Source organism: Rhodococcus yunnanensis NBRC 103083 (assembly GCF_001895005.1).
In the GTDB taxonomy this organism is placed as follows: Bacteria; Actinomycetota; Actinomycetes; order Mycobacteriales; family Mycobacteriaceae; genus Rhodococcoides; species Rhodococcoides yunnanense.
In genome coordinates, this window is sequence record NZ_BCXH01000020.1 from 57672 (window position 1) to 114886 (window position 57215).

The following is a 57215-nucleotide window of genomic DNA, read 5'->3' on the forward strand; positions in this document are numbered from 1 at the left end:
CCTCAAACTCCGCAAGCATTGCGAACATCCCGATCATGAGCCGTCCCGTCGCAGTGGATGGGTCGAGTGTCCCCTGCGCGATGGACTGAACAACGATGCCGGCGTCGGTTAGCTCGGTGACGGTCGTGATTACTTCGAGGGTGGATCGCCCTAGTCGGTCGAGGTTGTCTACGAGCAGTGTGTCGCCGGGGCGCAAGTAGTCGCGGCATGCTGCCCACTGGGGGCGATCCATTGTGCGGCCAGTGACTTTGTCTGCGAAGACTTTCTGTGCGCCTGCGGCACCGAGCGCGTCGGTCTGCCTGTCCAGGTTCTGCCGCGTTGTGCTCACGCGGGCGTAGCCGACAAGCGAGGATGCGGGTGCGTTGGTCATTGCAGAATCGTCTCATAAGTCGGCACCCCTCGCAATAGGTGAGACGAACATTTGCGACGGACTTTTGCGACACCTCGACGTGCGATCTGCGAGTCAGAACTTCACCTGAACGATCTGTCTCATTGCTTTGGATTTGAGACACCGAAGAGGCCCCACCCGTTTAGCCGGGTGGGGCCTCTTTTGTCGTTGCTAAGACACCTCACCAACGGGGTTGCCAGACCCCAGCCACAGCCCAACCTGCGTAGAGGTTGCACCGGATCGGGGCACCCCTGAATCCATCCGGTGCAAGTGGTCTGAGTGGCGCAACTGGCGCACAACTGCACCACTTCCTCCGCTCTCTCCACTTGCACCACTTTGAATCTGGGCTATGCCGAGCCTCGCCCAGATCGGCACGAGAACGTCATACGAATAGCCTCGTTTACCCCTTCCACCTGGGCGAACAGTGGTCACCTTGGATGCTTGGGCGACCATCTTTGCCATACGGTGCGGGGTCAACACCTTCCCGTAGCCGCTCCGCTCTCCCCAGTACTCCGGGTTGTGGTGCACCAGTCTCGCGATCAGATCGTCAGACGGTACGAAGGTCTCCGCTTCTGGCCATACGGTGCATAGATCGGTGAGCAGGACCATGCCAGGCGGCAACGTCTTCAGGCCGGCCTCTCTTTCGTCCGCATCTTCCGCAAGGTTGCGAACAATCAGCTCGTCGGCAATATCGGGCCAGTGCCCGCCCGCCGCGACCGCAACCCGCTTCAAAGGACGCCACCGCTCTTTCGCGCGGCCCGTGCAACCGTCCGGCAGCGTTATTGTGGCCCCCCTCAATGAATCACGTACGTTGTCCGCAAAATCGGCAATTCGAACAGCGAGAGCTACGGCGTCATCTTCGATGTACTCCCAGTCAGAGTCCTCGACCGACCCGCTGAGGTCCGGCATGAGAAGAACGCGAATCGCCCGCGACATGGTGTCGGCAGGCAACCGCGGCGAGTTGCCCGCCATCGCGAGCGGCGAGTACGTCGGCATCTCGTTCACCGACCACCCCCCACCCTTTACGGGCACGAGCACGGGACGTGTGGCCCCCCGGCGATACCCAGAGTTGATGATCCCGATCAGGTCTTCTACGCCTGGCTTGTTCGGTGACAGTGAGCGGTCGACCTCGTCAATCAGGATCGTCCGCACACCGTGTTCGAGCAGGCGGACAAGCAACGCGGGTGACGACAGGGAAGCTGCCTGCACTGGTGCGAATGCGAGCCGCGACAGGTGATCGAGCACAGTGGTTTTGCCCGATCCGGGCATTGTTGAATCGATAAGCAACCGAGGCGTTGTATACGTCTCTAACGCTAAGTGTGTTGCGGCGGTCCACAAGGTGAGCAGCGACAAATCGCGGTCGTCTGGTACGGCGATGAACCGGCCGAACCACGCTTCGATGTCATTCAATACGTCCTGGCCGTTGTGTGTCATGCTACAGCTCCCAACCGGGAGCGCAGCGTGTCAATCAGACGCCTGTCGTCGCCACCTCGAAGCCACAGCGCTCGCTGCACTTCGATCGACGGTAACGGTGGCATGCCTAGAGTAAGCAGTTCGGATATGGTCCATGCCCATTTGTCGAGTTCGGTTTCGGTCACAGATACGTTGCAGCCCTTCGAATTTGATGGCCATGGGTCGGTATGACCGGATTCCAGTGGTTCACAGCGGAGAGCCGCCGCGAATCTGAATCGCAGGGATTGACCTACGCTGGTCGGCGCGGTACTATTGACATGTTTGGTAAGAGTTGAGAGACGTGCGTTCGGAGATTGGGCACCGTTGCTGCGGTGCCCTTTTGCGTTGCTGAGGGTCATTATTTAGTTGTCCCTTGGTTGGGGTTTACGGGGTCTGCGTTGTACGTCGGTTGCGTGCTCGCGAGCGATACGCCGGTTCATTGATCAGCGTTGCGGGATCCGTATACAGGCGACGAACCTTCGCCTCAATCTCTGCCGCCTTCTCGTCCGAGACGGGCTGAGGCAGGTTGCCGACCATCTGGTCGATTTTGGCCTCGATCTGCGCCTCGGTGACGCCTTCCCAGCTCATGCGGCGTTGTTTCGAAGACCTACGCCAAGCAATGCCGCGATCTTGGCTCGCGTCTCAGGCGTCAGCGGCGGGGCAGCGGCGACAACTTTGGCGATATGCTCTTCGAGGGTCAAGACCTTCGGCGACATTCCGTGTGCTGCGGCTACGGTGTCGAGTTCGTCGCGGTCGACAAACCACTTTCCTCCGATCTTGTGCAGTTCCAGTTCGCCCGCTTTGTGCCAGTTCAGGTATGTCTCGCGCACGGCTCCATGCCGGCGTTCTGCGGCCCGAAGGTCGATTAGCTTGTCATCCGTCACGACGTGTTCTCCTCGAATTTTGATAGTTCTGGTGTCGAGAAGAAACGTTAGGGGTGAAATTCGGGAAAGGCTAACGGCGCAGGCCCTCTGAGCAGGCAAAATACGTCTACTCAGTAGACAGTCAGTGCCGCCAATCAAGCTGAGAAAATGGCCCTCTACCTGGCAATACACAGATATTCGGTTGCGTCAATGCAACGCGAGAAATAGTCATATTTTGTTATTATTTCGTTATATTCAAAGCGGTGCTGCTACCTCTTCGCCGCGAACCGCCAGACAATCCGTATTGCCTCCGGTTTAACCCCCGGACCGGAAGTCGCAGGGTCGATTCGCACATCCATCAATTCGTGAACCACCTGGCGTTTACGCTCTATTTCCAAACCGGCCCAATGCTTTTCGGCGTCCGGTCCTGCGACATCCGTAACAGCCGCAGCTACGGGGCGCTTACTCAATCGCTCCTCGACGGCAGCGATCTTCTTGTTCAGCTTCGCCTCGACCTTCCCGAGAGCATCCGGCGACATTTGCCCGTCCGCAGCGGCGTCCGCGAACTCATCCAGCCTTGCCCGCAGCTCCGCCAGTTCCTGCACCGCGTTCTGCGCGTCGGGGTCGTCTTCGACCGCGAACGTGAGCACGTCCACACCCTCTAACCACTGGATTAGAACACTCTCGACGTACGGGTCGACCAGTCTCACGGTTCGCGCAACGCAGTGCCGGACCGGGCACGAATAATACGACTCGCGCCTCGATCGTTTACTCGCCAGGCGCGCCCCGCATACGCCGCAGAGCGCAATGCCAGAGAGCAGGGAAGCCGGCCTAGTTCCCCTGTGAGTCAGTCTCGATTCGTCCGTGAGCAACGCCACCAGGCGGTAGTGCGTGCCTTCCGAGATTATCGGTGCCCACGTGCCATCCCCCACCACCTTCCCCGCGTGAACGCGCTTCCCCGCGAGGGTCGGATTCAAAATGAGCCGACGCAGCGTGCTGGAGTTCCACAACCCACGACGGTCTTCCTCGCCCCCAGGCTTCTCCTGCCTTCCACCAGGGGTCGGCACACCGCGACTGTCCAGATCACGGCACACCGAGCGCATGGATTCCCCACTGAGCACTCGGTCGACCACGCCTCGAATTACGTCGGCCTGGTCCTGGCGAATGACCCACGATTGCAAGTCACCCGCGTCGTTCCGCTCGGCCTTGTAGCCATACGGGGTTCGCCCGTGAGGCCTACCAGCTTCTTTGTTGGCTTTCATCGCTCGTAGTACGCGCTCCCGGATCTGCTCGGCCTCACGTTCGGCAAGCAAGGCATCGAGACCTGTGCCGAATCGGTCGCCTCCTTCCGTCAAGTCGTAGGTCCGCCCCGAGTACGACCACAACACGCCCCGCTTAGCGCACAAGTCACGCAGGTCTACATACGCCCTAAGGTCACGCTGCGCTCGCGATGCCTCCCACGTGACGAGGACATCGCCGGGATTCAACACTGCGTCGAGCGTGTTGTACGCTGGCCGATCCTTGCGCGAATGTCGCGATGCACCGATGTCGTTGTCGGTGAGCACCTGAGCTACCTTCCAACCGTTCCGCTCGCAGACGGCACGGCATTCCTTCTCCTGCTCGGTTACAGATCGCTGATTCCCAGCCTGGTCAGCAGAGACTCGCGTGTAGATAATCGCTCGCATGGGTTCAATTTAGCAGTCTCTATTGCGCTTTCAGGTTCTTGAACTTCTCCACGTGGGACGGCGTCAACGGTGTCTACCTCGAGGACCTGTTCGTCCAGCCCGCGTATCGCGGATCCGGCCTCGGCACGGCATTGTTGGCGGCTCTCGCAGCCGAATGTGTCGACAACGGATACACCCGCCTGAGCTGGTGGGTACTGAACTGGAACACACCGTCGATCGGATTCTACGAATCTCTCGGAGCCGTCGCGCAGGACGAGTGGACTACTTTTCGTCTGACCGGCGAGGCGCTCACGTCGCTGGCCGCACGAACCGACCGGTAGCGAGAAGCCCGACTGCGACCGTCAGAGAGAGTCGTCCTCGCTCGACGCGTACTCCGCCGCCATCCAGCGGGACGACGGCGGGCTGAAGAGCAGGACCAGGATGGCGATGACACCAGCGCCGAGGATCACCCCGTACAACGGCTGATGCGAGTCCGTCAGCAAGGACCACACGACCGGAAGCAGCAACAGCTGCACCACGAGCGCGATCGCTCGCCCCCATCGCTTACCCGCGACGAGCGCGACACCTGCCGCGAGAACGGCTCCGCCGACCACTGCGAACCATCCAGCGGTGCCGTACCCGTTGGCTGCGCTCTGTTCCGAACCCCCGAATGCGCGCACCACGAGGACTACCGCTGCGACGAGTGCTGCGATCCCTTCGACTGCGACGTGAGCTCCGGCCGATCTGAACGTGACAGGCGGCACCTGGGGCAGCGGGGACGTTGACACCAGGTCAGCCTAGAACACGCGGAACGACCGGATAGGCTCATACCCCGTGCGTGCGCTCCTGATCGTCAATCCCAATGCGACGTCGACAACTCCTGCGGCCAGGGATCTCCTGGCGCACGCGCTGTCGAGTCGAGTCCGAGTGACCGTGGCGCATACGACGCACCGTGACCACGCCGCAGAACTGGCACGTCAGGCCCGTGAAGACGGGATGGGCCTGGTGATCGTCCACGGCGGCGACGGCACGGTCAACGAGGTCATCAACGGCATGCTGGGTGATCCACTGCCGACGTCGATGAAGTCGGTGACCATCGGTGCGATACCGCCGCTCGCCGTCGTACCCGGCGGAAGCGCCAACGTTTTCGCCCGGTCGTTGGGAATCGCTGCCGATCCGGTAGCGGCAACGAATCAATTGATCGACCTGCTGTCGTCACGGTCACGACGCACGATCGGACTCGGCCACTGCGACAACCGCTGGTTCACATTCAACGCCGGCCTCGGTCTGGACGCGGACGTGTGCCGCGCTATCGATGCGAGCCGCAAGGACGGCCGACCGGTCTCTGCGAGTCGATACGTGCGGGCCTCCGTTCGCGAGTTCTTTCGCAGGAAGCGGCACGATCCGTTGTTGACCGTCGAGATACCGGATCACGATCCGGTAACGGGGATCCATTACGCCTTCGTTTCGAACTCGAGTCCGTGGACCTACCTCAACGAACGGCCGGTGCACACCAACCCCGGCACCTCGTTCGACTCCGGGCTCGGCGTGTTCGCGATGGCGACGACCAAGGTCGTCCCCAGCCTCAACGTGTCTCGGCAACTTCTGTCCCCGAGCTCGCAGCCCAACTCTCGTAAGCTCTTTCGGGTCGACGACGTGCCACGCATTCGCATCACCTCGAGCGAACCGATCGGGCTGCAGATGGACGGCGACTATCTGGGCGAGCGCACCGAAGCGGTATTCTTCGCCACTCCTGCGGCGCTGGAGGTAGTTGCGCCGAGACCGTCCTGATACCTACCCGATCGGGCAGTTACGGCTCCGTAGGGTTGTGTGCCCAGACGCCGCATCGAGCGTCGCCGGGGCCTTCTTGCTGGGAAAATCCGAGCGAGAACGCCTCGGGAAGGGTACAAAGGAGCGCAGGAGGCTTAAGTCAGCCTAACAGAGTGAGCTTGACCACGGTCACGCGGTGATCTCTTGACTTCCCCTCCGTTCGTGAAAGCATTCACAAGCAACAGTGCGGAAACATTCGACACGCACGAGTGAACGACAGTGAAACTAACGGCGCTGCGGCGCCCGGTAAGGAGCAGAGGATGGACTGGCGCCACAAGGCAATTTGTCGCGACGAAGACCCGGAACTATTTTTCCCCGTGGGAAACAGTGGACCGGCACTCGCGCAGATCGCCGATGCCAAGGTCGTCTGCACGCGATGCCCAGTCACCGCCGAGTGCCTCTCCTGGGCACTCGAGTCCGGCCAGGACGCAGGCGTGTGGGGCGGAATGAGCGAAGACGAGCGTCGCGCGCTGAAGCGGCGTAATGCACGCACACGTGCGCGCAGTTCCGTCTAGAACGGAAAGCGACGCTCGGATCACACATCCGAGAACCAGCACAGCAGAAGCACCCAAGTACAGCGAAAGAGCCCGGCTCCGCGAGGAGCCGGGCTTTTTCAGTCGGCGAACCCTGACGAAGCATCAGCTTCGAGAACGCCTGCCCAGTGGAACACGAAGCGACGCGTCGGTCCCGCCGCCGGGGGCCGGATGCAACCCGAGTGATCCGTTGAGTTCGACCGACACCAGGGTGCGGACGATCTGGAGCCCGAGGCCCTCCGACTTCTCCAACGAGAAGCCGGGCGGCAGCCCTCGTCCGTCGTCGTGGATGACGACGTCGAGCCACCTGGCCGACCTGTCGGCGGTGATGACCACTGCTCCGGCAACACCCGACTCGAAGCCGTGTTCCATTGCGTTCTGGACCAATTCGGCCAGGACCATCACCAACGGCGTCGCGCGCTCGGCGGAGAACACACCGAGTTTGCCTGCGCGCTTCACACGAACCCGAGGATTGACCGTCGCCACGTCGAGCATGATGGGAACGAGACGATCGAAGATCTCGTCGAGGTCGACCTCCTCGTCGACCGACATCGACAGCATCTCGTGCACCACCGCGATCGACGTGACGCGACGCACGGACTCGGACAACGCAACTCGCGCTTCCTCGTTCTCCAATCGGCGGGACTGCAGTCGGAGAAGAGCAGCAACGGTCTGCAGGTTGTTCTTCACGCGGTGATGAATCTCGCGAATCGTCGCGTCCTTGCTCAGCAGTGCACGGTCCCTGCGCTTGACCTCGGTGACGTCGCGGACGAGAACCACCGCTCCGACCGACCGGTTGTGCGGGCGAAGCGACAGAGTTCTGATCAAGACGGTGGCGCCACGCGCGTCGACTTCCATCCGATGCCCGATGCTCTCGGTCAGCGACGCTCTGATGTGGTCGGCCGCATCCTGCGAATCGAACGGGTCGGTGATCAGCGACCTCGTCACCGATGCGAGGTCTCGACCGGACAACTCCGTGGTCAACCCCATCCGGTGGTACGCGGACAATGCATTCGGGCTCGCATAGACGACCCTGCCCTCGGTGTCGAGACGGATGAAGCCGTCCCCCGCACGCGGCGAAGAGTTGACGTCGGTGCGCTCGATCGGCGTCGGGAACGTGCCCTCGCTGATCATTCTGCACAGATCGTCGGCACACTCTCGGTAGGCGATCTCCAGAGCGCTCGGCGGACGCTGCTGCGCAGGGTCGGAGTCGCGGGTGAGAACAGCGATCACGTGATCACCGCATCGAACCGGGACGCTCTCGCTTCCTGGAACTTCGCCCGGGACGATCTCACGGCTGATCAGGGAGTCGATGACCGTCGGGTGCTGAGACTCCGACACGACCGCGCCCACCATGTCCTCGGTGAAGGCCGTCGACGCCGTCGTCGGCCTGCATTGTGCTACACACAGGACCTGAGCGCCCGGACTGTCCTGCACATCGTCGGTGCCCACCCACAGCAGCAGGTCGGCGAAGGACAGGTCGGCGAGCAGCTGCCATTCCCCCACCACTCGTTGCAGGTGATCGACAGCGTCCCCTGGCAGGTCGGTGTGCTCGGCGAGGAGATCGCTCAGTGTGGACACGGTGCGTCAGTGAATCAGGACACGACGGCGATGAGGTCCCCCTGCTGGATGACGTCACCGACCTCGACGTCGATCTTGGTGACGGTGCCGGCGATCTCCGCGAGAACGGGGATCTCCATCTTCATCGATTCCAGGATCACGAGAGTGTCTCCGAAGGCGACCGAGTCGCCTTCGGATACGACGATCTGAAAGACGGTCGACACCATTTCCGCTCGCACGTCCTCGGCCATGACATTTCCTCTCGGTTCTTCGCACTCCACAGCGCTGCCACGCCCGCCGCATCCGGCACCCGTAGAAGCACAGCCAATCACACGTGGAAGACTGTAGTGAACACACGAGAGGAGCTACACATGGGTAAGCGTGGACGTAAGAAGCGCAGCCGTAAGGGCAACAAGGCAAACCACGGCAAGCGTCCGAACAGCTGACGTACGATCGTGACCATCGAAAAGGCCGGAAAGCTCACGCTTTCCGGCCTTTTCATGTGAAGGGGTATTACTCGGCTTCGGCCTGCTTGATCAGCACGGTCCGTCGGATCTCGATGCTCAGGCGCTCGCGCAACCCCTGCGGTGCCTGATCACCACCACATTTACGACCGATGAGACTCTTGACCTTCTCCTCGATTCCGTACGCTACGAAGCACGACCCGCACTCGTCGATGTGGCGCTGAAGACGCTGCCGCGATCCCTCGTCGCATTCGTTGTCCAACATCAACCACACGTCCGCTATCACGGCCGAGCAATCGAGCTTCTCGAACTCGCTGCTGCCGGCGTCGGAAGAACCCGCCGCATTCGATGTCACTGCGAAACCTCCTGCTCGTGCACGTCCACCGCGCCGTTGCGATTGAATCCACGTTCACGGGCCACGCCTGCCAGCAAGCCCCTCAGCTGCTTGCGACCGCGGTGCAGTCGCGACATCACGGTGCCGATCGGTGTACCCATGATCTCGGCGATCTCCTTGTAGGGAAATCCCTCGACATCGGCGTAGTACACCGCCATCCGAAACTCCTCGGGCAGCGATTGGAGTGCTGCCTTGATATCGTCGTCGGGCAGGCCGTCGAGTGCCTCGACCTCTGCCGAACGAAGACCCGTCGAGGTGTGTTCGGCGGTCGCCGCCAACTGCCAATCGGTGATCTCGTCGGTCGGATACTGGGCAGGCTGACGCTGCTTCTTCCGATACGAATTGATGTAGGTGTTGGTCAGAATTCTGTAGAGCCATGCTTTGAGGTTCGTTCCCTCACGGAACGAACGGAAGGCGGAATACGCCTTGATGAAGGTTTCCTGCACCAGGTCCTCGGCGTCGGCCGGATTTCTCGTCATCCGTAGAGCCGCGCCGTAGAGCTGATCGAGCATCGGGAGCGCATCGCGCTCGAAACGCTCGGTCAGTTCGGTCTCCGATTCAGCTGCCGCCTGAGCTGTGCGCTCGACTTCCTCCACGCTGATCCCTTCGGTAGCCACGTTCGACCAGGTTACCGCGGGCCCCGTCAGGTCTTTCACATAGATCGCGCTGCTGCTCGTCGCAGCCCGTACTTCACGCTCTGTAGTCGATACAGCCACGCAGATCCCTTCCTTCCACTTCGAATGCTCCTGTGTCGTCAACACCGCGATGGCGTTCGGTGTTCCCGCCGTGCGCTCATGCAGTTCCAGACGGCATCGACCTCGATACGATGACCTGCATGCCCGCAGCATCGACACCAGCGATCGCCGCCCTCACCCGAGGCGGGGTCGATCATCTCGTGCACACCTACGATCACGATTCCCGTGCGCGCTCGTTCGGGACCGAAGCAGCGGACATCATGTCGGAGCGACTCGGCGTGGAACGAGACCAGATCTTCAAGACTCTCGTGGTCAAGAAGTCCGAGGGAGGACTGGCCGTGGCGGTAGTGCCGGTCACCGCGACGTTGTCGCTCAAAGCGGCGGCGTCAGCGCTCGGGACCCGCAAGGTCACGATGGCCGAACAAAGTGAGGCAGAGCGGTCGAGTGGGTACGTGTTCGGCGGCATCTCACCGCTCGGACAGAAACGCGCGGTAGCCACCGTCGTCGACGAATCCGCCCTTCGTTGGGATCGAATTCTGTGCAGCGGAGGACGACGTGGACTCGAAATCGAACTCGATCCACGCGATCTGGTTCGTTTGACCGGAGCGATCACCGCTCCCGTGGCAACAGAGTGAACGTCGATGCGCAAAGATGAGCCGGTGAGCATCTGGACAGCGCCGAAGACATCAGAGCCCGTTCGCGCGAGGGTCACACTGCCCGGATCGAAGTCCATCACCAATCGAGCGTTGATCATCGCGTCCCTCGCCACAGGACCGTCGACCGTGACGGGAACACTGCGCAGCCGCGACACCGACCTGATGATCGGGGCACTCGTCGACCTCGGAGTCGGTATCGAGATCGACCCGGCCGACCCGACGTCGGTGACGGTGATTCCGGCGGCGCTGCACGGCGCCGAGGTCGATTGTGGGCTCGCAGGTACCGTCATGCGCTTCGTACCTCCGCTCGCGGCACTCGCGGTGGGGACGGTGTCCTTCGACGGCGACGCACAAGCGCGTTCCAGGCCCCTGGACACCATCCTCGGAGCCTTGCGCGCTATCGGCGCGCGAGTGGACGGCAACGCCCTCCCGTTCACCGTCACGGGCAACGGGAGCGTGAAGGGCGGGTCCGTCGAGATCGACGCGTCGGGATCCTCCCAGTTCGTCTCCGGCCTGATGCTGTCGGCGGCCGCATTCGACGACGGCCTCATCGTTCACCACGTCGGCAAGCCCGTTCCATCGATGCCGCACATCGACATGACCGTCGAGATGCTCCGGCGAGCAGGCGTACGCGTCGAAACTCCTCAGGACAGCGGAGACGCCGACACCTGGCGGGTCCATCCGGGGCCGGTCGGTGGCGTCGACTGGGTCGTCGAACCGGATCTGTCCAATGCCACCCCGTTCCTGGCGGCCGCAGCCGTCACCCGAGGCGAAGTTCGCGTACCGAACTGGCCGACGTCGACGACACAGCCCGGTGACGCGATTCGAGGCATTCTGTCGTCGATGGGTGCCGACGTCGAATTGACTGCTGGAACTCTTGTCGTCCGCGGACCCGAGACTCTTCGCGGGATCGACATCGACCTCCACGACGTCGGAGAACTCACTCCGACGGTCGCCGCCCTCGCCGCGCTGGCCGATGGGCCTTCCTGGCTGCGGGGTATCGCGCACCTCCGAGGCCACGAGACCGACCGACTGGCGGCGTTGACGACCGAGATCGGCCGCCTCGGCGGTACCGCAGTGGAATTCGACGACGGCCTGCACATCGAACCCGCGCCCCTGCACGGCGGCCTGTGGCACGCATACGCGGATCACCGAATGGCCACTGCGGGAGCGATACTCGGTCTGGTGGTCGACAACGTGGAGGTCGACGACATCGGCACGACCTCCAAGACGCTCCCTGGATTCGAACGGATGTGGGACGACATGATCGCGCAGAGGATCTCGTCCTGACGCCGCGCCGATACGACGAATCGGACGTACGGATTCGACCGGGGAAGAGTTCACGGCCTCGAACGAAGACGCGACCGGAGCACGCCGATGCCGAGACGGGCATGGTGGTCTCGGTCGACCGCGGCCGGTGGGGGTGTGTGCTCGGCGGTGACCCCGACCGACCCGTCGTGACGATGCGTGCGCGCGAGCTCGGCCGCACCCCCATCGTCGTGGGCGACGACGTCGACATAGTCGGCGACCTGTCCGGAAAGATCGACACCCTGGCCAGGATCGTCCGCGTCGGCGAGCGTCGCACCGTGCTGCGCAGGACCGCCGACGACACCGATCCGTACGAGCGTGTCGTCGTCGCCAATGCCGAACAGCTGCTCATCGTGGCCGCACTGGCCGATCCTCCCCCGCGGACGGGTTTCGTCGAACGTGCCCTGGTCGCCGCCTACGTCGGTGGGCTGACTCCGATTCTGTGTCTCACCAAGAGCGACCTGGCCGATCCGGCCGAGTTCTCCGCGTCGTTCGCTGATCTGGACGTGCCGGTCGTACTCGCGGGGCAGAGCGAGGACCTGAGCGAACTGACCCAGATCCTCGGAACCAAGCTCACTGCGTTGATCGGCCACTCCGGAGTCGGAAAGTCCACTCTCGTCAACAGATTGGTGCCCGACGCGCACCGCGCCACCGGCATCGTCTCGGGAGTCGGCAAGGGGCGTCACACCTCCACGCAGTCGGTTGCACTTCCGTTGGCGGGCGGAGGATGGGTCATCGACACACCGGGCATCAGGTCGTTCGGCTTGGCGCACATCTCACCGCAGAACGTCGTCGCAGCCTTCTCCGACCTCGCCGAGACCATCGAGGACTGCCCTCGTGGATGTAGCCATCTTGGCCCGCCTGCCGATCCGGAATGCGCGCTCGACACTCTGACCGGTGATGCCGCTCGGCGCGTTCACGCGGTCCGCGAACTGTTGCAGGCAGTACGCACGAACGACGCCTGGTAGCCCTCGCAGGCCACCAGGCGTCGTTCGATGCTCGGTCGGGTCTACTTGCCGATCTTGGCGATCAGCCCGCGAATTCCCTTGCGCTTCTTCGACTCTGCAATTGCAGTGCGTAGTCCGCGACGCTTGCCCGTGTCGGGGTCGACCGTCAGCAGGCCACCTGTTGCTCCGGCGAACTTCTTCTCCGACGCGGTCTCGGGAGCGTCGTCGGCGGTTGCCGAGAGGTACTTGTTCGGCAGCGACAACTTGGCGATGGTGCGCCACGACAGCAGGTACTGCTTGCCGATCGATCCCGTCGTGTACGGAAGGTCGTACTTCTCCGCGAGTTCGAGGACACGAACCTTGATCTCGCGCAGCCGATTACTGGGCAGATCCGGGAACAGGTGATGTTCGATCTGGTAGCAGAGGTTGCCGCTCATGAACTCCATGACCGGGCCGGCCTCGAAGTTGGCGCTTCCGAGCATCTGACGCAGGTACCACTGGCCCTGGGTCTCGCCGTCGAGATCGGCCTTGGTGAACTTCTCGGCGCCGTCCGGGAAATGACCGCAGAAGATGACCGTGTTGGTCCACACGTTGCGAATCATGTTCGCCACCAGGTTCGCGGTCAGCGTGCTCTTCCACGCCGGGCCGGTGAGCGCCGGGTAGACGACGTAGTCCTTCGCGACCTGCTTGCCGATCTTCTCGAGGACCTCGCGGCGCTTCTGCACGAACTCCTCGCGCGGGATGCGCCCCTTGGCGACCTTCCCGAGTTCGAGGTGCTGTGCGGCGACGCCGTACTCGAAGAACAGCTGCAGCAGCAGGTTGTAGACCGGGTTGCCGATGTTGAACGGCTTCCATCGCTGGTCGCGGGTCACCCGAAGCAGGCCGTAGCCCACGTCGTCGTCCATGCCGAGAACGTTGGTGTACTTGTGATGGATGTAGTTGTGGGTCTGCTTCCAGTGCGCGGACGGACCGGTGTTGTCCCACTCCCACGACGTCGAGTGAATTTCCGGGTCGTTCATCCAGTCCCACTGCCCGTGCATCACATTGTGCCCGAGCTCCATGTTCTCGATGATCTTCGCGGCACCCAACATGCCGGTTCCGAGCAGCCATGCCGGACGCTTGCGGCTGGCGAAAAGAACTGCGCGGCCGCCGATCTCGAGCGAGCGCTGAAGTCTGATCGTGTTGCGGACGTAGCGCGCGTCGCGCTCGCCGCGAGAAGCCTCGATATCACGCCTGATGGCATCGAGCTCGACACCGAGCGCTTCGACGTCCGCGTCGGTGAGGTGTGCGTATTCTTTGATATCCGAAATCGCCACGGGTTACGGCCCTCCTGGCAGTCGTAGAGTATGCACACTGTGCATGTCTGCCGACTACCGTACCGTAACTTACGGCTCCGTAGGTTACGGTACGGTAGGAGTGAGGGAAGTCACGCGCGGGTGGAGTCTCACCTGTCCGACTCGGACCGCTGCGCATGACGGAGAGCCTTCGCCTGCCTCTTCGCTTCCTTCTTCGCATGTTGCAGGGTGACACGCGCTTCGGCTATGGCCGACCTCAACCCACGCCGTTTGCCCGTCAACGGGTCGATGCGAAGCGCGTGGACCACAGGAGTCTCCCCGGTGCGGAAACGGCGCTCCGAACTGGTCTCGGGAGCATTGTCCGACGTCGCCCGTAGCCACTGATCGGGCAGTGACAGCTTGTGGATCGTCCGCAGCGCGAGCAGGTACTGCTTACCGAGTGAGCCCGTGGTGTACGGAAGGTCGTATTTCTCGCACAGTGCGTGCACGCGCTCGGAGATCTCCTCGTACCGGTTGCTCGGCAGGTCGGGGAACATGTGGTGCTCGATCTGATAGCAGAGATTTCCGCTCATGAACGCCATGATCTTGCCTGCGTCGAAGTTGGCACTACCCAGCATCTGACGCAGGTACCACTCGGCACGAGTCTCGCTCTCGAACTGGCCCATCGTGAACTTCTCGGCACCGTCGGGGAAATGGCCGCAGAAAATCACCGCATAGGCCCACAGATTGCGCACCAGATTGGCCGTCGCGTTCGCGGTCAGCGTGCTTTTCCATGCGGGCCCCGTCAGCGCGGGGAACAGCACGAAGTCCTTGCCGACCTGCCTGGCGATCTTGCGTGCGAAGGCCCGGTTCGACGGCGACTGCCAGAACCGGGTGACGTGCTCTCCGTCCAACTCCTTCTGCGACTCGAGATCGTGCAGCGCGATTCCCCACTCGAAGGTGGTGGCCAGGACGACATTGGCCAGCGGCTGGAGGAGGTTCAACGGCTTCCACGGCTCGTCCCGCGTCATGCGCAGGATGCCGAAGCCGATGTCGTCGTCCATGCCGACGATGTTGGTGTAGGTGTGATGCGAGTAGTTGTGTGCGCGCTTCCACTGCTCGGAAGGACCCGTCTGGTCCCACTCCCACGAGACGGAGTGGATCTCCGGGTCGTTCATCCAGTCCCACTGCCCGTGCATCACATTGTGCCCGAGCTCCATGTTCTCGATGATCTTGGCGACGCTCAGCATCGCCGTACCCGCCAGCCACGCCGGCCGATACTTGCTGCCCAACAACACGATTCGACCGCCGAGCTCCAAACAGCGCTGAAGTTTTATGGTCCGCCGAATGTACGCTGCGTCTTTTTCGCCACGACTGTCCTCTATGTCGCGGCGTACCGCGTCGAGTTCGCGACCGAAGGCTTCCATATCTGCTTCGGTGAGGTGTGCAAACTCCTTGATGTCCGTGATGGCCATCGTGGTCCTCCAGAGTCATGGGCGGTGCCCGAGATGCTTGTTCGCGACATACGCCACTGCAAGCCTAACCGAACTTGCTGAGAAGACCGTGTGTGCTCACGCACGGTCCACGGCTCTACAGCTCCAGAGTGCAATCGCCCGCGGCGGCCGAGATGCAGGTCTGAATCCGGTCGCCCTCGCCGTGCTCCTTGCCTGATCGGAGATCGATGACATGTCCGGCAGTCAGCGGGACGACGCACGTCTGACAGATGCCCATACGGCATCCGAACGGCATCTGGACGCCGAGGTTCTCACCGGCCTCGAGCAGGCTCGTCGCGCCGTCGATCGCGGCGGACCGATCCGACTTCGAGAACGTCACCGTCCCGCCCTTGCCGGATGTGTCCGCACGGGAGATCTCGAAACGCTCGAGGTGCAGCTTGTCCTCGATGCCTTCGCTCTTCCACACTTTCTCGATCTCTTCGAGCAGCGCGGACGGCCCACAAGCCCATGTCTGTCGTGTTCGCCAGTCCGGATACAACTCGTCGAGCGAGGCCAACGCGAATTTTCCGTCCGATCGAGTCAATTGGATGTGCGACTCGAACTGAGGATGACCATCAGCGATTCGCGACAGCTCGTCGGCGAACATCACCTCGTCCTCGGTGGGCGCGGAATGGATGTGCACGGTGTTCGGCATGTCGCCGTGCCGATCCAACGCTCTGAGCATCGAGATTATGGGCGTGATTCCACTGCCTGCGGTGAGGAACAGAATCTTCTCCGGCGGCGGCGTCGGGAGCGCGAAATTGCCTTTGGGCGCAGCGAGTCGAACGATCGTTCCCTGCGGCACTCCCCCGACGAGGTGGCTGGACAAGAAGCCCTCCGGCATCGCCTTGACGGTGATGGAGATCAACTTCTCGTCCCAATTGGGCGGGGATGTCAGCGAATACGACCGCCAATGCCAGCGCCCACCGAGATGCAGCCCGATCCCGATGTACTGGCCCGGCTGGTAGTCGAAGTTGAATCCCCATCCCGGCTGAATGACGAGGGTGACCGCGGTCGCCGTTTCCTTCTTGACCTCGACCACGCGACCACGAAGTTCACGCGCCGACCACAGCGGATTCGCGAGGTGCAGGTAGTCGTCGGGTAGCAGGGGCGTGGTGATCCTGGTGAACGCGCCACGAAGCATGTTGAGCTTCGGTCGTTTCGGTGCCGAAACGTCCGCGGCCGGAGCCTCCAGCCACTTCTTGAGATCCATCGGAAACTTCATCTCCTCGCTCGAGACAACGATCGGGTCCTGCCTACGGTCGTATCGACTGGGCCCGGCGCGGAACGCACCATCCGCGCCGCATTCGTCCAGGTTACGCTACCGTAGGTTACCGCGAGGTAGCCCGCAGGTGTCACAGAAACTCGAGCAGGAACGGCAGTTCCTGTGTCGCGTACCACGCAAGGATATGGTCTTCGGCGTCGCCGAGCACGAATTCTGCGTCCGGGTCCCCCATGTCCGCCGCGTCGATCACCGCGATCGCCTTCTCCACTGCGGTTTCCGCCGCTTCGAGGTCGACATGAATCGATGCGACCTGCGACAACAGAAGCGGCTCCTTCAGCCGTACTACGGCGTCGTCGAGATCGGGACGTAGCTTCGGATCGTCGACGTCCGCAGCGATCACCGCGCGCCGATGGACGACGCCACCGTCGACGACACCGCCGTCCTTCTCGTCTTCCAGACCGGCGGCGATCAGACGGAGCGACGCTCGGGCTGCTTCGTTCATCGCGACCTCGGCGAGTTCCTCGTCGTCGCCGGACGAGTACGACTCACGCAGCGTAGGGGTCACCGCGAAGGCAGTCCGGCTCACCGGATGAAACTCACCGTCGGCAACCAGTGTTCGCAGCATCGCCACCGTGGCCGGCACATAAACCCTCACGTGTTCTTCCCTCACACTCTCGACTCGTTGCTTGCATCGATCAGCTCTTCGAGAGACTCCAACAGCAGAGCCGTCACGACATCCACGTCGGGCATGGCGCCTCGATCGGCGTTCAGCCCGAAGTAGACGTTTCCGTCGTACGACGTCAGCCCGATACTCAGCGCCTGATTTTCGAACAGGGGTGAGACCGGGAACATCTCCAGCATCCGGGCGCCACCGACGTACAGCGGGAACTGCGGCCCCGGGGCATTGGTGATGATCAGATTGAACAGTCGCTGCGACAACCGACTTCCGGCCCTGGCACCCATCGCGTGCAAGCTCGCGGGCGCGAAACTCGAAATCCGCATCAGGGTGTGTGCCGTCACACCCGGTGACTGCTTCGCGTGCGCCTCGGTCGCGTGCGCGATGTGCGACAACCGAACGACGGCATTCGGCTCACCCACCGGCAGATCCACCAGGAACGACGAGATCTCGCTTCGCGGTGAACTGTCGGACTCGTGTTCACCGCTGAGCCTGTCCGTGTATTCGTCGTACCCGGCACGCTCGGCCGAGACGTAGACCGACATGGGCACCATCGCTCTGACCGTCGACGATGCCGTCACCGGTTCACCGCGCGAGAGCAACCAGTTTCGCAGCGCGCCCGTCACGACGGCCAGCACGACATCGTTGATGGAACAACCGAACCGGGTGTGGATCTTGCGGTAGTCGGCCAGTTCGGTCTTCGCCACCGCGAACCGACGATTGCGCGAGATCGGGGCATTCAACGGGCTGGACGGCGCAACCTGGGCCGCGGTGCGCACCGCGGACAACACCTTGCCCGTGGCCTGCACCGCCTCGTGAGCCACCCCTGCCAACCCTCGGGCGGCGCCCTTGACCACCAGGATTCCCTCGCTGGGCCGCACGATCATCTCGGTGATCGCATCGAACACCAGCGCCGACTCCTTCGGCTCGGTGGCAGGCATCCAGAGTTCCTCGGCCATCGGCGGCGGACTCTTGCTCGCGTCGAGGATCACCTGCCCGATCTCGAGAGCCTTCTCGCCGTCGACCAGTGCCGAATGGGACTTGGTGAATATGGCAAAGCGATTCTTCGACAATCCTTCGACCAGATACATCTCCCACAGCGGTCGACTTCGATCCAGAGGTCGCGACGTCAACCGCGCGACGAGATCGTGTAGCTGGTCGTCGGATCCAGGCTTCGGCAGCGCGGATCGTCTGATGTGATACGTGATGTCGAAGTCGGCGTCGTCGACCCAGACCGGCCTCGCGAGGCCGAATGCGACTTCACGAACTTTCTGCCGGTAGCGAGGCACCAGGACCAGCCTCTGCTCCACGAGCGAGAGCAGGTTCTCGTAGCTGAAGCCCGCTCGCGGTGTACGAAAGATCGCCAACGAACCGAGATGCATCGGTGTGCTGCTCGCTTCGAGAAAATAGAACGACGCGTCCTGCGTGGTCAGCCTTGTCGCCATGGCGTATCCCGGTCCCCGTTCTTGCTTGCGCACGCGCACCGCGCTCGATTGATGAAGCGATCCGTTTCCTCGAACTTAGAGGAAGCCGAACGCTACAGCCATTCTTCACGACGGCGCGCCACGGCATGGAACCGTGGACGCGCGACATCCGTCTTAATCGACAACAGGACAAACACCGTTCGGGGAACGAAAAACACGGCACTCGAACTGGATACGACGGAAGCGGAGAGCCGATGCCCGATTCACGACACATGTTCCTCACCCGGGCTCGACCTTCCGAACCTGCACCAGGCCAGGAATGCAGCGCAGCAGGTCCACCGTGCCGACTCGACCTTCGGGCCCACGGCGTCCGATCAGCCGCAGCATCGTCCGGTCGGGCTCGTCCTTTTCCTCGAAGTCTCGGCAGTCATCCGAACACGCCGACCACGCCTCGGGGAATTGGTCCGTACACGAGATCCGATGTCTCGGAGGACATCCTGCGCGCCGCGGACCAATCGCTTCGCCTGTTGTTGGAGGTATTGGACGGACGAAGAATTGCGCGGCACCTGACCACAACGTGTGCACCGACCGTCGTCGAATACGTCAGGACTCTCGTCAAGACCGGACCACCGGGACGTCGACTCGGCGGTGCTTCGCTTCGACGGTTGCACGCCACCCGCGCCACGAACTCGGCGACCGAGGTGTTCGCCACCTATACCCGCGGACAGCGCGTATTCGCGATCGCAGCCCGAATCGAATATCGATCCGGGCTGCGACAGAAGAGATGGACGATCACGTCCCTGAAAGTGTTGTGAGAGGTCAGCGCTTCTTCTTCGACCGCCCCGACTTGGGCGACTTGGACTGCGTCCGTGCAGCCTCACGTCGCGCACGCCTCGTACCTTCGGCACCGCTGTTCGCTGCCGCCGCAGAACCACCCGAACGGCGGACTTCGGCCTTTCCGTCCTCGTCCGGTCCCGAGTAGGTCAGTCGCTCGCTCGGGCGCTCGTCGAGTCCCTTCGCGCGAAGGGCGCTCGGAACCGCGGTCCCATTGCCGACGGGCTGCGCCGGCCGCTCCTGTGTCGGCAGCGGCTTCGGAGCCTGCGACTTCGAAGACTGTGAACTCGGAGCCTGCGACTTCGTGGTCGACACGGCCGGTGCTGCTGCACCCGAACCGACCGGCGACGCCAGACCAGGCGCGACGGCCAATCCTGCACCCACTGCCGGACCCGCCGGCGCTGGAGTGGCCTCCACTTGAAGGTTGAACAGGAACCCGACGGACTCTTCCTTGAGCCCTTCCAACATCCCCTGGAACATGTCGTAGCCCTCGCGCTGGTACTCGACCAGCGGGTCACGCTGGGCCATCGCACGCAGTCCGATGCCTTCCTTCAGGTAGTCCATCTCGTAGAGATGCTCGCGCCACTTGCGGTCGAGGACCGACAACAGCACCCGACGTTCGAGCTCACGCATGCCGTTCTCGCCTGCGATCGCCTCGATGTCCGTCTCACGGGTCGCGTACGCGGCACGAGCGTCGGCCAGCAAGGCTTCGAGCAGCTCTTCGCGGCTCAGATCACCCTTCTCGCCCAGTTCGTTCTCCTGAGAGAGTTCCTTGTGATCCAGGCTCACCGGGTACAGAGTCTTCAGCGCTGTCCACAGCTGCTCCAGATCCCAGTCCTCGACGTAACCGTCGGATGTGGCGCCGGTGACGTAGGCCGTGATCACATCGGTGATCATGCCTTCGACCTGGCCTTCCATGTCGGCGCCTTCGAGGATTCGGCGACGCTCCTCGTAGATGACGGTGCGCTGCTGATTCATGACCTCGTCGTACTTGAGGACATTCTTGCGGATCTCGAAGTTCTGCTGCTCGACCTGGGTCTGCGCGCTCTTGATGGCCTTGGAAACCATCTTCGCCTCGATCGGAACGTCGTCGGGCAGGTTGAGGCGCGTCATGATCGATTCGAGCGCGCCGCCGTTGAACCTCCGCATCAACTCGTCTCCCAGAGACAGGTAGAAACGCGACTCGCCTGGGTCGCCCTGACGGCCGGAGCGTCCGCGCAGCTGATTGTCGATGCGCCGGGAATCGTGCCGCTCGGTTCCGAGAACGTACAGTCCCCCGGCCTCACGAACGGTCTCGGCATCGGCCTTGACCTGGCTCTTGACGTCCTCCAGTGCCGAATCCCATGCCGCCTGGTATTCGTCCGGTGCTTCTACCGGGTCGAGGCCCTGCTTGCGCAGCTGGACGTCGGTGATGATGTCCGGGTTTCCGCCGAGGACGACGTCGGTACCACGTCCGGCCATGTTGGTGGCAACCGTGACGGCACCGAGCCGACCCGCCTCTGCGACGATGGTCGCTTCCTGCTCGTGGAACTTCGCGTTCAGAACACTGTGCACGACACCACGCTTGGTGAACTGCTTGGACAGGTACTCCGAACGCTCGACGCTCGTCGTTCCGATCAGAACCGGCTGTCCCTTCTCGTGACGCTCGACGACATCGGAGACCACTGCGTCGAACTTGGCTTCCTCGGTCTTGTAGATCAAGTCGCCGTTGTCGACGCGCACCATCGGACGATTCGTCGGAATCGGGATGACTCCGAGCCCGTAGGTCTGGTGCAGCTCGGCCGCTTCGGTCTGTGCGGTACCGGTCATGCCGGACAGCTTGTCGTACAAGCGGAAGTAGTTCTGCAGTGTGATCGTGGCGAGAGTCTGGTTCTCGGCCTTGATCTCGACCTTCTCCTTGGCCTCGATGGCCTGGTGCATACCCTCGTTGTACCGACGGCCGACGAGAATCCGACCGGTGAACTCGTCGACGATGATGACCTCACCGTCGCGAACGATGTAGTCCTTGTCCTTGGTGTAGAGCTCTTTCGCCTTGAGCGCGTTGTTCAGGTAGTTGACCAACGGGGAGTTCGCGGCCTCGTAGAGATTGTCGATACCGAGCTGGTCCTCGACCAGTTCCACGCCTGCCTCGTGCACACCGATCGTGCGCTTCTTGATGTCCACCTCGTAGTGAACGTCCTGTTTCAGCAGCGGCGCGATCCGAGCGAACTCGCCGTACCACTTGGACGACGCATCGGCCGGGCCCGAGATGATCAACGGTGTTCGAGCCTCGTCGATGAGGATCGAATCGACCTCGTCGACGACGGCGAAGTGGTGGCCGCGCTGCACCAGATCGTCGAGCGAGTGAGTCATGTTGTCGCGGAGGTAGTCGAAACCGAACTCGTTGTTGGTTCCGTAGGTGATGTCGGCCGCGTAGGCCGTGCGACGCTCGGCCGGGGTCATCCCCGACAGGATGACGTCGACCTCGAGACCGAGGAACCTGTGTACGCGGCCCATCCACTCCGAGTCGCGTTTCGCGAGGTAGTCGTTGACCGTGACGACGTGCACGCCGTTGCCGGCGATCGCATTGAGATACGCGGGCAGCACGCACGTCAGCGTCTTGCCCTCACCGGTCTTCATCTCGGCGACATTGCCGAAGTGCAGAGCGGCGCCGCCCATCACCTGCACGTCGAAATGGCGTTGTGAAAGCACGCGCGACGATGCCTCGCGGGCGACGGCGAACGCCTCGGGCAGGAGCTCGTCGAGCGACTCACCGGCCTCGTGGCGCCTCTTGAACTCCGCGGTCTTGGCCCGCAGATCCTCGTCGGACAAGCCCTCGACGTCCGGGGACAGGGTGGACACGTGGTCAGCGATGTTCTTGAGTCGCTTGACCATGCGACCTTCACCAACACGGAGCAGCTTGGAAAACGACAGCGAAGGCACGGGCTTTCTCGTCCTCGATCCTCGGTTACGAATATCGGCAAACAGGGCGTCACAGCAGCCAGGGCGCAGCGTCGCTCACGCCGAAGCGAGAGTCGGCTGTCGACCCGACGCGTCCATGGTAGGCGCTCCCATGGACAGCGCAGAAGTCCCACCACACCGAAACGGGCCCGACCTGGGATTTCTCCCAAGTCGAGCCCGCTGCGGGTCGAGTTTCTCGGAGCCGTTCAGGCCAGTCTGATCAACCCGTAGTCGAACGCGTGCCTGCGATACACGACCGATGGGCGATCGCTGGCGCTGTCGTGGAACAGGAAGAAGTCATGACCGACCAGTTCCATCTCGTACAGAGCGTCGTCCACCGTCATCGGCGCACCCGAGTGCACCTTCGTCCTGACGATCTGGCCGGGTCCGGTGGTCTCACCCTCGAACGTGTCCAACTTGATCTCGGGATCGAGAGCGAGCGAGTCGTCCTCGGCCAACTCGGCCGTGGCTTCGGCAACGGAAACGGGCGTCTTCTCGCCGTAGTGGACCTTGCGGCGGTCCTTCGTTCGCCGGAGACGGGCCTCCAGCTTCGAGGTCACGGATTCGAGCGCCGCATAGAAACTGTCCGCACATGCCTCGGCGCGGACCACGGGGCCTTTGCCCTTGGCAGTGATCTCCACACGCTGACAAGCCTTGGCCTGTCGACGGTTCCGCTCGTGCTGCAGTTCGACGTCGAACAGGTAGATGGAGGGGTCGAAACGTTCGAGCCTGGCGAGTTTCTGGGATACGTAGATCCGGAAGTGATCTGGAATTTCGACGTTGCGGCCTTTGACCACAACGTCGGCATGTGTCTGGGACTCGTCCGAAGGCTTCTCGTCGAAGAAAACCGAAGCTTGTGAAGGGGTCGTCACGCGTACCTCCCGATATCGGCCACGCCACCGGTGCGGCGCGGCAAGTGCTCATGCCGATTGGGGAACCATTCGGCACCAATTTCTGCCGCATCACCTCCACTCGAGAGAAGTCGCATCCGCCTTCCAAGGGCGTGCCAACGACGCTAGTCGGTCATCCGCTCGTGTGCCACTGTTCACTCGATATTGGTGTCCCGCGTGTCGGCTCGGCGCCCTCGGAGTGCGCAGGTCACACCGCTGCGACCACCAGAACGCCGTCGACCCGAATGCCGAAATGTTTTAGCACACAAATCGATTCAGACACGGTCGCACCCGTCGTGAGAACATCGTCGACGAGCAGGACGGTGGTGTCCGAAGCGTCCGTCGCCGAGTACGGAACGGTATTCTTCGGCATCGACACGAGGATTTTTCCCGCAACGTTCTCTTGCCGTTGCGCCGCTCCGAGACCGACCGAATCACGCACACCCCGACCCATTCGCAGCAGCGGTGACACCGTCACGTGCTCGGTACCGAAGGTGGATGCAGCGGCCCTGCTGAACCTCTCGACGGGGTCCCCGCCGCGCGCGCGAGCGGCCCTCCTCCTCGACGGCGCGGGAATCAAGGCGAGCGAAGCCAACTCGACCGGATCGATCTCGCCGAGCATCCTCAACTGTTCGATCGCATACGCAAGAGCACGGCCGAGAGGAGCCGCAACATCGTGGCGGTTGCGTTCCTTCAACGCCAGCACCGCTGTGCGCCGAGGACCGGAGTAGGTTCCGAGCGCCCAACACGGCACGCCCGGATCACACCGCGGCCGGATCGCGACAGGAGGCCGTCGCAACGCGTCCTCGCAGCGGCCGCACCACAGGGTTCCCGCCGCCTCGCATCCACCGCACTCCCGAGGCAACACCAGATCCAGAAGAGACTGCATGCACGGCAGTATTCACCGAGGGTGCGACATCGATCGATTCATCAGCCCGGGAGTATCGGAGTCGCCTTCACCCCTGCCAGACCAGCTACTTCGCGCCAATATCGATCACCTGCCGGATCACTGTTGTCGAGCTGGAATACCGCACGCGAGTCCGATACGTACTCGTTCGACGGCGATGCATCGACCGACAGCACGGGCGCCGTCAGGTTCCTACTCGGCAACGCGTCGAGCCTCGAACCGTCGGTGGTGACCTGCACGACGGGCACGTCGGCCGCGATGCGCACGATCACGATCGCATCGCCCGTGCTCCAGTCGAGCGCCAACGCATCGCTTCCGAGCCCGTTTGCCACCGCCTTGGGCGACACCAGTGAATACAGGCCGTTGCTCTGGCGGACCACCGTCGCGACGTAGACCAAACCGTCGACGATCATCGCGGCGCGAACTCCGTCACGCGACAATCTCAGATCGGTGATTCGAGAACCGAGCGCAGTGACAGCAGCCGCGTCGACCGGCATGACCGACACCTGACCGGTCGCCGGATCACGAGCGGCCCGGATTACGTTCGCGCCGTCGATGACAGCCCAGACCGCGTTGTTGTCCGCGCCCCATGTCGGCCGCGTGATCGACTGCCCTTCGGCCACGGGGAACGCCCCGCTGTCGTAGCCACCGATCATCAGCGTCGACGACGGCTCAGGGGCAGGTCTTCCCGTGTCCGCGACCCCCGCCACCAAAGTCCCGTCGGTGGACAGTGCCACCGTCCTCAAATTTGTCACAGTACCGAAATAGCCTGGCACAGGCATGGTTCCGGTGGCGTCGACAGACACAAGGCGTCCCCCGACCAATGCGTGCAAACCGACCGATTCCTCGGGAGTTCCCAGCGGATCGAACGTACCGACGTCCAGAGTCGTCCATCCGTCCGGTTTCGAGTTGTCCAACGGTTGGCCGTCGGCGAGCAGAACGTACGGGCCCGGTATCTCTGCCGACGCAAGAGTCCAGACAACCTGTGCAGCAAGAAGTTCGCGATTCTTCGCATCCATCGATTGAAGTCCGCCGAAGTCGATGCGCACGCCTCCCGGTCCGACGCCGACCTGCGTGGTGCGCCCGTCTGCCTTCGTGATCGGACCACGTACACCGACGTCGTCGGCCAACTCGTTGGTCACCGCAGGCGCCAGGGTCGACTTCGGCCCATCGATCAACAGCTGAACCAGCTGATTGGCCATCTGATCGGACGAGCCCGTGACCCACCGAACGTCGGGGACGAGTTCCGAGCCGAGCGGGTCGACGAAGAACAGTGACTTTCGTTGATACGCGCTGAAGAACTGCGAACGATCGATGAGTACTCCTGGCGGCAACTCGTCGATGCGCCACTCACCGTCGACCTTCACCATCTTGACGGTCGCGTCGGTGGTACCCGCACCCGCTTGATAGTCGCCTCCCGGCGCGAGCAGACCTACCGTGTTCGAACGCAAGGTGTATTCGGCCTCGGTATCGGTCCGGGGCCCGTACAACAGATCGATCTTGTCGGCCACGACGGTCTTTGCACCGTCGTCCCATCCGCTCGACGCGCTGCTGGTCAAGAACTGACGCGCAGCCTGGTGTCGATTCGCCGAACTGGCACTGGCAGTGATGAAATCGCGTACCAACCGGTCGGGCTCGCGCCCCTCGGCGGGGGGAGGCGGTGTGGTCGACGCCGCGCCCGCAGCCGTCAACGACCCGATCGCCTGCGGAGTCGACGACTCGGGCAGACTCGCGCATCCGACGACGAGTGCAAGGACAACGGCCGAGATCGCGACCGACACTGACCTGGACAACATCACGATCTCGCCTCGGTGTCCGAGGAGCTCGCGGTATCCGATGGGCTGGCGGAGTCCGACGGGCCAGCGGGGTCCGACGGGGCAGCGGGGTCCGAGCCGTTCTCGGAGGAACTCGGCGCAGTCATTGCCTTCGACGCGCCCGGGAGCGGTTGGCCTTGTGTGTAGCGCCTCGTGCTCGGCTTCAACGGCAGCGGGCTGCCGATCACCTTGTGTCCACGGACGAGTGGCAACGTGAGCCGGAAGCAGGCGCCCTCACCCACGGCACCCCACGCTTCCAGCTTGCCGTCGTGCAAACGAGCGTCCTCCACACTGATCGCGAGGCCGAGACCGGTACCGCCCGAACGTCGTACTCGCGACGGGTCGGAGCGCCAGAATCGGTTGAACACGAGCTTCTCTTCCCCCGGTCGGAGGCCGACGCCCTGATCACGCACGACGAATGCCGCAGCGTCGGAATTGGCGCGCAACCGGATCAACACCGGTCTTCCTTCGCCGTGATCGAGAGCGTTGGCCAGCAAGTTTCGCAAGATCCTCTCCACGCGTCGCGGATCGACTTCCGCGACGACGGCATGATCGGGCATGTCGACGATCACTTCGGTTCCGGTCTCGCGCGCCAGATGCCGCACCGTCGAGACCGCGGCTCGCGCGCACATCCGCAGATCCAGCTGCTCGGCAGCCAGCTCCGCCACGCCCGCGTCGTGCCGGCTGATCTCGAGCAGGTCCCCCAGCAAAGTCTCGAACCGATCGAGTTCGTTGACCAGCAGTTCGGAGGATCTCTTCAATGCAGGATCGAGATCGGCACTGGCGTCGTGGATGAGATCGGCTGCCATGCGCACCGTTGTCAACGGCGTCCGCAGCTCGTGACTGACATCAGAGGTGAATCGGCGCTGCAAATTGCCGAATTCCTCGAGTTGAGTGATCTGTTTCGACAAGCTCTCGGCCATCTCGTTGAACGACATTGCAAGTCGTGCCATGTCGTCCTCACCTCGCACCGGCATTCGTTCCTTCAGACGCCCGTCGGCGAACCGCACTGCGATACGCGACGCCGATCGAATCGGCAGTACCACCTGGCGTGCAACCAACATGGAAATGGCTGCCAGCAGAACGAGCAGAACGACGGCACCGATCAGTAGTGTGCCGCGGACGAGCGACAGCGTGCGGTCCTCGCTACCGAGCGGAAAAACCAGGTACAGCTCCAGCGTCGCGAGGTCCGATGCGGTCGGAGTACCGAAGATGAGTGCGGGCCCCGAGTAGCCACCCTGTTCGGGATCGGACACCGTCGCGAACTGGTAACTGATCTGCCCGCTTCTGACGAAATTGCGCAGGCTTTCGGGGATCTGATCCGCCGGCCCGACGGACGAGTCGGCGCGAACACTGTCGCCTTCGACGATCAGCACCGGGTCGAAAGTGCCTGCCGATCCGGACGTCTGTCCGGCGTCGATGTCGCGGCTCGTCAGCTGAGCGCGCGCTCGTTCGAGCCGAAGGTCGAGGCCCGTCGAATCGTCGGCACCGGCGAGCGACCCCTCGACGGTGGTGCGAGAGCGATCGAGTTCCTCGGTCGCCGCGGTGATCTTGGCCTCCAACAACCGATCGGTGATCTGGCTCGTCAGCACCATCCCGAGGATGGTGATCACGACGAGAGACAACGTCAGCGTCGAGACGACGACGCGAAGCTGCAGCGATCGGCGCCACATGTGTCCGAGCGATGCGCTCAGTGAGCGAAACCATCGCAGAAGCGGTGAGAACGTACCGTTGATTCTCCGCCGCGAATGAGAGAACCAGATCACGGCGGTCCGGCCTTGTAGCCGACCCCTCTCACAGTGAGCACCACCTCAGGGTTCTCGGGATCCTTCTCCACTTTGGCGCGCAACCGCTGCACGTGCACATTGACCAGCCGAGTATCGGCAGCGTGACGGTAGCCCCACACCTGTTCGAGCAACACCTCGCGAGTGAACACCTGACGGGGCTTACGTGCAAGGGCGACCAGCAGGTCGAACTCGAGCGGGGTCAGCGAGACGAGCTCTTCACCGCGGCTGACCTTGTGAGCAGGCACATCGATCACGATGTCGGCGATGGACAGCAGTTCGGCGGGTTCGTCCTCGGTCCGCCGCAGCCGCGCACGGACGCGCGCGACGAGTTCCTTCGGTTTGAACGGCTTCATGATGTAGTCGTCGGCACCGGATTCCAGACCGAGGACGACGTCGACCGTATCGGTCTTGGCCGTCAGCATCACGATGGGAACGCCCGAATCGGCGCGAAGCACGCGGCACACGTCGATGCCGTTCATGCCGGGAAGCATCAAATCGAGTAGAACCAGGTCGGGTCGATTCTCCCGCACCGCAGCCAGGGCCTGCGTGCCGTCTCCCACCACGAATGGCTCGAATCCTTCGCCACGAAGGACGATGGTGAGCATTTCGGCAAGTGCCGAATCGTCGTCGACTACCAGAATCCGAGGCTTCATGACTCTATGTTGTCACTTTCTTCTCGCCCGGTGGCTGATTGAACACGTCGGCGGCGAGTCGATCCGGATCCACCTCGGCGTCGACGACGCGCCACGGCGACACCCAGTTCGACTCGGCGAGTTGTCCGTACACCGCCGAAGTCCTGCTCTGCAGCGACCCGTCGCGCTCGTACGCATCCCGTGCGCGTGCGGAATCCGTGCTCTCGCGGGAGGCAGCCCGCTGTGCCGCCAGCTCCACGGGAACATCGAGAAGGATCTGCACGTCGGGAACCGGGACCTGGAATCGGTCGAACTCGAGGGCCCTGATCCACTCGACCGCGTCACCGTCGGCAATCTGTTCCAGCCGCGCGGCCGTGTACGCGGCGTTGGACGCCACGTACCGATCCAGCAGCACGATATCGTTGCACGACAACGCCTTTCGCAAGTCTTCCACCGCAGACTTGCGATCGAGCGCGAAGAGGAGGGCCATCGCATGCACGCTCTCCGCGGTGTCTCCGTGCCCACCACGCAACGCCTCCGCAGCGAGGTCGGCGTGTACCGACTCGCCGTACCGCGGGAACCCGATCCTGATTACATCCAGATCGTCTCGCTCCCACGCCGAGACGAGCCGACGGGCGAGCGTGTTCTTGCCCGCACCGTCGACTCCCTCGATGACGACCAACTTCCCTGTCGGGACATCGGTACTGCGCACAGCGACGACTAGTACCGGTAGTGCTCGGGCTTGTACGGGCCCTCGACATCGACGTTGATGTACTCCGCCTGCTCCTTGGTGAGCTTGGTGATGGTGCCACCGAGCGCCTCGACGTGGATACGCGCCACCTTCTCGTCGAGAACCTTGGGAAGGCGGTAGACCTCGTTGTCGTATTCGCTCGGCTTGGTCCACAGTTCGATCTGCGCAATGACCTGGTTGGAGAAGCTGTTGCTCATCACGAACGACGGGTGACCCGTCGCATTGCCCAGGTTCAGCAAGCGACCTTCGGACAACACGATGATCGAGTGGCCGTCGGGGAACTGGAATTCGTCGACCTGCGGCTTGATGTTGATCCGCGTGACGTCCTTGGCCTTCTCCAACCCTGCCATGTCGATCTCGTTGTCGAAGTGGCCGATGTTGCCGAGGATGGCCTGGTGCTTCATCCGCTTCATGTGATCGAAGGTGATGATTCCGAGGTTTCCGGTCGAGGTGATGACGATGTCCGCCTTGTCGATGTACTCCTCGACGGTGCGGACGTCGAACCCGTCCATCAATGCCTGCAGCGCGTTGATCGGGTCCGCCTCGGTGACCGTCACACGTGCGCCCTGGCCCTTGAGAGCCTCGGCACAGCCCTTGCCCACATCGCCGTAACCGCAGACGAGAACTGCCTTGCCGCCGATGAGCACATCGGTGCCGCGGTTGATTCCGTCGATCAACGAGTGGCGGGTGCCGTACTTGTTGTCGAACTTGCTCTTGGTGACCGAGTCGTTGACATTGATCGCGGGGAATGTGAGCTCACCTGCGGCAGCGAACTGATACAGCCGCAGCACACCGGTCGTCGTCTCCTCGGTGACGCCCTTCACCGATGTAGCAACCTCGGTCCACTTGGTCTTCGACGCCTCGAGCGAACGACGAAGGAGTCCGAGGAAGACCTTGTACTCGTCGGAATCGTGATCGTCGTCGGTCGGAGGAACAACGCCCGCCTTCTCGAACTGCGCGCCGCGCAGAACGAGCATGGTGGCATCGCCACCGTCGTCGAGAATCATGTTCGCGGGCTGGCCCGGCCAGGTGAGCATCTGCTCGGCGGCCCACCAGTACTCCTCGAGCGATTCACCCTTCCAGGCGAACACCGGCACGCCCTTGGGCTCGTCCACCGTGCCGTACGGCCCGACGACGACAGCAGCGGCAGCATGATCCTGAGTGGAGAAGATGTTGCACGACGCCCAGCGAACCTCGGCTCCGAGCGCAACCAGAGTCTCGATGAGAACAGCGGTCTGCACGGTCATGTGCAGCGAACCCGAAACACGAGCACCCTTGAGCGGCAACACGTCTGCGTATTCACGCCGCAGCGCGACGAGGCCCGGCATCTCGTGCTCGGCGAGTCGGATCTCTTTGCGGCCGAACTCGGCGAGCGACAGGTCCGCGACCTTGAAGTCGATGCCACCCCGGACGTCCGCGGTGAGTAGCGATCCTGTGGCCGAACGATCGTCCGGCGTTACTGAGGTCGTCATCTTCCCTCTCCTGATTGCGTGAAGTTTCTTCCGCAAGGCTATCGGGTCGATGGCGCCCGAGTTCGCACTACCTTGCGGTCGGCCACTTCGCGCCGGAGGCGCCTGTCCCATTCGTCCCGATCGGATACGTGCGGAGAACCTTCTCACGGCGACGCGGCAGGATGTTCGCACGTGTGATGTCGCCTTCGTAGTGCGCGAGCACACGTCGATCCATCACCCTGCGCCAGAGTGGTGGAATCGCCGCCAACATCACCATGGTGGCGTAACCGGCCGGCAGCTGCGGCGCCTCGTCACAGGCACGCAGCGACTGATAACGCTTGGACGGATTTGCATGGTGGTCACTGTGACGCTGCAGGTGGTAGAGAAAGATGTTGGTGCACAGTCGATCGCTGTTCCAACTGTGCCGAGGAGAGCACCGGACGTAACGACCGCGCTGATTCGTCTCGCGGAGCAGTCCGTAGTGCTCGACGTAGTTGACCATCTCCAGCAACAGAAACCCGACAACCGCTTGAAGAGCCAGATACGGCAGGATCGCAGGCCCGAAGACGACCGACAACACTGCGAACAGCGCGATGGACATGGACCAACCGTGCAGCAGGTTGTTGCGAACACTCCAGGTCCTCGCCCCGGTGCGGTCCAACCTCTCACGCTCGAGCTGCCACGCCGACACGAGTCCCCCGAGCACGCTCCGTGGCAGGAACGCCCATGCACTCTCACCGAATCGTGCGCTGGCCGGATCGAGTGGAGTGGCCACCCGAACGTGATGGCCTCGATTGTGCTCGACGAAAAAATGCCCGTAGAACGTCTGTGCCAGTGCAACTTTCGCCAGCCAGCGCTCATGCCGTTCGTTGCGGTGGCCCAACTCGTGGGCGGCGTTGATTCCCGTCCCCGCGACGAGACCGATGGTCACCGCCAGCCCGACCTTGTCCACGACGGACAGGTCGCCGAACGCCCACATCCAGCACGCGACCAGCAGAGTGACGAACTGCACCGGGAGAAAAAGATAGGTACACCAGCGGTAGTACCTATCTTCCTCCATCGCCTCGATATCGACGTCGGACGGATTGTTGCCGTCCTCGCCCGCGATGGCATCGAGTACCGGGATCAGCACGAAGAAGATCAACACGCCGCTCCACCAGAAGATCGGCATTCCGGTCCACAGGACGAGCTGCGACGGAAGGAGCGCCGACGCAGGCGCGAGGAGTCCGAGCATCCACAGATATCGCTTCACGCTGCGCCGACGGCCACTTCCGTGTCCTGGCACGCGATCGATATGCGATCTCTCGTGAACAGCCCCACCCAACGGAGATTCCCCCTGATCATCGACTCGAGGTTTCTTCGGTGAGCTTATAACAATCTCGGTCCCCGTAAAAGGCGTCCCGAAACGACCTGCTGCCTCACTTCGTCGACGCAGCCTCCGCTGCTGCAGCGCGCTCCTGCATGGTCTTTTCGGCATTTCGCCTGCTGTAGGCGAAATAGATCACGACTCCGATTGCCATCCAGACGATGAAACGGATCCAGGTTTCGACCGAAAGATTGACCATCAACCACACGCATGCGACAACCGCCAGTATGGGAATCACGGGCATCAGCGGCACCTTGAACCCACGGGGCAGGTCGGGGCGTGTGCGGCGAAGCACCACCACGCCGATCGAGACGAGAACGAATGCGAACAACGTACCGATGTTCACCATCTCCTCGAGTGTCCCGATCGGGAAGAAAGCGGCCAGGATCGCCACCACGAACCCGACGATCAGCGTGATGCGCACCGGAGTTCCCCTCTTTCCGGTGTGCGCGAGACCACGCGGAGCGAGTCCGTCGCGCGACATCGCGAACAACACCCGCGTCTGCCCCAGCATCAGCACCATGACCACTGTCGTCAGGCCGGCGAGAGCACCGAAGGAGATGACGTTCTTGGCCCACGTCAGACCGTTCAACTCGAATGCAGTCGCCAATGTGGAGCTCTCGCCTGCGAGTTCGGTGTATTTCACCATTCCGGTGAGCACGAGTGTGACTGCGACGTAGAGAACGGTGACGATGGCGAGAGATCCGAGGATGCCCCTCGGCAGGGCCTTCTGCGGATCCTTGGTCTCCTCCGCGGTGGTGGCCACGACATCGAATCCGATGAAGGCGAAGAACACGAGGCTGGCGGCCGCGAGCAGTCCGTACCATCCGAACGTGCTTCCGCCGGCGCCGGTCACGAACGAGAACAACGATTGGTGAATGCCTTCGCCCGTCGAACCAGGCTGGGACGGCGGAACGTAGGGCGAGTAGTTCTCGGCCTTGATGTAGAACGCGCCGACAACGACGACGAGCAGAACGACGATCACCTTGATCGCCGTGATGACCAGCGACACCCGCGAGGACAGCTTGGTCCCGGTGGCGAGAAGCACGGTGATGACCGAGACGATGACCAACGCGCCCCAGTCGAAGTCGAGCGAGCCGATCTTCGCGATGGGGCTGACCGAACCGAGAACCTCACCGAGGTAGAGCGACCACCCTTTCGCGACGACCGACGAAGCGAGCGCGAATTCGAGAATCAGATCCCACCCGATGATCCATGCCACGAACTCTCCGAAGGTGGCATACGAGAACGTGTATGCGCTGCCCGCCACCGGCACTGTGGACGCGAACTCTGCGTAGCACAGCGCGGCGAGCCCACAGGACACTGCGGCGAGCACGAAGGCGAGAGAGACCGACGGGCCCGCGACGTTTCCGGCGGTGCGTGCGGTCAGTGTGAAGATTCCCGCACCGATGACTACTGCGACGCCGAAGACGGTCAGGTCCCAGGAAGTCAGGTCCTTACGAAGTTTCGTGTCCGGTTCGTCGGTATCCCTCATCGACTGTTCCACCGATTTGGTACGGAAGATTCCGGTACTGCGAGCGGCCTTGCTGGTTCGCTCTTCGTGCATGTGTTCCACCTGTCGAGAGTGCTTCGGCTCGGGGGCCCACGCAGGTGGGTCTCACCGGCTGGCCGCCCGAACGATCGGTCACCTCACCCTAGGGGTCGCAACGGCACCACACGTCGCGATCGACGGAACTGCATCCCGGCGCTGCCGATCGTCCGGGCAAGCCGGTGCACTACCCGACAGTTGCGCTGAACACCTCGGCGTCGCCCCACCTGGCATGCACGGCGAAAACGGGATCGGACGCCGAGACCCACACCGAGGAACCGCGTTCGAGAACCAGTTCGGTGTCTCCGTCGTCGAGAGCGACCTTGCCTTCCGTGCAGAGCACGATCTGCGGACCCGCACTGTCGAGTTTGATCGAGTGCCCTTCTGCAAGAGACGCTCTGGAGAGCGCGAACTCCGGGGCCGGCGTCAGGTAACGGACCGGTGTGTCAGCGGAATCGGTGTCGGGATCGAGAACTGTCACCTCGGCAGGTTCGAAATCGAGCACTCTGAGCAACTCCGGTACATCCACGTGTTTCGGAGTCAGTCCACCGCGAAGAACGTTGTCGGAGTTGGCCATGATCTCGACTCCGGTGCCCGACAGGTACGCGTGCAGGTTTCCCGCGTCGAGAAACAGGCCCTGGCCTGCAGTCAACGTCACCCTGTTGAGCAACATCGCGGCGAGAACGCCTGCGTCACCCGGATAGGACTCGCCGAGTTCGAGAAGGGTTCTGGCCTCCGCGACGAACTGTCCGCCGTCGGATTTGGCTCGCGTGGACAGATAATCGACCAGGCCGTCTGCGACGAGCGGAAGTAGCGCATCGAGCGCAGGCCCGGGAAGTGTTATCCACGAGGTGAAAACGGTACGAAGTCCTGCTTCGTCGGGTTGGTCGGCGAGCAGCGACCGATACCCGGACAACGCGTCGACTCCGAGCGCGTCCATGAACTCGACGGTGCGCAGGGGGCATCTGAACCCGGCCAACGCATGGAACTCGGTCAACGCAACGATCAGCTCGGGTTTGTGGTTGGCGTCCCGGTAGTTGCGCACAGGTGACTCGATCGGAACGTGCGCACTTTCCTCGCGCGCGAATCCTTCTCGCGCTTGCTCCGCGCTCGGGTGCGCCTGCAGCGACAAGGGCTCGTCCGCGGCGAGAAGTTTGAGCAGGAACGGGAGCCTGCCGTCGTACGCCTTCGCGGTGTCGAATCCCAGTTCACGAACAGGGTCCGCGTCGATGTGCGCCAGCAACGACTGTGCCGATGGGCCGTCCCCGAGTCGAGCCGGATCAGCGGGATGAGCACCCAGCCAGATTTCCGCTTCCGGGTGCTCGGACGGGACCGATCTTCCCTGTAACCGGGCAAGTGAGGTTCGTGATCCCCACGCGTACGACCTGACCGCACCGTGCAATGGTTGCACTACCTACCGCCCATCAAATGTAGATACGCGGCAGCCATCTCCAACCGCGTCGCCAACAACGACATGGCCTCCAGATCATCGAGGCCCCCCGTGCCGAGTTCGGGTGCACTGCGCGTCCCGAACTCGAGCGAGTTCGCACCGGCGTACCCGGGTTCGGTGCGATCCAATCCTGCCTCGTCGACGGACATCACCACAGCATCCGGCACTGCGGCCACCCGACGCTCGGTGGCCGCCACCAGATTCGGCGCCGCCGAGACCAACACGCGGACAGGTGCTTCCGGGCGCGGCCCGTCGAGCTGATCGTCGTGGAAGAACGGGTCGTAGTCGATGTTCGAGTGCTGCGCTCCCGAACCAAAGGACGACTGACGGCCCGAGGCAACGGCCGCGGCAACCACATCGGCCAGTTCTCCTGCGGAACTGACCACCCCGGCTGCGCGCAGGAGTACCTCGCTGCCGTGGCGTGCGAGTTCGACGGCCACCGGGCTTGCGCCGGTGAGAACCACTCGACTCCCCGAGATGCGCGCCGCGAGCGATTTGGCCGGGTTGTGGAACACCTCGTTCGACGGATGATTTCGAGCCGCTTCGGCGTCGAGTAGGTCTGCCAGACGATCGGGGTCGGGCAGGAGGGACCGATACGCACCGTCGGACACGTTCGCCAGGACGCCGATTCCAGCAGCGAGATGACGCATCAACGTGTTGTGCTCCCGTGCCGCGATTCTCGGCGGAACGAAGACACCGCGGCCCGCCGCCGCCGACCGCAGCGGACCCTCGGCCGGGGTGATGAGTACGGTTTCGGCGCCACGCCGAACAGCAATCGACGTCGCCTCGGCCAACCGGGGGTCGCCTGCATCGTCACCGGCGACGACGACCACGTCGAGAGGACCGACCCACAACGGAGTACCTGCGGCCCGAACCAGGGGAACGCCGATACGTGCACCAGCACCGGCGATCAGCATCGATGCGGCTCGTCCGGCCCGTCCGTCGCCTGAGACGAACACCACACTGCGCGGACGCAGATCCCGCAGACGATCCGCCACGGCCTCGGTGACCGCCGTCGACGTCGCGCGAACCTGAGCGCCGCCGAGTGCGGCACTGCGTAGCACTCCGTCGGTGTCGGCAGCGACCACCGCCGCGGAATCATCGAGATCGAGCACGGGCGATGCAGCAGTCATGGCCTTCGGCACCGCCCTCTCCTCGTTTCGCTTCGTGCACGCAGACGCCGCCGCACTGTGCGAGACGCCTACTGACCCACTATTCCAGCCCGGCCCGAACCACGCCGAGTATCTCGGACGTCAATGCATCGACTTCGGCAGCAGTTCGAGCCTCGACGTTGAGTCGAAGCAGCGGCTCGGTGTTGGACGCCCGAAGATTGAACCAGGCCCCGTCCGCCAGATCCACGGTCACGCCGTCGAGACGATCGATGGACGTCGTTCTGTCCGCGAAGGCGTCGAGTACCGCCGCGGTTCGCTCGGCTGCGTCGCCGACCGTCGAGTTGATCTCACCGGACGCGGCGTACGTTTCGTACGACTCCATGAGCTCCGACAACGGACGGTCCTGTGCGCCCAGAGCTGCCAGCACGTGCAGGGCCGCGAGCATCCCCGAATCGGCTCCCCAGAAATCACGGAAATAGTAGTGGGCCGAATGTTCGCCGCCGAAGATCGCGCCGGTCTCGGCCATCTGCGCCTTGATGAACGAGTGTCCGACTCGTGTCCGCACCGGCGTACCACCGAGTTCGGTCACCAGCTCGGGAACAGCTCGCGAGGTGATCAGATTGTGGATGACGGTGGCACCCGGTTCCTTCGCCAGCTCACGCTGCGCGACGAGTCCAGTCACTGCGGAGGGCGAAACCGGGTCACCCTTCTCGTCCACGACGAAGCAGCGGTCTGCGTCCCCGTCGAACGCGAGCCCTATGTCTGCGCCGGTCTTGCGCACGAACGCCTGCAGGTCTTTGAGATTCTCGGGATCGAGAGGGTTGGCCTCGTGGTTGGGGAACGTTCCGTCCAGTTCGAAATACAGCGGTTCGATCGTGACCGGAAGAGAGGCGAACACCGCCGGTACCGTGTGGCCGCCCATACCGTTTCCGGCGTCGACGGCGATCGTCACACCGGATACCTGAGACAGGTCGACGAGATCGCGCATGAACGCTGCGTACTCGGACAGGACGTCACGTTCGGTGACGGTTCCTACTCGACCCTCGTATTCGGGAACGCCGGACACCAACTCGGCCTTGATGGTGTCGAGTCCCGTGTCCTGGCCTACCGGCTTGGCTCCGGCCTGGCACAGTTTGATCCCGTTGTACTTCGCCGGATTGTGGCTGGCAGTGAACATCGCACCCGGGCACTCGAGCAGTCCGGACGCGAAGTAGAGCTGATCCGTGGACGCGAGACCGATCAGAACGACGTCGAGTCCCTGCGACGTCACGCCGTCCGCGAACGCGCGCGACAGTTCCGGTGACGATGCCCGCATATCGTGGCCGATGACCACTTGCTCCGTCGAACCGTCCCGCACCAGCCTGGCAAAGGCTGCACCGACGTCTCGGACGAAGTCGACGTCGATCTGCTCGCCGACCACCCCTCGTACGTCGTAGGCCTTGATTACTGCATTGACGGATTCGGTAGTTCGTGCCACGAACGACTCCTCGTGATTGCGGTGGGGCGAACGGTGGAGCTCGGGGTGGGACGATCCCGCTCGAAGTACTCATCGGTCTCGTCCACGAATCTGTCACAACCGCACCGACGTCGAGACGAAAGCAACCGGATGTGACCGAAACTACGCACAGGGCGTCAAGTGATCGGAAGTCATCACGCCAGAGATCTCCACACCGGGATCAGGACGTCGGATCCGGCAGAACACGAAGATGTCCGCGGCGGCCCGTGCGCGCGGGTGGCGGCGCAGGCCGGTCGCTCTTCGTATCGCGCCTGAAGGTTCGCTCGTGCGCCATCGGTGCCGACTCGTCACGGGTGCGATCGCCCCGCCCGGCCTCACGAACGGCCTCGGCCAGCGCCGTCAGGTCGTCCTCGTCCGGCGTGGTGGTCGAAAACCCACCCTCGTACCGAACCAGCTCCCACCCCTTGGGCGCAGTCGTCGTCGACGCGTGCACTTCGCACAGATCCCAGGAATGCGGCTCGTCGACGGTTGCCAGCGGGCCGACAACAGCGGTGGAATCCGAATAGACATACGTGAGCGTGGCCACAGCCGAACGATTGCACCCTGGCCGGCAGCATCCACGCAGAGATCTCACACTCGAGAGACTATCTCCCCGGAGCCACCCCCAACCGCCCGACACACCGCCGACCTTCCGAAGATAACCTGAGACCCATGGCACGAATCGAATCTCGACGCACCACCACCTCACGTTCCGCTGCGCGCCGCGGCCGTGGAATCCGAGGGCCGATCCTGCCGACCAGCGTTCCGGCGCATCGCTCCAGAGCCGACCGGTTCGACCGCACGGTGCTCGAAGCGTTCGCGCGAATCGACCATCGCTGGCACGAACGTCTCGAACGACTCGACATCGCGGTGGACGAGGTACCGAAGATCCGAGCGATCGACCCGGAGTCGGTCAACTGGCCACCCGAGGTCGTCGCGGAGGGACCGGTCCCGCTCTCACGGTTGGTCCCGGCGGGGATAGACAAGCGCGGTGAAGCGACACGCGCAAGGATCGTACTGTTCAGGCGTCCTCTCGAACGGAGAGCCAAGCATCCGCACGAACTGGAGGATCTACTCTACGAAATTCTGGTGGAGCAAGTAGCAACCTACCTGGGAGTCGACCCGGACGAGGTCGACCCCGGCATCGACGACGACTTCTGACGCGCACGGCCTCTGACACGCACGACTTCCTACACGAGGCCAGGATGACGAGTCAGATGATGCCGCGCTTGAGCCGGCGACGTTCACGCTCGGACAGTCCACCCCAGATTCCGAAACGCTCGTCGTTCGCAAGAGCGTATTCGAGGCATTCGTCCTTCACTTCGCAGCCGAGGCAGATGCGCTTGGCCTCGCGGGTCGATCCGCCCTTCTCCGGGAAGAACGCCTCGGGATCGGTCTGCGCGCACAGGGCTCGCTCCTGCCACTGATCCTCGATCTCCTCGAACATCTGATCGAAACCGGCGACCAAGCTCAGGAACGGCTTCTCGGGCGCACGCGGCGGAACATCACTCTCGTCCGATTCGTCGAAATCGACATCGTCATCCGAATCGAGTGCAACAGAATCGAGTGCAGCAGAATCGGTTTCGAGATATGCCGCACCGGCATCGATCGGCGCAACCTCGGCCAAGGATGCACGGACGGCAAGCGCTCCCCCGACGCCGTCGAGCTGTACTTCGTCGAGCTGTGCTTCGTCGAGCTGTACTTCGCAGTCGCGTGTTGCTGCGCCTGCTTCGGAATCGGTCTGCGGCGCGTGATTGACTGCGCTGAGGTGAGCACCGGTTTGAACCTGTGTTTCACGTGTCACGTGCTGGTCGTACATCGCTTCCGCCTCCTCACCTTGAAATAGCGCAGAAATTTCGGTTTGTTCCGAATACCTTGCCCCGCGCCGGTATTCGTCAATCATTCTCAACCCTCGACCTGTACTACACGTCCCGACGCGATACCGCTACATGGGAACGCGTGTTCGAATCAAGGGTCACTCCAAGCGAACTCGCCTGCGAGTACTGGAATGACATACATGTGATTAGACACGCCGGACACTGCTGCGGTCAAGCCGATGGGGAATATTCCAATACCATCTATGGTCCGAAATCGGCACCCAACCCGGAACTTCGCCCGTCCCCCGCGTGTCGCGCATCGAAAACAGTGCTCAAACAGGCACCGAGCTTGCTCGACGACACTCGCCTGCCCGTCGCCCGGCAACACGGCCTAGGCTCTGACCCTGTGAAAGTTACTGTCTTGGTCGGTGGTGTCGGAGGGGCCCGTTTCCTTCAGGGTCTGAAATCCCTTCTCGGGGAGGACGACGAGATCACAGCGGTCGTCAACGTCGGTGACGACGTATGGATGCACGGCTTGCGAATCTGTCCCGATCTCGATACGTGCATGTACACCCTCGGCGGTGGAATCGACACCGAACGAGGGTGGGGTCGAATCGCAGAGACGTGGCACGCCCGAGACGAACTCGCCGCGTACGGTGCCGATCCGGACTGGTTCGGCCTCGGCGATCGCGACATTGCCACTCACCTGATCCGAAGCCGAATGCTCCGAACCGGTTATCCACTGTCCGCGGTGACCGAAGCGCTGTGCAACCGTTGGAAGCCCGGCGTCCGCCTGATCCCGGTGAGCGACGATCGCAGTGAGACACACGTCGTCGTGACCGACCCCGAGGATCCGACAGGAGAAACTCAGCGCGCGATCCACTTCCAGGAATGGTGGGTGCGGTATCGCGCGAAGATCGAAACACACAGTTTCGCGAACATCGGTGCCGAACAAGCGACTCCGGCGCCCGGGGTGCTCGACGCGATTGCCGACGCCGACGCCGTGATCCTCGCTCCATCGAATCCTGTGGTCAGTGTCGGTGCGATCCTCGCGGTACCGGGTATCCGCAGCGCACTACGGACCACGTCGGCGAAAGTCGTCGGCCTGTCCCCCGTCATCGACGGAAAGCCGTTGCGCGGTATGGCAGACGAGTGCCTGACGGTCATAGGAGTCGAGACGTCCGCCGAGGCGATAGGTCAGTACTACGGCGCCAGATCCGACACCGGGATACTCGATGCCTGGCTCATCCATTCGACCGACACCGCCACGATTGCGGGTGTCGATGTCAGGAGCGTTCCGCTGTTGATGACCGATCCCGAAACGACCTCCGAAATGGCCGCCGAGGCTCTACGTTCCGCGGGACTGGAACTGTGAGCGAATCGATCTCGGCAGATCACTCGCCGGGCGGAAGCATCGAGATCATCCCGGTCCCAGGTCTTCCCGAGTTCAGGCCCGGCGACGATCTCGCCGCAGCGATCGCTCGGCAGGCTCCGTGGCTGCAGGACGACGACATCCTGGTAGTGACGAGCAAGGTCCTGTCGAAGGTCGAGGGGAGACTCGTCGACGCACCGACCGATCCCGAGGAACGCGACGCAGCCAGACGACTCCTCGTCGATCAGGAGGCGGTTCGTGTCGTCGCCCGAAAGGGCCGCACGCTGATCACCGAGAACCGATTGGGCATCGTTCAGGCGGCGTCCGGAATCGACGGCTCCAACGTCGACACAGCGGAACTTGCGCTGCTACCGGAGAATCCGGACGCGAGTGCGGCTGCACTCCGGTCCGCGTTGGCCGATTCGCTCGGCGTCACCGTGGGCATCGTCGTCACCGACACGATGGGCCGAGCGTGGCGCATCGGACAGACCGATGCTGCGATCGGGTCCGCAGGCCTTGCCGTGGTGCACGCATACGCGGGCACTCAGGACGGTCAGGGCAACGATCTGATCGTCACCGAAGTCGCGGTCGCCGACGAGATCGCCGCCGCGGGAGATCTGGTGAAGGGAAAGCTGGGATCCGTTCCCGTCGCGGTGGTTCGGGGGCTGAAACCTGTCGACGACGGTTCGGTGGCCAGAGACCTCGTCCGCCCCGGTGAGGAAGATCTGTTCTGGCTCGGCACCGAGGAGTCGATCGCCAAGGGCAGACGTGACGCCGTACTTCTTCGACGGTCCGTCCGTTCCTTCACCGCAGAAAAGGTCGATCCCGACGAGATCCGCGCGGCGGTCGGTGATGCACTCACCGCCCCTGCGCCGCATCACACTCGTCCGGTCCGCTTCGTCTGGGTCAGAACACCTGCGTTGCGCTCGCATCTACTCGGAGTGATGAAGGAGCAATGGAAGCGTGACCTCCGCTCCGACGGATGGACCGAGGACCGGATCGATACGCGCACGTCCCGCGGCGACATCCTGTTCGACGCACCCGAGCTCGTCATACCGTTCTGCGTCCCTGACGGGGCGCACTCCTATCCCGACGCGAGGCGCGCTGCTGCGGAGGAAACGATGTTCACCGTGGCCGTGGGCGCGGCGGTACAGGGCCTACTCGTCTCGCTCGCCGCACGCGGTCTCGGTAGTTGCTGGATCGGCTCGACGATATTCACCTCCGACCTCGTCCGTACCGAACTCGGACTGCGAGCGGATTGGAAAGCCATGGGAGCGGTGGCAATCGGCCACCCAGCGGAGGAGCTCGCACTGCGCAGTCCCCGGACCCCCGGCACCGAACTACTGGAGGTATGAGATGGCCGACGCCGAGACCCCCGCAGTATCCGACACCACCAGCACGCTGCACGACTCGGCCGTCGAAGCGTTGACCTCGTGGAAAACCGACGAGTGGACCGAGGATTCGCTACGCCACACGATGCTCGCATTCCTCGCCAGCAACCCCGACGGATGTCTTCGGTCCAACGAGGCCGGGCACATCACGGCGTCGTCGCTGGTGCTCGACGAGTCCGGCCGCAACGTACTGCTGACACTGCACCCACGCGTCGGGCGTTGGATTCAGCTGGGCGGCCATTGCGAGGAGTCGGACGCAACCGTCGTCGATGCTGCGTTACGTGAGGCCCGAGAGGAATCGGGGATACAGGATGTCCGCATCGATCCTCGACTTCTGTCCGCCCATACGCACCCGATCACGTGCTCGCTGGGAAAGCCGACTCGGCACCTCGATCTGAGGTTTCTCGTGCGCGCGCCCGCGGGGTCGGTAGCAGTACGCAGCCACGAGTCGACGGACCTACGCTGGTGGCCCGTCGACGCGCTCCCCGAGTCCGCCGAGGCCGATACGATCTCGCACCTCGTCGCACTCGCGAAGCTGCGCTGACTCCTCTACTGCACCGACTCGTCTATTGCACTGAACTCAGACGTCGGTGGAGAATCGGACTCCACCGTCGGGCAGCTTGACGCCCGGCCATACCCGCGCACCGCGGAGCAACTCGCACCTGGCTCCGATGTCGGCGCCGTCACCGATGACCGCGTCGCGAACGAGAGCCCGGGGTCCGATGCGGACGCCGAAACCGAGAATGGAGCGTTCGACCACAGCGCCCGCTTCGACGATTGCACCGTCGAACACGACCGCTCCGTCGAGTCGTGCGCCAGCGCCGATTTCCGCACCACGACCGATGACCGTGCCGCCGATCAGCAACGCACCCGGGGCCACACCGGCGCTCGGGTGGACCAGCGATTCACCGCGAGTGCCGGTGAGGGCGGGCGACGGTGCGATACCGCGGACGAGGTCGGAGGAGCCTTTGACGAAATCTTCCGGTGTGCCCATGTCGCGCCAGTAAGCACTGTCGACGTGCCCGAATACTCGCTTGTCCTCGGCCAGCAACGCTGGGAAGACCTCACGCTCGACGGACACGGGTCGGTCGCTCGGAATCTTCTCGATGATCTCGCGGCGAAAGACGTAGCAACCTGCGTTGATCTGATCGGTCGGCGGGTCCTGCGCCTTCTCCAGGAACGCCGTGACGCGTCCGTCTGCGTCGGTGGGCACGCAGCCGAACGCACGGGGGTCACCGACGCGCACGAGGTGCAACGTGACGTCTGCTTCGGTGCGAGCATGAGTATCGAGCACTGCGGTGAGGTCGGTTCCGCCGAGAACGTCACCGTTGAACACCATCACGTTGTCCGCGCGCAGTCGTGGAAGAACGTTGCGGATACCTCCGCCGGTGCCCATCGGCTCGGTCTCGGTGACGTATTCGAGTTCGATGCCCAGCGCGGACCCGTCGCCGAAATGTTCTTCGAATACTTCCGCTTTGAACGATGTGCCGAGCACAACGTGCTCGATGCCCGCGCTCTTGATCCGTGCAAGCAGGTGATGCAGGAACGGCAGACCGGCGGTCGGCAGCATCGGTTTCGGAGCCGACAGCGTGAGCGGTCGTAGGCGAGTACCCTTGCCACCCACAAGGATTACGGCGTCGGTCTTCTTACCGGTATCAGCTGGCACGGTCGGCCTCTCTGTCGTCGTCGATCTGTCGCTGTCGAAGTGCCGAAGCCACAACAACCTTCGAGCGCACCGCCAGCCCTGCGCGCAGCGCCCATCGTAAGGGAGCTTGCCACACATGCGGGTGCCGATCGGCCTGGAAGCGATATGCGCTCGCGTGATGCGCGGGAAGCATCAGTTCCGGATGTCTCCCTGCCGCATGACCTTTGGAATGGGTTACTTCCACGTCGGGGACGTACACATTCAGCCATCCGGCGGTTCCGAGCCGATCTCCGAGATCGACGTCCTCCATATACATGAAGTAACGGGAATCGAACCCGTTCACGGAGTCGAATGCCGCGCGCCTGAGAAGGAGACACGAACCGGACAACCAGCCCACTGTTCTTTCCGTCACAGCCTCGTTGTCCTGTCGATACCGAGACGTCCATGGATTGTTGGGCCAGATCTTGCCGAGCAATGCATGCCCCGCACCCGACGTCAGGTCGGGAACAGCGCGCGCCGAGGGGTAACGGCTGCCGTCCGGCTCGCGAATCAGCGGCCCGAGCGCTCCGGCTCTCGGCCATCGCTCCGCGGCGGCCAGCAGGCCGTCGAGGGACCCAGGATGCCACTTCACGTCGGGATTGACCACGACGATGAATTCGATGGTGTCGTCGATTTCGGCGACGGCCCGGTTGACGGCTCCGCCGTAGCCGAGATTTGCGCCGGTCCGAAAAAGTCGTGTGCCAGGGTACGCGGCCTCTGCAGCCTCGGGACTGCCGTCGGTGGAGCCGTTGTCGGCCATGATCACCAGCGGCTTCTCGTCCGTAGCGGTCTCGAGCGAGCTCAGGAATTGATCCAGGTATTTCCCGGGCGAATAGGTCACCGTCACGACGGCCAGCTTGGAACTCACGCGGCCAGACTAACCGGAGTGGACGGCAGGAACTTACGTCGTGGCCGTACCGGTCGCCGCGAGAGCGTCATCGAGGGCCTCGCGCCAGTCGCGAAGCGGAGACAGACCGGCCCGCTCCCACGAGGCAGCAGAAAGTACCGAATACGCAGGGCGCGGCGCGGGGCGCACGAAATCGGCGCTGGTGCACGGCAGTACCCGAGCGGGATCGGCGCCGATTCCGGCGAACACAGCGCGTGCCAGCTCGAACCACGTGGCGGTTCCCGAATTGGTCAGATGAAGGATCGACTCCGATGTCTCGGCCGAGGTGGCCAACTCCAGAAGTCCACCGGCGAGGTCACGGGCATAGGTCGGCGATCCGGTCTGATCATCGACGACGGAGACCGTCTCACGTTCGCGTTCGAGCCTGCGCATCGTGGATACGAAATCGGATCCTGTGCCGGTGTACACCCAGGCCGTTCGAACGATCGTGGCCGTGGGAAGCGCCTGCAAGACGGCCTTTTCTCCGGCGAGCTTCGTCCTGCCGTAGGCACTGCGAGGTGCTGGAACGTCCTCTGGTTCGTACGGGATCTGTCCGGTCCCGTCGAAGATGTAGTCGGTCGAGACGTGGATCAGCCGAGCATTCACCCGAGCGCACGCCTCGGCGAGGTTCCGCGGTCCGTCCGCATTGATCGCGTACGCCCTGGCCTCCTCGGTCTCGGCCGCGTCGACGGCGGTGTGCGCTGCGCAGTTGACGACGACGGTCCCCGGCGCGATCGCATCCGCGACCGCAGCGCCGTCGGTGATGTCGAGCTCGCCACTCGTCCTGCCTACGACCGTGTCGGCGGAGCTCAGGTCTCGCGCACGGTGCATGATCTGCCGACCCAGCTGCCCACCGGCACCGGTCACAAGGATGTTCGCCACAGTTGCAAAGTGTGGCACGCCGCCCGTGCCTGAGCGAGGCAGTGACATTTCACAAGTAGCCTGGTTCCTCGGGACGACCGAAACGACACCGAACGAAAGAGGCCACAGGTGCCACGAGAGACGGACGCATCGCGGGGGGAGCCACGTCCCCGTTCGCGTCGCGGGGAGTCTCGCGGACGTCCCGACCCAGCGCATCGAGGGCCGGGTGATCGCTCGGCGAGTCGCCGCGCTCCTCGCCCGGATGCCGGTCGCGGTCTTCGCGGACCGCAGGTATTGATCGCGGTCGTCTCGGTGGTCGTTCTGGTCGTGACCGGGTTCGCGTGGCGCAGCGTCGACAGCTTGCGCTCCAACATCGCAACGGCCGGAGCGCTCGGTCTCGGCGGCGGCACCGACGGTGCAGTGGACATCTTGATGGTAGGAACCGACAGCAGGACCGATGCGCACGGCAACGCGCTGTCGCAGAGCGAGCTGGATTCGCTACGTGCCGGTGAGGAAGTGGCGTCCAACACCGACACCATCGTCCTCATCCGAGTACCCAACGACGGGTCGTCGGCGACCGCCATCTCCATTCCCCGCGACTCCTACGTCGAGGTTCCCGGCATCGGTATGTCGAAGATCAACGCCGCGTACGGTGCGACGAAGGAGAACACGCGTCTCGAGCTCGTCGAGCAGGGCGAAACCGACGCCGAGGCGGAGACACGATCCACCGAGGCCGGTCGCGAGGCACTCATCGAGTCCGTCGCCGACCTCACCGGCATCACCGTCGACCACTACGCCGAGGTCGGATTGCTGGGATTCGTCCTACTCACCGACGCGGTCGGAGGCGTCGACGTGTGCCTGAACGCGCCCGTCGACGAACCGATGTCCGGTGCGAACTTCGCTGCGGGCGAACAGACTCTGTCCGGCGCCGATGCATTGAGCTTCGTTCGACAGCGCCACGATCTCCCCCGAGGCGACCTGGATCGCATCGTTCGACAGCAGGTGTTCATGGCGTCGCTCGTACGCAGCGTGCTCAGCGCGAAGACGCTCAGCAATCCAGGCAAGCTCGGCCAACTGAGCTCTGCCGTGCAGCGCTCGGTGGTGCTCGATTCCGATTGGGACATACTGCAATTCGCTACCAAACTGCAAGATCTGGCGGGCGGCAAGGTCAAGTTCGAGACGATCCCCGCCGTCGACATCAACGGTGTGACCGACTACGGCGAGTCGATCGTTCAGGTCGATCCCGCCGCAGTGAAGAAATACGTCGAAGGACTGCTCGACGGCACAGCAGACGAACCGGACGCCGCGGATTCTGCCCCCACCACGCAGGACTCTGACGTCGACCCGTCCTCGGTGACGGTCGACGTCGCGAACGACAGCGGGATCGACGGTCTTGCCAACGAGGTCGCGAGCTCGCTCGGCGCTCTCGGTTACGGCAACGGCACGGTCGGGAACTACGAGGGATCGTCGGTGTCCACCAGCGTGATTCAGGCTGCCGACCCCGGCAGCGACGCGGCGAAGGCAGTTGCTGCCGCGCTGGGCGGCATACAGGTCACCGGCGACGACACCCTGTCCGAGAACACAGTTCGAGTCGTGCTTGCCTCCGACTACTCCGGGCCGGGAGTCGACGGCAGTTCCCCGGCGACCACCACCGAGGTTCAGGCGTCGGGTGGCGAGTCGCCTGCACCTGCGATCGATGCCGGGTCGACCGGTCCTGCCTGCGTCAACTGACTCAATTTTCGTCCGCTAGGGTTGCCGTCGTGGCCTCGACCTTGACGCAGGAACTGCTGGATCCGATTCTCGCGGCCGACCCAGCGGGGCCGCGAGTGACGTACTACGACGACAGCACCGGCGAGCGCGTCGAGGTGTCGACCATCACGCTCGCGAACTGGGCAGCGAAGACCGCCAACCTCCTTCGCGACGAGTTCGGCGTGGAGCCGGGCGCACGCATCAGTGTCCTGTTGCCTGCGCATTGGCAGACCGCGGCTGTCCTGCTCGGCGCGTGGTGGGCAGGTGCCGACGTCGTACTCACTGCCGATCCCGACGCCGAACTGGCGCTCGTGCACGGTAATCGCATCGACGACGCAGGAGACGTCGACGAGATTCTGGCTCTGTCGCTCGATGCGTTCGGCAGACCCGTGGCGGACCTGCCTGTCGGCATCACCGACTACGCGACATCGGTCCGAGTGCACGGTGACCAGTTCCGGCCGTCCGGCCAGGGCGCGGCTCTCGACGGCCGATCCATCAGCGCCGTCCTCGATGCCGCGCGTACACGCGCCGAGGCGCATTCTCTCGGCCAGGGCGACCGGGTCCTGTCGTCGTTGCCGTGGGGCACCGCCGACGAACTGATCGACGGATTGCTCTCGGTACTGGTCGCAGGAGCATCGTTGGTCCAGGTGAGCAACCCGGATCACTCGAAAACCGAACGACGGACCACCACGGAGAAGGTCACCAAGACCATCGGCTAGCTCGAGACCATCGGCTAGCTCGAGACCGCCGGCTGGCCCTGGATCAGAACCTGCTGCGCTTGCCCCTGTAGCCGCCGTCCTCCAGCCCGGCCTCGATTTCGTACTTGTTCGCCGGACCTGGATGTCGAATTTCTTCGACGAGATACCGGACGGCGAACGACACCCCGTATCGAGTCCACTGATCGGCGTGCACCGCTTCGTGTCGCAGCACCGCACGCGATACGTTCGCGCGGGTCAGGTACACGCTTCCGATGGTCGTACCACCGCGTGCGAACCCTCCGCGCATTCCGGAGGCGACGAACAGTCCGGACTCGTCGTCGAATCCGATGTGTGCCCGCCACAGTGCCGCGTAGCGCAGTGCCAGTCGGGTGACGACGGACCGGCGAGGTTCCACTCCGCGAGCCCCGTCAGCCCAGAAGCTTGGCTCGCAGTGCGGCGTCCTTCTCGAGCACCATCTCCTCGAGCCCCGCCTGGAACTGTTCGATACGCGCGCGCAGCACCGGATCGCTCGCGCCGAGAATCCGAGCGGCGAGAAGTCCCGCATTCCTCGCACCGCCGATGGACACCGTCGCAACGGGTATTCCGGCGGGCATCTGCACGATCGAGAGCAGCGAGTCCATGCCATCGAGGTACTTCAGCGGCACCGGCACTCCGATGACCGGGAGTGGCGTCGCCGACGCGACCATTCCGGGTAGGTGGGCTGCTCCCCCGGCGCCCGCGATGATGACCTGTAGACCGCGTCCGGCGGCCCTCGTGGCGTAATCGTGCATGCGTTGCGGTGTCCGATGTGCCGAGACCACTCCCACTTCGAAGCGGATACCGAACTCGGCCAATGCTTCTGCGGCAGCTTCCATCGTCGGCCAGTCGGAGTCGCTGCCCATGATCAGGCCGACCTGCGGCCCGGTTCGTGCGTCGGTAGCCGCGGCGTCAGACATTGCTGTGTGGGTCCCATCCGTCGGTCCATACGGCATGCGACATCCAGTGCGCCGCACGCTCGGCCTTCTCTCGTACTGCGGCAACGTAGTCCGAGTCGTTCAGTGAGCCGGTCGGGGCTCCGAGCACGTTGACGTGTCCGATCTTGCGGTCCTCGCGCTCGCCCTTGCCGTAGAGATGCACCTTGGCATCCGGCATGCGGGCGAGAAGATGATGCAGACGCTCGTCCATCGACATGGCAGGCGCCTGAGGTGCGCCGAGAATGTTCGCCATGACCGTCACAGGGGCCAGCGGCGTCGTGTCCCCGAGGGGGTAGTCGAGCACCGCGCGAAGGTGCTGCTCGAACTGGGATGTCCGGCAGCCGTCCATACTCCAGTGACCGGAGTTGTGCGGCCGCATGGCCAACTCGTTGACGAGGATTTTCCCGTCGACGGTCTCGAACAGCTCCACCGCCATTGCACCGACGACGCCCAGCTCGGCGGCGAGACCGAGCGCGAGCCGCTCGGCGTCGATCGCGGCGTCCTCGTCGAGTGCAGGAGCAGGGGCGATGACGACTGCGCACTGTCCGTTGCGCTGGACCGTCTCCACCACCGGCCATGCAGCTCCTTGTCCGAACGGCGACCGTCCGACCATGGCCGACAATTCACGCGCGAGCGCAACCTTCTCCTCGACCATCAGTGGCACCCCGAGATCGAGTTGCCGCTGGACTATCTCCTCGGCTTCCTCCGCGTCCTCGGGCATCCAGACGCCGCGGCCGTCGTACCCGCCGCGCACCGACTTCACGACAACGGGCCAACCGTGCTCGTCGCCGAACTTGGTCACGTCGCCGGCCCAGGTGATCTCGGCGAACGCAGGGATCGGCGTACCGAGCTCGGCGAGCTTGCGGCGCATCATCAACTTGTCCTGCGCAAAGATCAGCGCGCTCGGCGGCGGTTGAACATTGACGCCCTCGGCGACGAGCGTCCGCAGATGCTCGGTCGGTACGTGTTCGTGATCGAACGTCAGTGCGTTCGATCCCATCGCCGCAGTACGCAGGGCATTGAGGTCGTCGTGGTGTCCGAGTACGACGTCTGCGCTGACCTGCGCCGCAGGCTCGTCGGATCCGGCGGAGAGAACCCTGAGCGTCTGACCGAGAGCGATGGCTGCCTGGTGCGTCATGCGCGCGAGCTGTCCCCCACCGATCATCGTCACGACGGGCATTCCCGTGGTCGACGAGCGTGGAGGTGTTGGGCGAGGGGATTGACCTGTCACGGCTTCATATCGTGTCATGCGACACCGGTTCGACAGGCAGCAGTCCCCGGCTTCTGCAGGAAACGGGCCCGCCGTCACACTGCTGGTCACACTGAGAGATCCCTGATGATCTGCGCGCCGGTTCGTTGAAACAGCACTTCGTTTCGTAGACTCCTTCGTTGTGCCCTCGATCGACAATGTGATTCATCGCCTGCCCGGCCCGGCTCGGGATCTCGCGATTCGTCATAGCGAACTCATCAAGTTCGCCATAGTCGGCGGAACCACCATGGTGTTCGATCTGGCGATCTTCTATTCGCTCAGCCTCACCGTGCTCGAGCAGAAGCCCACCATCGCCAAGGTTATTTCGGGCGTGCTGGCGATGATCCTCAGTTACATCCTCAATCGCGAGTGGGCGTTCAAGAACCGTGGCGGCCGCGAGCGCCACCACGAGGCATTGCTGTTCTTCTCCATCAGCGGCATCGGTGTGCTCATCAGCGCAGCGCCGATCTGGATCGCCAACAACTTCTTCGACATCCGCGAAGGCCACACGAGCCTGACGATGCTGTTGATTCTCGACTTCGTACTCAACTACATCATCGGCAATCTCCTTCAAATGGCGTTTCGGTTCTGGGCGTTGCGGAAGTTCGCGTTTCCCGAAGAGAACGCCAGAGGCGCGGCGGCAGGGTCGACCGACTTCGAACCCACCGAAGAGGAAGCCGCCGAAGAGCAGCTCGGCCACAGCTAGCGCGGTTCGCGTGTCCTCGGCACCGCGGAGGCTGCCGGTTCTCTGAATGCAGGCAGGAACGCCGAGAACAGTGCCGGTCTGCGGCGTTGCAATTCGAGCCGACCACCGTCCGCTTCGACGAGCGCACGGGCCAGCGCGAGGCCTACGCCAGTGGATCCTGCACCGGAGAATCCCCGATCGAAGATGTGCGGGGCGAGCTCGTTGCTGACGCCGTTTCCCTCGTCCGATACCTCGACACACACCAACGGCTCACGCCTGCGTTCGGCCGTGTCGAGCGCGGGAATAAGCCTGACCGACACCGTACATTTCCCCCCGCCGTGCGACAGCGCATTGTCGACGAGCACCGAGACGGCCTCACGCAGTCGGGACCCGGTGACGGACGCCTTGAGCGCGGCATCACCCTTGAGCTCGAGCGTCCGACCGGCGTCGATGAAGTTGGGCTGCCACTCCCCGACGACACCGGTCAGCTCCGCGATGATCGAGACGTCCTCGGCACCGGCAGCGCCGTCGCTGCGTGACGAACGCACCAGCTCGTCGATCGCGAGGGTGAGCCGATCCACCTGAGCCATCGCCTCCTCCGCCTCCCCGACCACATCGGGGTCCGAGTGCGTCGACAGCTCGTCGAGCCTGAGCCGTACCGCAGTCAACCGACTTCGCAGCTGATGGGAGACGTCCGCGACGAGAGAATGCTCACGCTGAAGGCGGCCTGCGATCTCCACTGTCGCCGAGTCGAGTACCTCCGACACCCGATCGAGCTCGGCTATGCCGTGCCGTGTCGGATCCGGTCTGAAATCTCCCTCGGCGAGCCGCGCAGCGCGGCGAGCGACGTCCTGCAACGGGTCGGCCAGTCGCTTCGCGGTCAGGACCGCGATCGCCGTCCCCGCGAGTATCGATGCCAGCACCACGAGCCCGACCGCCCCGACGGCTTGCTTCTGCAGGCTTCGCATGTCGTCGGACGGCACCTCCAGACGCAACGATCCCGAGGTGCCCATCGACAGCGATTCGACGAGTGGCCGGGAGACGAATGCCTCGCCGATGTCGACGCGAGACGCCGCATCCTCCGGTGTGGGGAACACGACGACCAGCCGCCCGTCCTGTGGAATCGCCAATCGCAGCGACCCGATGTCGAGGTCGCCTTCGACCATGCCCCGGTCGCCCTCCTGCGAGAGGATCTCCGACGCCATTCGGTCGAGTCGGCGCTGCAGGTCGTCGCGCGTGAAGTCTTCGACCCAGAGCCATGCGGTGTACATCAGCGGAAGCCCGAGGAGAAGTGCGGTCAGGATGACCACAGCCAGAATCGACTGGAGAATGCGACGTCGCATGGTTCGTCTCGACTAGTCGCTGTTGATGCGGAATCCGACTCCGCGCACCGTCGCGATACGACGTTCGGCGACGGGGCCCTCGTCGCCGATCTTGCGGCGGAGCCACGACATGTGCATGTCGAGGGTCTTCGACCCGCGCAGCTCGGCGTCACCCCACACCTCGCGCAGAATGGCCTCGCGTGAAACGACCTGACCTGCGTGATCGAGCAGAACCTTGAGCAGTTCGTATTCCTTGTTCGCCAACGAGATTTCGGTGCCGTTGACGAGAACACGCCTGGCGGCGGGTTCGAGCCTGATGCCGCCGACCTCGATCGGGGTGTCCTCGCCCGGTCCGCGGCGACGCAGGAGTGCCCTGACCCGCGCCATCAGTTCGGCGAGGCGGAAGGGTTTGCCGACGTAGTCGTCGGCGCCTGCGTCGAGCCCGACCACGAAGTCGACTTCGTCGGTGCGCGCGGTGAGCATGAGGACCGCGAGTTCGGAACTGTTGGCACGCACCTGACGACAGACCTCGAGTCCATCCATCCCGGGCAAACCAAGATCCAGAATCAGCAGGTCGTAATTTCCGTCGAGTGCACGTTGCAATGCGGCCGGTCCGGTCTGCTCGACCGTCACCGTGTAACCCTCACGACCGAGGGCTCGCGATAGTGGGGCTGCAATTGCTTCGTCGTCTTCTGCCAGGAGCACATCGGTCACGACGACAGCCTACGGTCACATTCTGTGAGCTTGCTGCATTCGGGTTTTTCGCAGCTCCGCCTACTTGCGTCTGCCTGCACGCCACCCGCGCCGTGCGGCGTCGGGAGAGTCCTCGGCGGACACCTCCCCGCCGTACGAGGGTTCGGGCCCGTCCCGCCTGATCTCCATCGCGTCGAACACCTGCTGATAGAGCAGCGAGTGGACACGCTGCACCCTCGGGATGTCGTCGAACTCGAGCGGGTCGTCCGACGCCGACGCGATGATGAGCGTTCCTGTTCCGAGCATGCGGTCGATCAGACCGTGACGGAACTGGACGTTGCTGATCCGGCCCATCGGAATGTCGATGCCCGAGTGCGTGATGACACCTTGCCTGATCAATACGCGCCTGTCGGTCACGATGAAATGCGTGCATTTCCAGCTGATGAGCGGGGCAACACATCTCCACCCGACGATCACGACCCAGATCACCGCGGTGACGATGAGCGCGACATTCGCACTCGTTCCGTCGAGCCGCGCGCTGATCGAACCGATCGCGAATCCGGCGACCGCGGTGACGACGATGAAGGTCAGTGCAGGCAGTATCAGCATCTTCCAGTGGGGGTGATGGTGCAGAAGAAGTTCTTCCTCGTCTGCCAGCGCATCCTGGGGGTAGCCCATCGCTCTCACTCCTCGGGTGAATCCTTGCTCGTCCGAGGCGATCCTGCCACGACTTCTTCCTCTTCGGACACGTCCACCTCCGGTGTCGGTGGTTCGTCTGCGTCTTTCTCGGCCGTGGGTGGTGATCCGCTGGCCAACAGCACATCGGCCCACTTGGTCGCCGGATCGATGTCCACCAGCAATGCCTTCGCCATCAAAGTCAGCGGAATCGCCAGGATGGCACCGAGCGGCCCGAGAACCCACGCCCAGAAGACCAACGAGAGAAACGTCAACGTGACCGACAATCCGACGGCGTCGCCCACGAACTTCGGTTGGATTATCGATTGAATGATGACGTTGACGACGCTGTACATGACGATCACCGCGATCATCAGCGTCGGCCCGCCCTGCAGGAGTGCGATGAGCGCCGGCGGGATGAGTCCGATCACGAAGCCGATGTTCGGGATGTAGTTGGTGATGAACGACAGCAGCCCCCACAGAATCGGCAACGGGATACCCATCGCCCACAGTGCACCTGCGTCGATGACCGCAACGATCAAGCCGAAAATGGTCGATACGACGAGATACGTGCGAGTACCCGACGAGAACGACCGAAACGCACCGGCAATGTCGGGCCGTGAGCGCACGAGAGCTGTCATCCGCGGAGAGTAGGAGCTTGCATCGACCGCCATGAAGAGCAGCAGTACGAGGACGAACAGCAGATTCGAGAAGATGCCGAGCACTGCGACGAGCAACTCGTCGATCAGACCCAGAACCGTGGATGCGTCGACCTTCGACAACAGATCGTGAATTTGCTGCTGGCCGATACCGTTGTCCGTCAACAACTTCCGAATATTGTCGATCACGCTGTCGAAATCGTCGGCATAGCTCGGCAGTATCGTCGCCAGTCGCGCCGTGGAGATGACCAACGACAGCACGAGGGTGCCGAGAATGGCATACACGACCAGAATCGCCACGAGGGTGGCAAGCCAGTTGGCAAACCCTTTGCGCCGCAGCCATTCCGGGAACGGATGGACCGCGACGGTGAGCATGAGTGCCAGAAATGTCGGGCCGACCACACCGGAGAACGCCCGGGTTCCTGCAACACACACGACAATGGCCGCCAACCCCAACAGCACCACGACGCCACGTGGCAGGGACCACGAGTAGGCACTTTCGCCCGATTCCGGGCTCTCCGACGTGTACCTCTGAGCCATCAGCGCCCCTCGTGTGCAGGTCGATACCGCTGTCAGTCTCGCGTGCCGCGGCGCAACGTCACCTCATCCGATACGGATGATGTGGCTTCGGTTCGAACCGTTCGACAATGGGCGCAACTTCGAAAGGGGCGAAGGATATGACACAACACACGAAGACCGAGACAGGCGCGGAGACGACCCGCCATCAAGGTGCTGCAGCAGGAGGAGCGATCGCAGCATCGATCATTCTGCTGACGGTCGGACTTCTGTCCATATTCCAGGGGATCGCTGCAATCGCCAAAGACGACCTGTTGGTCGTCGGTTACAACTACACCTATCAATTCGACGTCTCGACCTGGGGTTGGGTCCACCTGGTCGTGGGTGTCCTACTTCTACTGGCCGGTATCGGGTTGTGGTCCGGCGCCACATGGGCCCGTCTCGTGGCGATCGTCGTCGCATCACTGTCGATCATCGCGAACTTCCTGTGGCTGCCGTACTACCCGCTGTGGGCCATCCTGATCATCGCGGTCGATCTGGTGGTCATCTGGGCCGTCAGCACCTGGGATCCTGCTCGGGTGTGACCGATTCTGTTCGAGCGATGGGCAGGAGCGGCGTGACTCAGATGCGCTGAGACTTCAGTTCGGGTCGACTGCGCGGAGATGAGTCACGTCGCCTGCTGCGATGGACACCCGATCCCCGGTCGCGTCGTCGCGAACGACGATGCGACCCTGGGGATCGACGTCGGTCGCCTCGCCGAGGAGCTCCTTGTTCCCCGGCAGCTCCACCCTGACCCGTCGGCCGACCGTGTCACAGCGTTCGCGGTAACGGACGGCGAGCGTGTCGGTGCTCCACCCCGAGTCTCGCCAGGAATCGACCTCGGCACCGATACCGCGCAGAATCGCGCGAAGCAACGTATCTCGATCGGCCACGGTGGCGTTCTCGAGCACCAGTGACGTCGCGGTCGGCACCGGTAGCTCCTCGGCCGTCATCGACACGTTCAGACCGATCCCGACTACGACGGCAGGCGCTGCACCGTGCACTGCCACCTCGGCAAGTATTCCTGCGACCTTCCTGCCCTCGATCAGAACATCGTTGGGCCATTTCAGAGCCGCGTCCACCGAAGCGACGGTTCGAAGCGCATCGACGACAGCGACGCCGGTGAGGAGCGGAAGCCACCCGAGGACGGCCGGATCGATTCCTGGAAATTTCACGAGAACCGACAGCAACAATTGTGATCGCGGTGGACCCGAGAAGGACCGCGAATGGCGGCCACGACCGCTCGCTTGATGCTCGGCGATCAGCGCTGTCCGGTCGGCCAGGCCGTCCGCGGTCGAGATGAGGTCGGCGTTGGTCGAACCGGTTTCGTCGACGACATCGAGCCTCGACCACGAGGCTTGCGGTCCATCGACGAGAGCGCGCCGTAGCGCAGAGACGTCGAGCGGTGGTCGATCGAGGTTGGTCCACATGATTCAAGAGCATATGACCAACGCGCGACAGGCACGGATCCGTACCGGCCAGTACGGCGGCACCGGCGCGCTCCAACGCGCCCCTGGGTCTCGATACGCATCACAGCCGTGGTTAAAGTGATTGCCCATGACCAGTGTCCAGGATTCGACTGCGCAGGGTTCGGCTGACAAGCCCGACATTCACACCACGGCAGGCAAGCTCGCCGACCTGCGCAGCCGCCGCGACGCCGCAATGGCACCCTCCGGCCAAGACGCAATCGACAAAGTGCACGCCAAAGGCAAACTCACCGCCCGCGAACGCATCACCGCACTCCTCGACGACGGCTCCTTCGTCGAACTCGACGCCCTCGCCCGCCACCGCTCCGTCAACTTCGGCCTCGCCGACAACCGCCCCTTCGGCGACGGCGTCGTCACCGGCTACGGCACCATCGACGGCCGCGACGTCTGCATCTTCTCCCAAGACGTCACCGTCTTCGGCGGCAGCCTCGGCGAAATCTACGGCGAAAAAATCGTCAAAGTCATGGACCTCGCCATCAAAACCGGCAGACCGCTGATCGGCATCAACGAAGGCGCAGGCGCCCGCATCCAAGAAGGCGTCGTCTCCCTCGGCCTCTACGGCGAAATCTTCCACCGCAACGTCCAAGCCTCCGGCGTCATCCCCCAGATCTCCCTCATCATGGGCGCCGCAGCC

General features: G+C 63.4%; 57 protein-coding genes and 1 pseudogene (1 of these 58 only partly in view). 17 read left to right on the forward strand and 41 right to left on the reverse strand.

From position 1 onward, the window contains the following. From RY1_RS24695 to RY1_RS24720, 5 genes are all read right to left on the reverse strand, one after another. A protein-coding gene (locus RY1_RS24695; RefSeq protein WP_072806691.1) for a recombinase family protein crosses the window boundary here: on the reverse strand, nt 1–370 show its 5' portion. It extends 200 nt beyond the left edge of the window; only the first 370 of its 570 coding nucleotides appear in the window; its start codon is at nt 368–370; its stop codon lies off the left edge, out of view. A 189-nt stretch (nt 371–559) separates the two neighbouring features. Then, nucleotides 560–1822 (reverse strand): DUF3631 domain-containing protein, encoded by a 1263-nt coding sequence (locus RY1_RS24700; RefSeq protein ID WP_072806692.1) that lies wholly within the window; start codon nt 1820–1822, stop codon nt 560–562. 402 nt (nt 1823–2224) lie between these two features. Then, complete coding sequence (locus RY1_RS24710; protein WP_072806693.1) at nt 2225–2428, reverse strand: hypothetical protein; 204 nt, start codon at nt 2426–2428, stop codon at nt 2225–2227. After that, the gene (locus RY1_RS24715) at nt 2425–2724 is read right to left on the reverse strand and encodes a hypothetical protein (protein WP_139279981.1); all 300 of its coding nucleotides are present in this window, start codon (nt 2722–2724) and stop codon (nt 2425–2427) included. The genes RY1_RS24710 and RY1_RS24715 overlap by 4 nt, the downstream gene beginning before the upstream one ends. A gap of 248 nt (nt 2725–2972) precedes the next feature. Next, complete coding sequence (locus tag RY1_RS24720; RefSeq protein ID WP_072806695.1) at nt 2973–4388, reverse strand: recombinase family protein; 1416 nt, start codon at nt 4386–4388, stop codon at nt 2973–2975. A gap of 26 nt (nt 4389–4414) precedes the next feature. Here RY1_RS24720 and RY1_RS24725 point away from each other — a divergent pair. Next, nucleotides 4415–4708, forward strand: a pseudogene (locus RY1_RS24725) (GNAT family N-acetyltransferase); the annotation flags it as partial. A gap of 21 nt (nt 4709–4729) precedes the next feature. On the opposite strand, the gene RY1_RS24730 reads toward RY1_RS24725, so the two are convergent. Beyond that, complete coding sequence (locus tag RY1_RS24730; RefSeq protein WP_072806696.1) at nt 4730–5155, reverse strand: hypothetical protein; 426 nt, start codon at nt 5153–5155, stop codon at nt 4730–4732. Between the two features lie 46 nt (nt 5156–5201). Between RY1_RS24730 and RY1_RS24735 the strand changes: the two genes are divergently transcribed. Both RY1_RS24735 and RY1_RS24740 read left to right on the forward strand, forming a co-directional pair. Next, nucleotides 5202–6158 (forward strand): diacylglycerol/lipid kinase family protein, encoded by a 957-nt coding sequence (locus tag RY1_RS24735; protein WP_072806697.1) that lies wholly within the window; start codon nt 5202–5204, stop codon nt 6156–6158. A 299-nt stretch (nt 6159–6457) separates the two neighbouring features. Continuing rightward, a complete protein-coding gene (locus RY1_RS24740) occupies nt 6458–6712 on the forward strand; it encodes a WhiB family transcriptional regulator (RefSeq protein ID WP_026347946.1) in 255 nt (84 codons plus the stop codon). A gap of 123 nt (nt 6713–6835) precedes the next feature. Here the strand turns inward: RY1_RS24740 and RY1_RS24745 are convergent, their stop codons facing one another. Beyond that, nucleotides 6836–8311 carry a sensor histidine kinase gene (locus RY1_RS24745; protein ID WP_072806698.1) on the reverse strand — a complete coding sequence of 492 codons (1476 nt, stop codon included), beginning with the start codon at nt 8309–8311 and terminating at the stop codon, nt 6836–6838. A 14-nt stretch (nt 8312–8325) separates the two neighbouring features. Continuing rightward, nucleotides 8326–8541, reverse strand: coding sequence for a biotin/lipoyl-binding carrier protein (locus RY1_RS24750; protein WP_072806699.1), 216 nt, complete (start codon nt 8539–8541; stop codon nt 8326–8328). Nucleotides 8542–8661: 120 nt separating this feature from the next. Between RY1_RS24750 and RY1_RS31080 the strand changes: the two genes are divergently transcribed. After that, a complete protein-coding gene (locus RY1_RS31080; RefSeq protein ID WP_115967926.1) occupies nt 8662–8736 on the forward strand; it encodes a 50S ribosomal protein bL37 in 75 nt (24 codons plus the stop codon). A gap of 67 nt (nt 8737–8803) precedes the next feature. Here RY1_RS31080 and rsrA read toward each other — a convergent pair whose 3' ends face one another. After that, on the reverse strand, nt 8804–9109 hold the full coding sequence (gene rsrA / locus RY1_RS24755; RefSeq protein ID WP_072806700.1) for a mycothiol system anti-sigma-R factor: 306 nt from the start codon (nt 9107–9109) through the stop codon (nt 8804–8806). Further along, entirely contained in the window at nt 9106–9765 is a 660-nt protein-coding gene (locus tag RY1_RS24760) for a sigma-70 family RNA polymerase sigma factor (protein WP_072806701.1), read from the reverse strand. The genes rsrA and RY1_RS24760 overlap by 4 nt, the downstream gene beginning before the upstream one ends. Before the next feature lie 218 nt (nt 9766–9983). On the opposite strand from RY1_RS24760, the gene ybaK reads away from it, so the two are divergent. Genes ybaK through rsgA form a run of 3 tightly spaced genes read left to right on the forward strand, consistent with a single transcriptional unit; the run spans nt 9984 to nt 12775 of the window. Continuing rightward, entirely contained in the window at nt 9984–10478 is a 495-nt protein-coding gene (gene ybaK / locus RY1_RS24765; protein ID WP_072806745.1) for a Cys-tRNA(Pro) deacylase, read from the forward strand. Between the two features lie 6 nt (nt 10479–10484). Continuing rightward, the gene (aroA, locus tag RY1_RS24770) at nt 10485–11789 is read left to right on the forward strand and encodes a 3-phosphoshikimate 1-carboxyvinyltransferase (protein ID WP_072806702.1); all 1305 of its coding nucleotides are present in this window, start codon (nt 10485–10487) and stop codon (nt 11787–11789) included. Continuing rightward, a complete protein-coding gene (rsgA, locus tag RY1_RS24775) occupies nt 11753–12775 on the forward strand; it encodes a ribosome small subunit-dependent GTPase A (RefSeq protein ID WP_245819932.1) in 1023 nt (340 codons plus the stop codon). The genes aroA and rsgA overlap by 37 nt, the downstream gene beginning before the upstream one ends. Before the next feature lie 41 nt (nt 12776–12816). Here rsgA and RY1_RS24780 read toward each other — a convergent pair whose 3' ends face one another. The 5 genes from RY1_RS24780 to RY1_RS24800 form a co-directional block, all read right to left on the reverse strand. Further along, on the reverse strand, nt 12817–14070 hold the full coding sequence (locus RY1_RS24780) for a fatty acid desaturase family protein (protein ID WP_072806703.1): 1254 nt from the start codon (nt 14068–14070) through the stop codon (nt 12817–12819). 128 nt (nt 14071–14198) lie between these two features. After that, the gene (locus RY1_RS24785; RefSeq protein WP_072806704.1) at nt 14199–15503 is read right to left on the reverse strand and encodes a fatty acid desaturase family protein; all 1305 of its coding nucleotides are present in this window, start codon (nt 15501–15503) and stop codon (nt 14199–14201) included. Nucleotides 15504–15618: 115 nt separating this feature from the next. Continuing rightward, the gene (locus RY1_RS24790) at nt 15619–16734 is read right to left on the reverse strand and encodes a ferredoxin reductase (RefSeq protein ID WP_072806747.1); all 1116 of its coding nucleotides are present in this window, start codon (nt 16732–16734) and stop codon (nt 15619–15621) included. A 142-nt stretch (nt 16735–16876) separates the two neighbouring features. Continuing rightward, nucleotides 16877–17401 carry a DUF6912 family protein gene (locus tag RY1_RS24795; RefSeq protein ID WP_072806748.1) on the reverse strand — a complete coding sequence of 175 codons (525 nt, stop codon included), beginning with the start codon at nt 17399–17401 and terminating at the stop codon, nt 16877–16879. 11 nt (nt 17402–17412) lie between these two features. Further along, complete coding sequence (locus RY1_RS24800; RefSeq protein WP_072806749.1) at nt 17413–18867, reverse strand: WS/DGAT/MGAT family O-acyltransferase; 1455 nt, start codon at nt 18865–18867, stop codon at nt 17413–17415. Between the two features lie 233 nt (nt 18868–19100). Between RY1_RS24800 and RY1_RS24805 the strand changes: the two genes are divergently transcribed. After that, nucleotides 19101–19661, forward strand: coding sequence for an Rv3235 family protein (locus RY1_RS24805; RefSeq protein WP_072806705.1), 561 nt, complete (start codon nt 19101–19103; stop codon nt 19659–19661). Between the two features lie 4 nt (nt 19662–19665). Here the strand turns inward: RY1_RS24805 and secA are convergent, their stop codons facing one another. From secA to RY1_RS24875, 14 genes are all read right to left on the reverse strand, one after another. Further along, complete coding sequence (gene secA / locus RY1_RS24810; RefSeq protein WP_072806706.1) at nt 19666–22602, reverse strand: preprotein translocase subunit SecA; 2937 nt, start codon at nt 22600–22602, stop codon at nt 19666–19668. 224 nt (nt 22603–22826) lie between these two features. Continuing rightward, entirely contained in the window at nt 22827–23492 is a 666-nt protein-coding gene (gene hpf, locus RY1_RS24815; protein WP_072806707.1) for a ribosome hibernation-promoting factor, HPF/YfiA family, read from the reverse strand. 226 nt (nt 23493–23718) lie between these two features. Then, nucleotides 23719–24399 carry a ComF family protein gene (locus RY1_RS24820; protein ID WP_072806708.1) on the reverse strand — a complete coding sequence of 227 codons (681 nt, stop codon included), beginning with the start codon at nt 24397–24399 and terminating at the stop codon, nt 23719–23721. A gap of 41 nt (nt 24400–24440) precedes the next feature. Continuing rightward, a complete protein-coding gene (lpqB, locus tag RY1_RS24825) occupies nt 24441–26213 on the reverse strand; it encodes an MtrAB system accessory lipoprotein LpqB (RefSeq protein ID WP_072806750.1) in 1773 nt (590 codons plus the stop codon). After that, nucleotides 26213–27997 carry an MtrAB system histidine kinase MtrB gene (gene mtrB, locus RY1_RS24830; protein ID WP_072806709.1) on the reverse strand — a complete coding sequence of 595 codons (1785 nt, stop codon included), beginning with the start codon at nt 27995–27997 and terminating at the stop codon, nt 26213–26215. Before mtrB ends, lpqB begins: the two co-directional genes overlap by 1 nt. After that, the gene (gene mtrA, locus RY1_RS24835) at nt 27994–28671 is read right to left on the reverse strand and encodes an MtrAB system response regulator MtrA (RefSeq protein ID WP_072806710.1); all 678 of its coding nucleotides are present in this window, start codon (nt 28669–28671) and stop codon (nt 27994–27996) included. Before mtrA ends, mtrB begins: the two co-directional genes overlap by 4 nt. A 4-nt stretch (nt 28672–28675) precedes the next feature. Beyond that, nucleotides 28676–29362, reverse strand: coding sequence for a dTMP kinase (locus RY1_RS24840; RefSeq protein ID WP_072806711.1), 687 nt, complete (start codon nt 29360–29362; stop codon nt 28676–28678). 8 nt (nt 29363–29370) lie between these two features. Further along, nucleotides 29371–30873 (reverse strand): adenosylhomocysteinase, encoded by a 1503-nt coding sequence (gene ahcY, locus RY1_RS24845; protein WP_072806751.1) that lies wholly within the window; start codon nt 30871–30873, stop codon nt 29371–29373. Between the two features lie 67 nt (nt 30874–30940). Then, nucleotides 30941–32086 carry an alkane 1-monooxygenase gene (locus RY1_RS24850; RefSeq protein WP_084727832.1) on the reverse strand — a complete coding sequence of 382 codons (1146 nt, stop codon included), beginning with the start codon at nt 32084–32086 and terminating at the stop codon, nt 30941–30943. A gap of 184 nt (nt 32087–32270) precedes the next feature. Continuing rightward, nucleotides 32271–33785, reverse strand: coding sequence for an amino acid permease (locus RY1_RS24855; RefSeq protein ID WP_072806753.1), 1515 nt, complete (start codon nt 33783–33785; stop codon nt 32271–32273). 169 nt (nt 33786–33954) lie between these two features. Beyond that, complete coding sequence (gene manA / locus RY1_RS24860; protein ID WP_072806712.1) at nt 33955–35178, reverse strand: mannose-6-phosphate isomerase, class I; 1224 nt, start codon at nt 35176–35178, stop codon at nt 33955–33957. Further along, complete coding sequence (locus tag RY1_RS24865; protein ID WP_072806754.1) at nt 35178–36350, reverse strand: tobH protein; 1173 nt, start codon at nt 36348–36350, stop codon at nt 35178–35180. The genes manA and RY1_RS24865 overlap by 1 nt, the downstream gene beginning before the upstream one ends. A 79-nt stretch (nt 36351–36429) precedes the next feature. Further along, nucleotides 36430–37806, reverse strand: a complete 1377-nt coding sequence (locus RY1_RS24870) for a phosphomannomutase/phosphoglucomutase (protein ID WP_072806713.1) — start codon at nt 37804–37806, stop codon at nt 36430–36432. Between the two features lie 199 nt (nt 37807–38005). After that, nucleotides 38006–38419: a DUF3499 domain-containing protein gene (locus tag RY1_RS24875; RefSeq protein WP_174565470.1), complete on the reverse strand. Its 414-nt coding sequence runs from the start codon at nt 38417–38419 to the stop codon at nt 38006–38008. Nucleotides 38420–38496: 77 nt separating this feature from the next. Between RY1_RS24875 and RY1_RS24880 the strand changes: the two genes are divergently transcribed. Next, on the forward strand, nt 38497–38985 hold the full coding sequence (locus RY1_RS24880; protein WP_072806714.1) for a metallopeptidase family protein: 489 nt from the start codon (nt 38497–38499) through the stop codon (nt 38983–38985). 52 nt (nt 38986–39037) lie between these two features. On the opposite strand, the gene RY1_RS24885 is transcribed toward RY1_RS24880, so the two are convergent. Beyond that, entirely contained in the window at nt 39038–39271 is a 234-nt protein-coding gene (locus RY1_RS24885; RefSeq protein WP_169914826.1) for a WhiB family transcriptional regulator, read from the reverse strand. 776 nt (nt 39272–40047) lie between these two features. On the opposite strand from RY1_RS24885, the gene cofD reads away from it, so the two are divergent. From cofD to RY1_RS24900, 3 genes are read left to right on the forward strand one after another with little or no spacing between them, the layout of a single operon-like run. Beyond that, nucleotides 40048–41016, forward strand: a complete 969-nt coding sequence (gene cofD / locus RY1_RS24890; RefSeq protein WP_072806757.1) for a 2-phospho-L-lactate transferase — start codon at nt 40048–40050, stop codon at nt 41014–41016. Then, on the forward strand, nt 41013–42368 hold the full coding sequence (locus tag RY1_RS24895) for a coenzyme F420-0:L-glutamate ligase (RefSeq protein WP_072806715.1): 1356 nt from the start codon (nt 41013–41015) through the stop codon (nt 42366–42368). The genes cofD and RY1_RS24895 overlap by 4 nt, the downstream gene beginning before the upstream one ends. A 1-nt stretch (nt 42369) precedes the next feature. Next, nucleotides 42370–42948, forward strand: a complete 579-nt coding sequence (locus RY1_RS24900) for an NUDIX hydrolase (protein WP_072806716.1) — start codon at nt 42370–42372, stop codon at nt 42946–42948. Between the two features lie 36 nt (nt 42949–42984). Here the strand turns inward: RY1_RS24900 and manB are convergent, their stop codons facing one another. The 3 genes from manB to rfbD are packed head-to-tail and all read right to left on the reverse strand — an operon-like array spanning nt 42985 to nt 45856. Then, nucleotides 42985–44070 (reverse strand): mannose-1-phosphate guanylyltransferase, encoded by a 1086-nt coding sequence (gene manB, locus RY1_RS24905; RefSeq protein ID WP_072806717.1) that lies wholly within the window; start codon nt 44068–44070, stop codon nt 42985–42987. Next, nucleotides 44060–44956, reverse strand: a complete 897-nt coding sequence (locus RY1_RS24910; RefSeq protein ID WP_072806718.1) for a glycosyltransferase family 2 protein — start codon at nt 44954–44956, stop codon at nt 44060–44062. Before RY1_RS24910 ends, manB begins: the two co-directional genes overlap by 11 nt. A 33-nt stretch (nt 44957–44989) precedes the next feature. Further along, nucleotides 44990–45856: a dTDP-4-dehydrorhamnose reductase gene (gene rfbD, locus RY1_RS24915; RefSeq protein ID WP_072806719.1), complete on the reverse strand. Its 867-nt coding sequence runs from the start codon at nt 45854–45856 to the stop codon at nt 44990–44992. A gap of 273 nt (nt 45857–46129) precedes the next feature. Here rfbD and RY1_RS24925 point away from each other — a divergent pair, with 273 nt between their 5' ends. Together RY1_RS24925 and RY1_RS24930 are read left to right on the forward strand one after the other, a co-directional pair. Then, on the forward strand, nt 46130–47566 hold the full coding sequence (locus RY1_RS24925; protein WP_442972253.1) for an LCP family protein: 1437 nt from the start codon (nt 46130–46132) through the stop codon (nt 47564–47566). 29 nt (nt 47567–47595) lie between these two features. Beyond that, nucleotides 47596–48303 carry a TIGR03089 family protein gene (locus RY1_RS24930; protein WP_072806721.1) on the forward strand — a complete coding sequence of 236 codons (708 nt, stop codon included), beginning with the start codon at nt 47596–47598 and terminating at the stop codon, nt 48301–48303. A gap of 43 nt (nt 48304–48346) precedes the next feature. On the opposite strand, the gene RY1_RS24935 is transcribed toward RY1_RS24930, so the two are convergent. From RY1_RS24935 to RY1_RS24945, 3 genes are read right to left on the reverse strand one after another with little or no spacing between them, the layout of a single operon-like run. Further along, complete coding sequence (locus RY1_RS24935) at nt 48347–48697, reverse strand: hypothetical protein (RefSeq protein WP_072806722.1); 351 nt, start codon at nt 48695–48697, stop codon at nt 48347–48349. 13 nt (nt 48698–48710) lie between these two features. Then, nucleotides 48711–49238 (reverse strand): 5-(carboxyamino)imidazole ribonucleotide mutase, encoded by a 528-nt coding sequence (purE, locus tag RY1_RS24940; RefSeq protein WP_072806723.1) that lies wholly within the window; start codon nt 49236–49238, stop codon nt 48711–48713. Next, the gene (locus RY1_RS24945) at nt 49231–50505 is read right to left on the reverse strand and encodes a 5-(carboxyamino)imidazole ribonucleotide synthase (protein ID WP_072806724.1); all 1275 of its coding nucleotides are present in this window, start codon (nt 50503–50505) and stop codon (nt 49231–49233) included. The genes purE and RY1_RS24945 overlap by 8 nt, the downstream gene beginning before the upstream one ends. Nucleotides 50506–50647: 142 nt before the next feature. On the opposite strand from RY1_RS24945, the gene RY1_RS24950 reads away from it, so the two are divergent. Continuing rightward, on the forward strand, nt 50648–51211 hold the full coding sequence (locus RY1_RS24950) for a GtrA family protein (RefSeq protein ID WP_072806725.1): 564 nt from the start codon (nt 50648–50650) through the stop codon (nt 51209–51211). Here the strand turns inward: RY1_RS24950 and RY1_RS24955 are convergent. The 4 genes from RY1_RS24955 to RY1_RS24970 are packed head-to-tail and all read right to left on the reverse strand — an operon-like array spanning nt 51208 to nt 55079. Next, nucleotides 51208–52533, reverse strand: coding sequence for an ATP-binding protein (locus RY1_RS24955; protein ID WP_072806726.1), 1326 nt, complete (start codon nt 52531–52533; stop codon nt 51208–51210). The genes RY1_RS24950 and RY1_RS24955 overlap by 4 nt on opposite strands. Before the next feature lie 12 nt (nt 52534–52545). Further along, nucleotides 52546–53226, reverse strand: coding sequence for a response regulator transcription factor (locus RY1_RS24960; protein WP_072806727.1), 681 nt, complete (start codon nt 53224–53226; stop codon nt 52546–52548). 60 nt (nt 53227–53286) lie between these two features. Next, nucleotides 53287–53883, reverse strand: coding sequence for a PH domain-containing protein (locus RY1_RS24965; RefSeq protein WP_072806728.1), 597 nt, complete (start codon nt 53881–53883; stop codon nt 53287–53289). A 5-nt stretch (nt 53884–53888) separates the two neighbouring features. Next, nucleotides 53889–55079 (reverse strand): AI-2E family transporter, encoded by a 1191-nt coding sequence (locus RY1_RS24970; RefSeq protein ID WP_072806729.1) that lies wholly within the window; start codon nt 55077–55079, stop codon nt 53889–53891. A gap of 137 nt (nt 55080–55216) precedes the next feature. Between RY1_RS24970 and RY1_RS24975 the strand changes: the two genes are divergently transcribed. Next, the gene (locus tag RY1_RS24975; RefSeq protein ID WP_072806730.1) at nt 55217–55639 is read left to right on the forward strand and encodes a DUF7144 family membrane protein; all 423 of its coding nucleotides are present in this window, start codon (nt 55217–55219) and stop codon (nt 55637–55639) included. 54 nt (nt 55640–55693) lie between these two features. On the opposite strand, the gene RY1_RS24980 is transcribed toward RY1_RS24975, so the two are convergent. After that, entirely contained in the window at nt 55694–56524 is an 831-nt protein-coding gene (locus tag RY1_RS24980; protein WP_072806731.1) for a biotin--[acetyl-CoA-carboxylase] ligase, read from the reverse strand. Nucleotides 56525–56651: 127 nt separating this feature from the next. On the opposite strand from RY1_RS24980, the gene RY1_RS24985 reads away from it, so the two are divergent. Then, nucleotides 56652–57215, forward strand: a 564-nt coding sequence (locus tag RY1_RS24985) for a carboxyl transferase domain-containing protein (protein WP_281250015.1), incomplete at its 3' end; no start/stop codon positions are given.

What these genes read in the sequence shown, in the direction of transcription:
- RY1_RS24700 (WP_072806692.1), bottom strand. Translation starts at nt 1,822, where the DNA reads ATGACACACAACGGCCAGGACGTATTGAATGACATCGAAGCGTGGTTC.
- RY1_RS24710 (WP_072806693.1), bottom strand. Translation starts at nt 2,428, where the DNA reads ATGAGCTGGGAAGGCGTCACCGAGGCGCAGATCGAGGCCAAAATCGAC.
- RY1_RS24720 (WP_072806695.1), bottom strand. Translation starts at nt 4,388, where the DNA reads ATGCGAGCGATTATCTACACGCGAGTCTCTGCTGACCAGGCTGGGAAT.
- RY1_RS24740 (WP_026347946.1), top strand. Translation starts at nt 6,458, where the DNA reads ATGGACTGGCGCCACAAGGCAATTTGTCGCGACGAAGACCCGGAACTA.
- RY1_RS24750 (WP_072806699.1), bottom strand. Translation starts at nt 8,541, where the DNA reads ATGGCCGAGGACGTGCGAGCGGAAATGGTGTCGACCGTCTTTCAGATC.
- ybaK (WP_072806745.1), top strand. Translation starts at nt 9,984, where the DNA reads ATGCCCGCAGCATCGACACCAGCGATCGCCGCCCTCACCCGAGGCGGG.
- aroA (WP_072806702.1), top strand. Translation starts at nt 10,485, where the DNA reads ATGCGCAAAGATGAGCCGGTGAGCATCTGGACAGCGCCGAAGACATCA.
- RY1_RS24785 (WP_072806704.1), bottom strand. Translation starts at nt 15,503, where the DNA reads ATGGCCATCACGGACATCAAGGAGTTTGCACACCTCACCGAAGCAGAT.
- RY1_RS24790 (WP_072806747.1), bottom strand. Translation starts at nt 16,734, where the DNA reads ATGGATCTCAAGAAGTGGCTGGAGGCTCCGGCCGCGGACGTTTCGGCA.
- RY1_RS24800 (WP_072806749.1), bottom strand. Translation starts at nt 18,867, where the DNA reads ATGGCGACAAGGCTGACCACGCAGGACGCGTCGTTCTATTTTCTCGAA.
- RY1_RS24805 (WP_072806705.1), top strand. Translation starts at nt 19,101, where the DNA reads ATGCCCGATTCACGACACATGTTCCTCACCCGGGCTCGACCTTCCGAA.
- RY1_RS24820 (WP_072806708.1), bottom strand. Translation starts at nt 24,399, where the DNA reads ATGCAGTCTCTTCTGGATCTGGTGTTGCCTCGGGAGTGCGGTGGATGC.
- lpqB (WP_072806750.1), bottom strand. Translation starts at nt 26,213, where the DNA reads ATGTTGTCCAGGTCAGTGTCGGTCGCGATCTCGGCCGTTGTCCTTGCA.
- mtrA (WP_072806710.1), bottom strand. Translation starts at nt 28,671, where the DNA reads ATGAAGCCTCGGATTCTGGTAGTCGACGACGATTCGGCACTTGCCGAA.
- ahcY (WP_072806751.1), bottom strand. Translation starts at nt 30,873, where the DNA reads ATGACGACCTCAGTAACGCCGGACGATCGTTCGGCCACAGGATCGCTA.
- RY1_RS24850 (WP_084727832.1), bottom strand. Translation starts at nt 32,086, where the DNA reads ATGCTCGGACTCCTCGCGCCTGCGTCGGCGCTCCTTCCGTCGCAGCTC.
- RY1_RS24855 (WP_072806753.1), bottom strand. Translation starts at nt 33,785, where the DNA reads ATGCACGAAGAGCGAACCAGCAAGGCCGCTCGCAGTACCGGAATCTTC.
- RY1_RS24865 (WP_072806754.1), bottom strand. Translation starts at nt 36,350, where the DNA reads ATGACTGCTGCATCGCCCGTGCTCGATCTCGATGATTCCGCGGCGGTG.
- RY1_RS24880 (WP_072806714.1), top strand. Translation starts at nt 38,497, where the DNA reads ATGGCACGAATCGAATCTCGACGCACCACCACCTCACGTTCCGCTGCG.
- RY1_RS24885 (WP_169914826.1), bottom strand. Translation starts at nt 39,271, where the DNA reads ATGTTCGAGGAGATCGAGGATCAGTGGCAGGAGCGAGCCCTGTGCGCG.
- RY1_RS24900 (WP_072806716.1), top strand. Translation starts at nt 42,370, where the DNA reads ATGGCCGACGCCGAGACCCCCGCAGTATCCGACACCACCAGCACGCTG.
- purE (WP_072806723.1), bottom strand. Translation starts at nt 49,238, where the DNA reads ATGTCTGACGCCGCGGCTACCGACGCACGAACCGGGCCGCAGGTCGGC.
- RY1_RS24945 (WP_072806724.1), bottom strand. Translation starts at nt 50,505, where the DNA reads ATGACACGATATGAAGCCGTGACAGGTCAATCCCCTCGCCCAACACCT.
- RY1_RS24955 (WP_072806726.1), bottom strand. Translation starts at nt 52,533, where the DNA reads ATGCGACGTCGCATTCTCCAGTCGATTCTGGCTGTGGTCATCCTGACC.
- RY1_RS24965 (WP_072806728.1), bottom strand. Translation starts at nt 53,883, where the DNA reads ATGGGCTACCCCCAGGATGCGCTGGCAGACGAGGAAGAACTTCTTCTG.
- RY1_RS24970 (WP_072806729.1), bottom strand. Translation starts at nt 55,079, where the DNA reads ATGGCTCAGAGGTACACGTCGGAGAGCCCGGAATCGGGCGAAAGTGCC.
- RY1_RS24975 (WP_072806730.1), top strand. Translation starts at nt 55,217, where the DNA reads ATGACACAACACACGAAGACCGAGACAGGCGCGGAGACGACCCGCCAT.
- RY1_RS24980 (WP_072806731.1), bottom strand. Translation starts at nt 56,524, where the DNA reads ATGTGGACCAACCTCGATCGACCACCGCTCGACGTCTCTGCGCTACGG.